The 57,671-nt window shown below is 70.2% G+C and carries 41 protein-coding genes and 1 pseudogene (1 of these 42 running past the window's edge); 29 read left to right on the top strand and 13 right to left on the bottom strand.

Going from position 1 to position 57,671, the window contains the following annotated elements; genetic code table 11:
* A protein-coding gene (gene ectA, locus ACFWFI_RS05925) for a diaminobutyrate acetyltransferase (RefSeq protein WP_387385990.1) crosses the window boundary here: on the bottom strand, window positions 1–271 show its beginning. Its footprint begins 287 nt before the window's first position; 271 of the gene's 558 nt are visible here — the first part of the coding sequence; the start codon lies at window positions 269–271; its stop codon lies off the left edge, out of view.
* Between the two features lie 646 nt (window positions 272–917).
* On the opposite strand from ectA, the gene ACFWFI_RS05920 reads away from it, so the two are divergent.
* From ACFWFI_RS05920 to ACFWFI_RS05900, 5 genes are all read left to right on the top strand, one after another.
* Window positions 918–1,541, top strand: coding sequence for a hypothetical protein (locus ACFWFI_RS05920; RefSeq protein ID WP_387385988.1), 624 nt, complete (start codon window positions 918–920; stop codon window positions 1,539–1,541).
* Between the two features lie 674 nt (window positions 1,542–2,215).
* Window positions 2,216–3,169: a hypothetical protein gene (locus ACFWFI_RS05915; RefSeq protein ID WP_387385986.1), complete on the top strand. Its 954-nt coding sequence runs from the start codon at window positions 2,216–2,218 to the stop codon at window positions 3,167–3,169.
* A 164-nt stretch (window positions 3,170–3,333) separates the two neighbouring features.
* Complete coding sequence (locus tag ACFWFI_RS05910; protein WP_387385984.1) at window positions 3,334–4,302, top strand: sugar phosphate isomerase/epimerase family protein; 969 nt, start codon at window positions 3,334–3,336, stop codon at window positions 4,300–4,302.
* Between the two features lie 86 nt (window positions 4,303–4,388).
* The gene (locus ACFWFI_RS05905) at window positions 4,389–7,688 is read left to right on the top strand and encodes a PQQ-dependent sugar dehydrogenase (RefSeq protein WP_387385982.1); all 3,300 of its coding nucleotides are present in this window, start codon (window positions 4,389–4,391) and stop codon (window positions 7,686–7,688) included.
* Between the two features lie 307 nt (window positions 7,689–7,995).
* Window positions 7,996–9,204 (top strand): ROK family transcriptional regulator, encoded by a 1,209-nt coding sequence (locus ACFWFI_RS05900; protein WP_387385979.1) that lies wholly within the window; start codon window positions 7,996–7,998, stop codon window positions 9,202–9,204.
* 103 nt (window positions 9,205–9,307) lie between these two features.
* On the opposite strand, the gene ACFWFI_RS05895 is transcribed toward ACFWFI_RS05900, so the two are convergent.
* A complete protein-coding gene (locus ACFWFI_RS05895; RefSeq protein WP_387385977.1) occupies window positions 9,308–10,867 on the bottom strand; it encodes an aromatic amino acid ammonia-lyase in 1,560 nt (519 codons plus the stop codon).
* A 127-nt stretch (window positions 10,868–10,994) separates the two neighbouring features.
* Here ACFWFI_RS05895 and ACFWFI_RS05890 point away from each other — a divergent pair, with 127 nt between their 5' ends.
* From ACFWFI_RS05890 to ACFWFI_RS05870, 5 genes are read left to right on the top strand one after another with little or no spacing between them, the layout of a single operon-like run.
* Entirely contained in the window at window positions 10,995–12,062 is a 1,068-nt protein-coding gene (locus ACFWFI_RS05890; RefSeq protein WP_387385974.1) for an ABC transporter ATP-binding protein, read from the top strand.
* Entirely contained in the window at window positions 12,059–12,709 is a 651-nt protein-coding gene (locus tag ACFWFI_RS05885) for an ABC transporter permease (protein WP_387385973.1), read from the top strand. Before ACFWFI_RS05890 ends, ACFWFI_RS05885 begins: the two co-directional genes overlap by 4 nt.
* A 4-nt stretch (window positions 12,710–12,713) precedes the next feature.
* Window positions 12,714–13,400 carry an ABC transporter permease gene (locus tag ACFWFI_RS05880; RefSeq protein WP_387385971.1) on the top strand — a complete coding sequence of 229 codons (687 nt, stop codon included), beginning with the start codon at window positions 12,714–12,716 and terminating at the stop codon, window positions 13,398–13,400.
* A complete protein-coding gene (locus ACFWFI_RS05875; protein WP_387385969.1) occupies window positions 13,397–14,332 on the top strand; it encodes an ABC transporter substrate-binding protein in 936 nt (311 codons plus the stop codon). Before ACFWFI_RS05880 ends, ACFWFI_RS05875 begins: the two co-directional genes overlap by 4 nt.
* A gap of 54 nt (window positions 14,333–14,386) precedes the next feature.
* Window positions 14,387–15,796, top strand: a complete 1,410-nt coding sequence (locus tag ACFWFI_RS05870; protein WP_387385966.1) for a purine-cytosine permease family protein — start codon at window positions 14,387–14,389, stop codon at window positions 15,794–15,796.
* A gap of 203 nt (window positions 15,797–15,999) precedes the next feature.
* Here the strand turns inward: ACFWFI_RS05870 and map are convergent, their stop codons facing one another.
* Window positions 16,000–16,770 carry a type I methionyl aminopeptidase gene (map, locus tag ACFWFI_RS05865; protein WP_387385963.1) on the bottom strand — a complete coding sequence of 257 codons (771 nt, stop codon included), beginning with the start codon at window positions 16,768–16,770 and terminating at the stop codon, window positions 16,000–16,002.
* Window positions 16,771–16,835: 65 nt separating this feature from the next.
* Here map and ACFWFI_RS05860 point away from each other — a divergent pair, with 65 nt between their 5' ends.
* The 7 genes from ACFWFI_RS05860 to ACFWFI_RS05830 all read left to right on the top strand — a co-directional run bounded on the left by ACFWFI_RS05860 (window position 16,836) and on the right by ACFWFI_RS05830 (window position 25,096).
* Window positions 16,836–17,141 carry a helix-turn-helix domain-containing protein gene (locus ACFWFI_RS05860; RefSeq protein ID WP_387385961.1) on the top strand — a complete coding sequence of 102 codons (306 nt, stop codon included), beginning with the start codon at window positions 16,836–16,838 and terminating at the stop codon, window positions 17,139–17,141.
* A gap of 461 nt (window positions 17,142–17,602) precedes the next feature.
* Complete coding sequence (locus ACFWFI_RS05855; RefSeq protein WP_387385959.1) at window positions 17,603–18,532, top strand: hypothetical protein; 930 nt, start codon at window positions 17,603–17,605, stop codon at window positions 18,530–18,532.
* A 224-nt stretch (window positions 18,533–18,756) separates the two neighbouring features.
* Window positions 18,757–19,176, top strand: coding sequence for a hypothetical protein (locus ACFWFI_RS05850; RefSeq protein WP_387385957.1), 420 nt, complete (start codon window positions 18,757–18,759; stop codon window positions 19,174–19,176).
* Window positions 19,177–19,326: 150 nt separating this feature from the next.
* The gene (locus ACFWFI_RS05845; protein ID WP_387385955.1) at window positions 19,327–22,854 is read left to right on the top strand and encodes an NACHT domain-containing protein; all 3,528 of its coding nucleotides are present in this window, start codon (window positions 19,327–19,329) and stop codon (window positions 22,852–22,854) included.
* 399 nt (window positions 22,855–23,253) lie between these two features.
* Window positions 23,254–23,877, top strand: coding sequence for a TetR/AcrR family transcriptional regulator (locus ACFWFI_RS05840; protein WP_387385953.1), 624 nt, complete (start codon window positions 23,254–23,256; stop codon window positions 23,875–23,877).
* Between the two features lie 51 nt (window positions 23,878–23,928).
* On the top strand, window positions 23,929–24,600 hold the full coding sequence (locus ACFWFI_RS05835) for an enoyl-CoA hydratase-related protein (RefSeq protein WP_387385951.1): 672 nt from the start codon (window positions 23,929–23,931) through the stop codon (window positions 24,598–24,600).
* 40 nt (window positions 24,601–24,640) lie between these two features.
* Window positions 24,641–25,096, top strand: a complete 456-nt coding sequence (locus ACFWFI_RS05830) for a PaaI family thioesterase (protein ID WP_387385948.1) — start codon at window positions 24,641–24,643, stop codon at window positions 25,094–25,096.
* A 70-nt stretch (window positions 25,097–25,166) separates the two neighbouring features.
* Here the strand turns inward: ACFWFI_RS05830 and ACFWFI_RS05825 are convergent, their stop codons facing one another.
* Together ACFWFI_RS05825 and ACFWFI_RS05820 are read right to left on the bottom strand one after the other, a co-directional pair.
* Window positions 25,167–25,553, bottom strand: coding sequence for a GNAT family N-acetyltransferase (locus ACFWFI_RS05825; RefSeq protein ID WP_387385946.1), 387 nt, complete (start codon window positions 25,551–25,553; stop codon window positions 25,167–25,169).
* Window positions 25,554–25,631: 78 nt separating this feature from the next.
* The gene (locus tag ACFWFI_RS05820) at window positions 25,632–27,593 is read right to left on the bottom strand and encodes an acyl-CoA dehydrogenase family protein (protein WP_387385943.1); all 1,962 of its coding nucleotides are present in this window, start codon (window positions 27,591–27,593) and stop codon (window positions 25,632–25,634) included.
* Window positions 27,594–27,976: 383 nt separating this feature from the next.
* Between ACFWFI_RS05820 and ACFWFI_RS05815 the strand changes: the two genes are divergently transcribed.
* Window positions 27,977–29,062 (top strand): BTAD domain-containing putative transcriptional regulator, encoded by a 1,086-nt coding sequence (locus tag ACFWFI_RS05815; RefSeq protein ID WP_387385940.1) that lies wholly within the window; start codon window positions 27,977–27,979, stop codon window positions 29,060–29,062.
* Here the strand turns inward: ACFWFI_RS05815 and ACFWFI_RS05810 are convergent, their stop codons facing one another.
* On the bottom strand, window positions 29,063–29,740 hold the full coding sequence (locus tag ACFWFI_RS05810; protein WP_387385938.1) for a cutinase family protein: 678 nt from the start codon (window positions 29,738–29,740) through the stop codon (window positions 29,063–29,065).
* 158 nt (window positions 29,741–29,898) lie between these two features.
* Between ACFWFI_RS05810 and ACFWFI_RS05805 the strand changes: the two genes are divergently transcribed.
* The 5 genes from ACFWFI_RS05805 (at window position 29,899) to ACFWFI_RS05785 (ending at window position 38,029) form a co-directional block, all read left to right on the top strand.
* On the top strand, window positions 29,899–31,572 hold the full coding sequence (locus tag ACFWFI_RS05805; protein ID WP_387385935.1) for a PLL family lectin: 1,674 nt from the start codon (window positions 29,899–29,901) through the stop codon (window positions 31,570–31,572).
* A gap of 420 nt (window positions 31,573–31,992) precedes the next feature.
* Window positions 31,993–33,513, top strand: coding sequence for a peptidoglycan DD-metalloendopeptidase family protein (locus ACFWFI_RS05800; RefSeq protein WP_387385993.1), 1,521 nt, complete (start codon window positions 31,993–31,995; stop codon window positions 33,511–33,513).
* Window positions 33,514–33,529: 16 nt separating this feature from the next.
* Complete coding sequence (locus tag ACFWFI_RS05795) at window positions 33,530–35,563, top strand: family 43 glycosylhydrolase (protein WP_387385933.1); 2,034 nt, start codon at window positions 33,530–33,532, stop codon at window positions 35,561–35,563.
* A gap of 241 nt (window positions 35,564–35,804) precedes the next feature.
* The gene (locus ACFWFI_RS05790; protein WP_387385930.1) at window positions 35,805–36,614 is read left to right on the top strand and encodes an FHA domain-containing protein; all 810 of its coding nucleotides are present in this window, start codon (window positions 35,805–35,807) and stop codon (window positions 36,612–36,614) included.
* Window positions 36,611–38,029 (top strand): serine/threonine-protein kinase, encoded by a 1,419-nt coding sequence (locus tag ACFWFI_RS05785; RefSeq protein ID WP_387385928.1) that lies wholly within the window; start codon window positions 36,611–36,613, stop codon window positions 38,027–38,029. The genes ACFWFI_RS05790 and ACFWFI_RS05785 overlap by 4 nt, the downstream gene beginning before the upstream one ends.
* Window positions 38,030–38,097: 68 nt before the next feature.
* Here the strand turns inward: ACFWFI_RS05785 and ACFWFI_RS05780 are convergent, their stop codons facing one another.
* Both ACFWFI_RS05780 and ACFWFI_RS05775 read right to left on the bottom strand, forming a co-directional pair.
* Entirely contained in the window at window positions 38,098–39,252 is a 1,155-nt protein-coding gene (locus ACFWFI_RS05780; RefSeq protein WP_387385926.1) for a M20 family metallopeptidase, read from the bottom strand.
* A gap of 32 nt (window positions 39,253–39,284) precedes the next feature.
* Entirely contained in the window at window positions 39,285–40,835 is a 1,551-nt protein-coding gene (locus tag ACFWFI_RS05775; protein ID WP_387385924.1) for an AbgT family transporter, read from the bottom strand.
* Between the two features lie 115 nt (window positions 40,836–40,950).
* Here ACFWFI_RS05775 and ACFWFI_RS05770 point away from each other — a divergent pair, with 115 nt between their 5' ends.
* The 5 genes from ACFWFI_RS05770 to ACFWFI_RS05750 all read left to right on the top strand — a co-directional run bounded on the left by ACFWFI_RS05770 (window position 40,951) and on the right by ACFWFI_RS05750 (window position 48,069).
* On the top strand, window positions 40,951–41,994 hold the full coding sequence (locus tag ACFWFI_RS05770; protein WP_387385922.1) for an Lrp/AsnC family transcriptional regulator: 1,044 nt from the start codon (window positions 40,951–40,953) through the stop codon (window positions 41,992–41,994).
* Between the two features lie 443 nt (window positions 41,995–42,437).
* Window positions 42,438–43,850, top strand: coding sequence for a family 2B encapsulin nanocompartment shell protein (locus ACFWFI_RS05765; protein ID WP_387385920.1), 1,413 nt, complete (start codon window positions 42,438–42,440; stop codon window positions 43,848–43,850).
* Window positions 43,851–43,956: 106 nt separating this feature from the next.
* Entirely contained in the window at window positions 43,957–45,267 is a 1,311-nt protein-coding gene (locus tag ACFWFI_RS05760) for a family 2 encapsulin nanocompartment cargo protein terpene cyclase (protein WP_387385918.1), read from the top strand.
* A gap of 16 nt (window positions 45,268–45,283) precedes the next feature.
* Window positions 45,284–46,165: a geranyl diphosphate 2-C-methyltransferase gene (locus tag ACFWFI_RS05755; protein ID WP_387385916.1), complete on the top strand. Its 882-nt coding sequence runs from the start codon at window positions 45,284–45,286 to the stop codon at window positions 46,163–46,165.
* Between the two features lie 704 nt (window positions 46,166–46,869).
* Complete coding sequence (locus tag ACFWFI_RS05750; protein WP_387385914.1) at window positions 46,870–48,069, top strand: PP2C family protein-serine/threonine phosphatase; 1,200 nt, start codon at window positions 46,870–46,872, stop codon at window positions 48,067–48,069.
* A 141-nt stretch (window positions 48,070–48,210) separates the two neighbouring features.
* On the opposite strand, the gene ACFWFI_RS05745 is transcribed toward ACFWFI_RS05750, so the two are convergent.
* The 3 genes from ACFWFI_RS05745 to ACFWFI_RS05735 form a co-directional block, all read right to left on the bottom strand.
* Window positions 48,211–50,454, bottom strand: a complete 2,244-nt coding sequence (locus ACFWFI_RS05745; RefSeq protein ID WP_387385912.1) for a serine/threonine-protein kinase — start codon at window positions 50,452–50,454, stop codon at window positions 48,211–48,213.
* Window positions 50,455–50,724: 270 nt separating this feature from the next.
* Entirely contained in the window at window positions 50,725–51,420 is a 696-nt protein-coding gene (locus tag ACFWFI_RS05740; RefSeq protein ID WP_387385910.1) for an NIPSNAP family protein, read from the bottom strand.
* Between the two features lie 376 nt (window positions 51,421–51,796).
* Complete coding sequence (locus ACFWFI_RS05735; RefSeq protein ID WP_387385907.1) at window positions 51,797–52,237, bottom strand: ATP-binding protein; 441 nt, start codon at window positions 52,235–52,237, stop codon at window positions 51,797–51,799.
* 549 nt (window positions 52,238–52,786) lie between these two features.
* On the opposite strand from ACFWFI_RS05735, the gene ACFWFI_RS05730 reads away from it, so the two are divergent.
* Window positions 52,787–55,567 carry a glycosyl hydrolase gene (locus tag ACFWFI_RS05730; protein WP_387385905.1) on the top strand — a complete coding sequence of 927 codons (2,781 nt, stop codon included), beginning with the start codon at window positions 52,787–52,789 and terminating at the stop codon, window positions 55,565–55,567.
* A gap of 327 nt (window positions 55,568–55,894) precedes the next feature.
* Here the strand turns inward: ACFWFI_RS05730 and ACFWFI_RS05725 are convergent, their stop codons facing one another.
* Together ACFWFI_RS05725 and ACFWFI_RS05720 are read right to left on the bottom strand one after the other, a co-directional pair.
* Window positions 55,895–56,977: a glycosyltransferase family 4 protein gene (locus tag ACFWFI_RS05725; RefSeq protein ID WP_387385903.1), complete on the bottom strand. Its 1,083-nt coding sequence runs from the start codon at window positions 56,975–56,977 to the stop codon at window positions 55,895–55,897.
* A 189-nt stretch (window positions 56,978–57,166) separates the two neighbouring features.
* A pseudogene (locus ACFWFI_RS05720) lies at window positions 57,167–57,671 on the bottom strand (DNA repair protein RecN); the annotation flags it as partial.

The raw sequence follows: 57,671 nt of genomic DNA, 5'->3' as shown, positions 1-57,671 counted from the left end.
CCAGGCCACGCCCGCGCCTGTTGTGGTCCACGGCGATCTGCCAGATGACGAGCGTGCCCGGCAGTTCGGGACGGATGTACCCCGTCACGAAGGCGACGGCCTTGCCTCTTTCGTCGCGCGCGACCACGGAAGTCGCCGCGAAGTCACGGCACCACAGCAGATAGCTGTAGGAGGAATTCACGTCCAGCACGCGGGAATCCCGTGCGATACGCCACGCCGAAGCACCGTCCTCGACAGTGGGCTCTTCCATCTGCTCCGTCGGCCTCACCATGGGTCCACACCTCCGTCTCACCGCAGTGCACAAGGCGGGAGTATTCCCGCAAGAAGCGTGTGAAGCTCCTCAGGTCGAGCGCGAACCAGCAATTCACAAAGCCGATCAACTGCCGAAGATATGCCTTTCCGGGATGCACATTGCAGGATGACGATCCGCGGGCCGGTAGCATCAATTCCTTTTCTTCAGGAACGCTGCCCGCATCATGCTAGACCAACGGCCTCCCCCGGGCCACAGGAGATATTCGTACGACTGAGGACCGGAAGCACAATTACAGCACCTCTCCCCCGAAGTGGCTACACAGACCCCTGGGCATTCAGCCGGTTCACTGTCGACACCAGGACAGCTCCGGCCTCCGACAGCCCGAACCGACCGCACTTCAGCACGCAGGACGCCTTCGATGCGGCACGCACGTCAATCGGGTGAGTTCTTATCAGAAAAGCAGGCGTTACCCCAATCGCAAGAAATCGTCCAATGGGCGCATCGGCTTGCGATCGTCTCCTACCTGTGCCTTCTCTCGATCGCAATGGATAACACGCGTCGAGCACGAGAAGGATCGGAATGCAGAACAGGCGCGGCGCCCGGAGATCGTGCGGAAGACACCGCCCGGATTGAACCGTGTCAGTGCTGGTGACAGGATCCGGGGGTGCTGGTCAAGGGATACGACGACTGCCCGCTGGTCGCGGGCGAGCCAATGGTGGATCGCCCGGGCTTCTGGTCGAACCACCTCATGGCGATATGCGGCGATGAGTCGAGCGCCGCCTGCCCTGCTCCCGACTCGTTCGGCGAGGACGGTGCCGATACGGACGCCCTGTCCGAGATCCTCTTCGATCCTGAACGCTGGCCGGTCCTCCGCATACCCGCCGCGGAGGGACCTGGAGCCGTGGTGATCTACCGCAACCTGGTCGGCGACCACGGCATCGACTACCTCCTCACCCACCCGGACCGGAGCTACGCCCATCGGATCACCGGCTGGGAAGGAGGCTTCTCGGGGATCGGGCTGACGTGGAGCGAACTGGTCCGCGTCGCCGACAACCCGTCCCCCGCGCCCGCAGGTGTCGAGGACACGGCCGCCCGCCTCCTGCTGGCCCTTCCCCTCCTTGCCGGCCCGGAGGTACCGGAGGAAGCGACGGCAAGGCTCAGCACTGCCCTGACATCGGTTGGAGCGCCGCACGACACCGCCTTCGACACGGCGGGGCACCTGCTTGCCCACCTGACGCGAAGACGGCGGCACGATCCCACATGGGGCTCGCCGCTGAGCGGCAGCTGAAGGACGGGCTCAAGTCGCCGGCCGCGGCACAGCGAGGCAGCCCCTACCCTCTTCCGGCTGGGCCGCTCCCAGATGGTGATGCCCTCCGCCCGCAACGGCGATGGACCCGGCCGGCCAGGACGCGATTCCACTGCTGCGCTACCGGCTGTGACCACCCCTGCCCCGCTCCGCCGACGCCTGCCCGGCCGCGCCCTCCGCCGACGACTCGACCCGGCTGCCGTCGAAGCGCGTCGCCTCCGCCGAGCCGCTGACACCCCCACTTCCCTTCGCGGCTGCGAACACGGTGACCCAGCAAGGCCGTTGCCACAGACCCCTGGTGGCCCGCTCTCCTTTTTACCGGCTCCTCACACCTTTTGATGAATCATTAGAAAGTTCCAGAGATTCGTACCGAACCTCTGGACAGTCCCCCACGCGGCGTCCTAATCTCTCGGCCCACCGAGACATGCGTTTCGTCCCGGTAACACCGCAGCCCGATCGGCGTTCCCTCGAACGCTCCTCACCTCACGAGTCTTTCCACGTCTCTCCCCCCATGGCCGGGCCACCGCCCGTCACGAGGCACCGCGCGATCGCCGTCAAAGCGGTGGTCGCTCACGCACCGTTTCAGCACCCCGTCGACACAGGGGAAACCGGCCGGGTCACCGACTCTGCCGTGACCGCAGCGGAAGGGAAGCGACATGAAGATTCGCACGTTCATCGCCACGGCCTCACTGGTGGCATCCGGGAGCCTGGTGGCTTTCTCCGGCTCCGCCCAGGCAGCGCTCTACACCACCTGCGTCGGTGACGGCGGGGCCGTGACTGTCAGCAACGATCTGGTCGTGCCGGCCGGTAAGTCCTGCACCCTCACCGGCACGAAGGTCAAGGGCACGGTGACGGTCGAGGCCGGAGCCGACCTCGTGGCCGCGGGCGCCACCTTCAACGGTGCGGTCACCGTCGGCGAGAACGCCTATCTCGACCTCACCGACACCACGGTCAAGGGCGCGCTCACCACCAACTCCGCTTTCGGCGCGCACCTGGAGAAGAGCAACCTCAAGGCGGTCGACGCCACCGAGGGGTTCGTCTACGTGGTCGACTCGGCGCTCGGCGGGAGCGTAAGAACCGAGGCCGGCGAGCTGTACGTCTCGGGCAGCACCCTGAGCAGCTCGCTGACGGGTGACGGCAACCAGTACAGCGACGTGTACGACACCACCGTCAAGGGCGCGCTCACCGTCAACGGGAACACCCTCGGCGGCGTGTTCTGCGCCAGTGAGGTGTACGGCGCCGCGACGTACACGGGCAACGCCGACAACCTCCAGCTCGGCGGCGAGGGCCTGCTCGGATCCTGCGCGGGCGCCTCGTACTTCGGCGGCAACCTGGCGGTCACCGACAACACCGCCAATGCCGTACTCGACAACGCGATCGTGCGCGGCGGGCTCACCGCGACCGGCAACGACCCCGTCCTGGTCGTGGGCGAGTTGACGCGTATCCGTGGCGCCGTCACCGGAGAGACCGCCGCCGCCGGCGTGTCGGCCTCCCGCTCGGCGAAGGAGGCGGCGCCGCCGGACCGTGGTGCCGACCTCGCCGAGAAGCCCGCCACCCGCGCCGACGCGGCGCGGGCCGACGCCCACGAGGCGGGCAAGTCCCGCCTCTGACGCCGGCCGGCCCAGCCGGTGGCGCCACAGGCAGGTGACGGCGGCCGCCCCCGCCCCCCCCCTGTTCCGGAGCCAGTGGATCCGCCGCCGCGGGGCGCACCGCCGAGCAACGGCCCGGCCGCACCCCGATCCGTACCCCTTCGCCCCATTCCCCAGGAGTGACCGTGAGTCATATTCACAAGTCCTTCGACCGCAGAGCCTTCTTGCGCGCCACCGCCGGCACCACCGTGGCCATCGCCGCAGCCTCCGTGACCGGCGCCACCGCGGCTTCCGCCGCCGCCGCGCCGAGCAGTCTGTCCATCCCCAAGGACCGCATCGGCATCCAGCTCTACAGCATCCGCGACAAGGTCAGTGCGCTCGGCTTCGGGGTCGTCCTCCCCGAGCTGGCCCGGATCGGCTACAAGGAGATCGAGTTCGCCGGATACACCCAGTCCACCTCCATCCTGGGCCGGCAGATCACCCTCCCGGAGATCCGCAAGCTGCTCGACGACAACGGGCTGCGCGCCGTCGGGAGCCACGTCGGCATCGGCAATCTGCGCACCAACCTCCAGGCCGAGCTGGACGCCGCGCAGATCCTCGGTATGCCGCACGTGGGCACCGCCAACGCGCCCTCGAACGTCAACACCGTCGCGGGCTACCGCGCCGCCGCCGACGAGTTCAACGTCTGGGGCGCCGCGGCGACCGCGCGTGGCCTGAAGCTCTACCAGCACAACCACGCGGGCGAGTTCGCGTTCGCCACCGACCAGCCGTCCGTCCGGCTGTACGACGTGTTCCTGAAGAACACCGACCCGCGCCACGTCTATCTTGAGCTGGACATCTACTGGGCGTACGTGGGCCAGTACCGCTGGCCCGGATTCGACCCCGCCGCGTACGTGCGCAACCAGCCCTACCGCTACCCCCTGTTCCACATGAAGGACGGCGACGCGAACGCGGCGAACGCCAACGGCTTCGACATAGTCGAGTTCGGTGCCGGTGACCTTCCGTACGAGCGGTTCGTCCGCGACATCGGGCCGCGTGCCTCGCACGTCGGCATCTGGGAGCAGGACACCGCGCCCAACACCCTCCCCAATCCGCCGGGTTCGCTCGGCGCGGCGGAGCGCAGCTTCACGGCGCTCAAGGGACTCCTCGGCTGAGAGTGCCCCGAAGAAGAGAGGCGCCCCCGCGCGGGGGCGCCTCCGTGTCCGCTCCTTACCGCCAGCGATCGAGGAGACGCATCACCGTGCACCTCACCCTGAGACGCCTGATCACGGGGGTCCTGCTCGTGGCACTGCCCGCGCTGGGCGGTGTGGCCCTCGCGCCCGCCGCCCAGGCGCACCCCGGCCACGAACACGCCCTGGACTGGTCGAACTACGAGAAGGTCACTCTGACGAAGGACACCGGCGAGCCGATCGACCTCGCCGTGCTGCCCGACAACCGCGTCCTGCACACCGCCCGCAACGGCGACGTACGGCTCACCGACCCCGGCACCGGTGTCACGAAGGTCGTCAACCACGTCGACGTCTACCAGAACTCCGAGATGGGGTTGCAGACGGTAACGCTCGACCCGGACTTCGCCACGAACAAGTGGGTCTACCTGTACTACTCGCCGCCGCTGAACACGCCGGCCGGCTCCGCCCCGCTCCAACTGCCCGCGGGACAGGACGACTCGTACTGGAAGCAGTGGGAGGGTTACGACACCCTGACCCGCTTCAAGTGGACCGGCGACAAGCTCGACCTCTCGACCGCGCAGGAAATCATCCGGGTCGACGCCAACCGCGGCCAGTGCTGCCACGTCGCCGGAGACGTGGACTTCGACGGGGAGGGGAACCTCTACCTCGCGACCGGGGGCAACACCCCGGCGTCGGGCCCGAACGTCAACGGTTACACGCCGATCAACGACGCGGCCGGCTACAACCCGGGGCTCGACGAGCGCCGCGGCTCGGGCAACACCAACGACCTGCGGGGCAAGATCCTGCGGATCGACGTCCAGGAGGACGGCAGTTACACCATCCCGGAGGGGAACCTCTTCGAGCCCGGCACGGCCAGGACCCGGCCCGAGATCTTCGTGATGGGCCTGCGCAATCCCTTCCGGCTGGCGGTGGACCGCGAGACCGACGCCGTGATGTGGGGGGACTACGGCCCCGACGCCGGTACCGCCGACCCGAACCGCGGGCCGATGGGATACGTCGAGTGGCAGACCACGACCAAGGCCATGAACAGCGGCTGGCCGTACTGCACGGGTGACAACACCAAGCCCTACCGGGACTTCGACTTCGCCACCCTCACGCCGGGCCCCGCCTTCGACTGTGCGGCGCCGGTCAACGACTCCCGCTGGAACACCGGCCTGACCGAGCTTCCCGCGTCCGCGCCGGCCACGCTCTGGTACGGCGACCGGGACACCGACCAGCCGTGGCCCCAGCTGACCGCCTTCCGCGGCCCCGGCGGTCCCGGCGGCCAGGCCCCGATGGGCGGCCCGGTCTACCACTACGACGCGGACAACCCCTCGCCGGGCAAGTTCCCCGAGTACTGGGACGGCAAGGCGTTCTTCGCGGAGTTCTCCCAGGACTACGTCGCGGCGTTCACGCTCGACGGGCCGGACGGTCCCGTGAGCAAGCTGGAGAACCTCCTGCCCAACAGCGAGCGCTCGCAGAACGGCATCCCGCAGTGGGACAACCCGATGGACCTGGAATTCGGCCCGGACGGCGCGCTCTACGTCCTCGACTACGGCGACGGCTTCTTCCGGCAGAATCCCGACGCGGGTCTCTACCGGATCGACTACGCCGAGGGCAACAAGGCTCCCACCGCCGTGATCAAGGCCGACAAGACCTCCGGCCAGGCCCCGCTGGAGGTCTCGTTCAGCGCCACCGGCTCCACCGACCCGGAGAACGGCGACCTCACCTACCAGTGGGACCTCGACGGCGACGGCACCTTCGATGCCTCCGGGCCCACGGTCAGCCGTACGTATCCGGAGAACGGGCAGTTCCAGGCCCGGCTGAAGGTCTCCGACCCCCAGGGCAAATCCGGCCTGTCCAGCCGTCAGATCACTGTGGGCAACACGGCACCGACCGTACGGATCACCTCGCCGCCCGACGGCGGGTTCTTCAACTGGGGCGACGCCGTGCCGTACGGCACAGCCGTCGAGGACCCGGAGGACGGCACCACACCGGACTGCGCCAAGGCCGCCTGGACCTTCGGTCTCGGTCACAACCAGCACGGGCACCCGGTCAACAGCGGCACCGGCTGCACGGGCGGCGTCGCTACCCCGACCGACGCGGGGCACGGTGATACAGAGAACGTCTTCGGCGTCCTCGGCATCACCTACACGGACAAGGGCGCGGGCGGCGTTCCGCCGGCCACAGGCGACGCCCAGGTGGTGCTCAACCCCGCCCTCATGCAGGCCGAGCACTACGACTCGGCGGAGGGCGTCACGGTCACGGACGACACGACGGCGTCGGGACAGCGCAAGCTGACCTCCTTCGACGCGGGTGACTGGATCGCGTACGACCCGGTCTCGTTCGCCGGGATCACCGGGGTGAAGACCCGTGCCACCGGCGCCGGCACCCTGGCGCTGCGCTGGGGCGCGGCCGACGCGGAGCCGTTCGCCACGGTGCCTGTCCCGGCCGGAGAGGGCTGGCAGACCATCACCACCGCGCTCACGAACGCTCCTTCCGGAAGCGGCGAGCTCTTCGTCACCAGCTCCGGCGGTGTCGAGCTCGACTCGCTGACCTTCCAGGGCGCGGGCGTCGCGGACAAGACCGCGCCCAAGGTCACGGCCACGCTCAACCCGCCCCGGCCCAACGGTGACGACGGCTGGTACACGAGCAACGTCTCGCTCGCGGTCTCCGCGACCGACAACGGGACGGTCGCCGGCCGTCAGTACTCGGTCGACGGCGGAACGACGTGGCAGTCGGCCAATGCTGCCGTCACCCTCTCCAACGAGGGTGCCACGACGGTCCGTTACCGGGCTACCGACAACGGCGGCAACATCTCCGAGGTGGGTTCGCTCACTGTGCGGATCGACCGCACCGGTCCCACGGTGGCGGTGAACGGTATCGACGCCGACGGCGTCTACGGGGACTCCCAGCGCCCGACGCCGGTCTTCTCGGCACAGGACGCGGTCTCCGGCGGGGCCACCGCCACGGCCACGCTGGACGGCAAGTCCGTCGCCTCCGGACAGGCGCTGGAGTTGTGGCGGCTGCCGCTCGGGAAGCATGACCTCACGGTCAGGGCCCGGGACAAGGCGGGCAACACCACCACGAAGACGGTGACCTTCACGACCCGTACCTCCTACGCGGACATCCGCGCGCTGATCAACCGGCTGCGGGCCGACAACCTGATCACGGCGCAGGGACAGCAGCGGCTGACCGTGCGCCTCGCCCAGGCCGAGGCGCACGCCGACGCGGGCCGCACCACTCAGGCCACGGCCGTGCTGGAGTCGTTCGCCGGCTACACGTCCGACACCGCCCTGGTGCCGGACAGCGCCGCCGGGGCAGCCCTGGCACGGAGCGCGAGAGCGCTGAAGGGGGGCGCCACCGGCTGACGCCAGGACGGAGGGAGCTGCCCCGCCGTCACCGGCGGGGCAGTTCTCTGCGCCCGGGCCAGAGTCTTCGTCCGAACGAGGGGCCGTGGGTGACAGGGGCCTGCTTCCGGGCGGCGGGGTCCCCGCCGAGGGAGTTCCGTCAACGGTGCGGCAACTTTCTGCGATCTGTGAAAAAGTTGCAGGAAGTCGCCCGCGCCCCCTGCGGCCCGCGAGCGCGAATCCTGCCGGGCGGTACGGTGCCGGGCCCCGTACCGCCCCCACGAATATCCCCGAAAGCCGTCCGAGGGCGTCCAGAGGAAGTGAGTCCGTGAACCTCCAGTACCGCGTGTTGAGTCTGCTGCGGGACAACGGCCCGCTGTCCCGCGCCCAACTCGCGGACCGGCTGGAGGTTCCGCGCCCGCGGCTGCTCGGCGAACTCGACCGCATGCTCGCCGCCGGGCGGGTGCGTGAGGCGGGCCCCGCCGCGTCGCGCGGCGGACGGCGCTCCACCCTCGTCCAGCTCGACCCCGGTGTGCGGTTCGCCGCCGTCGATCTGGGCGCCAGCTCCATCGACATCGAGATCACCGACGGCGCACTGGCGCCGGTGGCCTCCTGCTCCGAGCCGGCAGACATCCGCTCAGGACCGGTCGCCGTGCTCGGGCGCGTCAGCGAACTCCTGCGCGCGATGGCCGACCAGGGGCATTACGCGCGGCTCGACGCCATCGGCATCGGCCTGCCGGGGCCGGTCAGCTTCCGGGAGGGCGTGCCCGTCTCACCACCGATCATGGTGGGCTGGAACCGCTTTCCGGTACGCGACACCCTCGCCCGCGCGCATGGCTGCCCCGTCGTGGTCGACAACGACGTCAACGTGATGTCCCTCGGGGAGCAGCACAGCGGGGTCGCGAGGACCGTCGACCATCTGCTCTTCGTGAAGATCGGCAGCGGGATCGGCTCCGGCATGCAGCACCACGGCCGCATCTACCGGGGCGCGGAGGGCTGCGCCGGCGACATCGGGCACGTCCAGGTCGAGGCCGAGGCGGACGGGCCTGTCTGCTCCTGCGGGAACACCGGCTGCCTGGAGGCGTACTTCGGCGGGGTGGCACTGTCCAGGGACGCCACGGAGGCCGCGAAGTCCGGCAGGTCGCCCGCTCTTGCCGAACGGCTGGCCGAGCGGGGGGTTCTGACCGCCCTGGACGTCGCGGAGTGCGCGGACGGCGGCGACGGCACGAGCGTCGGTCTGATCCGGGCCGGCGGCCACCGGGTCGGGCAGGTCCTCGCCACACTGGTCAGCTTCATGAACCCGTCGATGATCGTGATCGGCGGCGGTCTGACCGGGCTCGGCTATCCCCTGCTCGCCGAGATCCGCAGCGTCGTGTACAAGCGCTCGCTTCCCCTCGCCACCGGCAACCTGCCGATCGTCATGTCCGAACTCGGCCCACGTGCGGGGGTGGTGGGCGCCGCGCTCCTGGCGAGCGAACTCGCTTACGGTGAGGCGTCGGTGGCCGGGGACCTCGGGCGAAGCGAGGCCACCGGATAGCGCGCCTTCCGGGCTGCGGCCCAGAACCTCGCAGCCGCCGTTGGTGCCACCCTGGCCGGGGCCGTCGTGGTGACTGTCCGGATCCGGCGTCCAGGACTGTCGCTCAGGGCGTTGCCGTCACAACACCCGCACCGTCGAATGCCGTTGTGCTCCCGGACCCGAGGTTCAGCCACAGCTCGGCAAACCTGTCGAGGAGCCGGGCCGCGACCGTCACATCATCCGTCAACGGCCGGTCGGCAAGCTCCGCGTCGAGCACCGAGTCCGCCAGCTCGAAGGCGCGGCCGACAGGCAACTCCGGATCGAGCCGCATGTCGCGCTGCCGCAACGCCCTTATGGCCGCGACGAGTTCACAACCGACGACGAGCCGGTACGCCTCGCACGCCCGCAGCGTCTGGCGCGCCGCCAGCGAGGCGAAGCTCGCCTGCTCCTCGACGCCCCGCGAGAGCACCGCGTGGCCGAGTGACGCGGGCGCGGAGAAGGCCCGCAGGTCCCCGAGCGCCGCCCCCGCCGCGTACTCGAGGATCATCACGCCCGACGACGCCGGTTCACCGTCCGCGAGGAAGGGCCTCAGGCGCGTGAAGCCCGGTTCGTTCAGAGTCGAGAGGCGCGAGGTGGACAGACGGGCCACCTGAGCCACCGCCAGCCGGAAGTGGTCCAGGGACAGGACGAGTTGAGCGAGGTAGAAGCCGCCGTGGTGGTAGGCCGCCATGTCGTCCGCCGAGATCAGCGGGTTCTCGGCCGCCGCGTTGATCTCGACCGCGAGGACGTCTTCGAGCGCGTCCGCCGCGTCGTGCGCGGGCCCGTGGATCTGCGGCACGCAGCGGAAGCCGTACGGATCCTGGATCCGGCCGAGCGGCGGCGTGGGGCGGTCCGGCGCGCCGAGCAGCAGCCGCATTCGCTCCGCCACCGCGTACGAACCGGCGTGCCGGCGTGCCTCGTGCACGGGCAGCGCGTACGCCTCGTACGAACCGTCGATCGCCATCAGGGACAGCGCCGCCACCACCTGCGTGGCCGCGATCAGGTTACGCAGCTCGCACACAGCGAGCGCGGACTGGCCGAGGGTGAGGGCGTTGCTGCTGATCAGGGCGAGGGCGTCGTTGTTGTCGAGGGGCTGCGGGGCGGGGGCCGCCCCCGCTCCCTGCCAGGGGTGTTCGCCCGCCAGCGCGAGGCCCATCTGCGCGAGCGCGGCGATGTCGCCGGTGCCGACCGAGCCGAATTCGTTGACCTTCGGGTAGGCGCCCGTCCCCAAGGCCTCGCAGAGCGCCGTGACGACGGTCGGGCGCAGGCCGGCGCCACCCGCGAGCAGCTGGTTGGCGCGGACCGCGAGCATGGCGCGGACCTGCCGTGCGGGCAGCTCCTCGCCGATCGCTCCGGCATGGCTGCGGAGCAGTCGCAGGCCGTGATCGGCGGCCGCGTCGGTCGGCACGGACTCATTCCGGTTAGCACCCACTCCGGTGGAGCGACCGTAGACGCGACCCCACGAAGCGATTTCCCGCGCGGCGTTCCACGAGGCCTCCACGCGCTTCATCCCGTCGGCTGCCGGGACGGGCTTCGCGGCGGATTCGGCCAGGCGTACGACATCTGCGACCATCAGTCCGCGGCCGTCCAGGATGACGGCCGCGCCGCTGTTGCCGACGGCTCCGTCCACGATACGAGACGACATCAGTGGTGATTCCTCCTCAATCAGGCGCTCTGTCTTGCCCTGCGGCCACTCGTAACCAGGGATTTACGCCTGAGCGGCGACAACCTATTGACAATCTATTCAGTCACCGAGAACTCTGCATGATGATATGCAGCCGGGCAAGGGACTCCTCATGATCCAATTCGACAAGGTCCACAAACGCTTCCCGAACGGCACAACCGCGGTGCACGACCTCACCCTTGAGATGCCGGAGGGGGGCGTGACCGTCCTCGTCGGATCTTCCGGTTGCGGCAAGACGACGACGCTCCGCATGATCAACAGGATGGTCGATCCGACCTCCGGGACGATCAGGGTCAACGGCAAGGACGTCCTGGAGCAGGACGCCGCCGACCTCCGCCGCTCCATCGGGTACGTCATCCAGCAGTCCGGGCTCTTCCCGCACCGCACAGTCCTGGACAACATCGCGACCGTGCCGCTGCTGCTCGGCTGGGGCCGCAGGAAGGCGCGGACGCGGGCGGCGGAACTCCTGGAGACGGTCGGCCTCTCCGCCGACGCAGGGAAGCGGTACCCGCACCAGCTCTCCGGCGGCCAGCAGCAGCGTGTCGGCGTGGCCCGCGCGCTCGCCGCGGACCCGCCGGTACTCCTGATGGACGAGCCGTTCGGCGCCGTCGACCCAGTGGTCCGCACCCAGCTCCAGGACGAACTGCTGCGCCTTCAGAGAGAGTTGAGCAAGACCATCGTCTTCGTCACGCACGACATCGACGAGGCGGTACGGCTCGGCGACCGCATAGCCGTCTTCCGCACGGGCGGCCACCTCGTCCAGTGCGCCGCCCCCGCAGAGCTGCTTGCCCGCCCCGCGGACGCTTTCGTCGCGGACTTCCTGGGCGCGGAACGCGGACTGAAGCTGCTGTCACTGACGACGCTCGCGGAGGTCCCCCAGGGGCCCGCCCCCGAAGGCGCCCGCTGGCAGCTGGTCCTCGACGCCGCCCGTAAGCCGCTGGCCTGGCACGACACGGAGACGGACGCGGAGACCCCGGCCCGGCCCCTGGGGGACACGGACTCGCTCCTCTCGGCGCTCAACGAGTCGATCGCCGCGCCGAGCGGCCTGGTCGCCCGGGTCGACGCGGACGGGGTCCTCACGGGCGTGACGTCCCGCGAGGACATCCACGACCAGGCCGGACACGTGCACAGCCAGGCAAGCACGGTGGCCGTGTGACCGTCGACTGGTCGTGGATATCCGACCACACCGGTGATCTCGCCACTCTGACCCTCTCCCACCTCCAGGCCGCCCTCACCGCCGTACTCCTCGGCCTGATCGTCTCGCTCCCCCTGGCCGTGGTCGCGCACCGTGTACGCAGACTGCGCGGGCTGCTCCTGGGCCTGTCGAACATCCTGTTCACCATCCCGTCCATCGCCGTCTTCGTGCTCCTCCTGCCGGTCAGCGGGCTCACCCGCACCACCACGGTCATCGGCCTGACGATCTACACGCTCGTCGTGCTCCTGCGGAACACCGTCGAGGGCCTGGACTCCGTCCCCGCCAGGACCAAGGAGGCCGCGAAGGCCATGGGCGCCCGGCCGCTGCGCACCCTGCTCACCGTCGAGCTGCCCCTCGCCCTCCCCGTGATCATGGCGGGCGTCCGGATCGCGACGGTGATGGCCATCTCGCTCGTATCCGTGGCCACGTACATCGGCGACGGCGGACTCGGACAGCTCTTCACGGACGGGTTCCAGCGCAACTTCCCCACCCCCGTCATCGTCGGTGTCGTCCTGACGCTGCTCCTCGCGCTCGTCGCGGACGCGCTCCTCGTCACCCTCCAGTACGTCCTCACTCCCTGGACCCGCCGGCAGAAGCAGGGGGCCTGACCTCATGTACGAACTCTTCAAGGGCCTCGGCGCCTGGCTGGTCAGCGGCGAACAGTGGGCCGGCCCCGACGGCATCGGGCACCGCCTCGCCGAGCACCTCCAGTACTCGCTGCTCGCCACCCTCGTCGCCGCCGCCATCGCCCTGCCGGTCGGCCTGGTCATCGGGCACACCGGGCGCGGCGCGTTCCTCGCCATCAACCTGTCCAGTTTCGGGCGGGCGCTGCCCACGGTCGGGCTCGTCGTGCTGGTCTTCCTGGCCAGCGGTCTGTCGATGTGGCCCGTCTACATCGCCCTCGTGGCGCTTGCCGTGCCCTCCATCGTCACCAACACGTACGCCGGGATGACCGCCGTCGACCCCGAGGTGCGGGACGCGGCGCGCGGCCAGGGCATGCGCCGGCACCAGGTCCTCCTCCAGGTCGAGCTTCCCCTCGCGCTCCCCCTGATCATGACCGGGCTCAGGCTCGCGCTCATCCAGGTCGTCGCGACGGCCACCATCGCCGCGTACGTCTCCTTCGGCGGGCTCGGCCGGTACGTCTTCGACGGACTCGCCCAGCGCGACCTCGTGCAGGTGCTCGGCGGTGCCGTGCTCGTGGCGGTCGTCGCCGTCGTCCTCGATCTCGCGCTCTCCGCACTCCAGCGTGCCCTTTTCCGTAATCGCCCCGCCAAGTCGGCCCAGGAGCAAGCACGATGAACCGCAGAACTCTCCTCGGCGGACTCTTCGCCGCCGCCTCCGTCCCCGCTCTCGCCTCCTGCAGCGGCGGCATCACCTCGCTCGACGGGCAGGGATCCGGCGGCGGGGGCGGAGGTACCAGCAAGGGCGGCGTCACCATCGGCACCGCCAACTTCACCGAGAACCAGGTCCTGGGATACCTCTACGCCGCCGCGCTCGAAGCGGCCGGAGTGCAGACCACGGTGCGCCCCAACCTCGGCACCCGCGAGATCCTCATCCCCGCCCTCAAAGGCGGCGACATCGACCTCCTGCCCGAATACCAGGGCGCCCTGCTGCACTACCTCGACAGCGAGGCCGGGGCCACCGAGGAGGGCGAGATGCAGAACGCCCTCGCCATGGCCCTGCCGCGCGGACTCCAGATCCTCCCCTACGGCCGGGCCGAGGACTCCGACGCCTTCGTCGTCACCCGGGAAACCGCCGACAAGTACGGTCTGAAGTCCCTGGCGGACCTCGCCGAGCACAACGGCAAGCTCGTCATCGGCGCGGCACCCGAGGTGAAGAAGCGCACGGTCGGCTCGGTCGGCCTCAAGGACGTGTACGGCGTGGAGTTCAAGGAGTTCAAGTCCCTCGACTCCTCGGGTCCGCTGGTCAAGGGCGCCCTGAAGAAGGGAGACGTCGACGTCGCGAACCTCTTCACCACCGACACCGACATCGTCGCCGAGGGCTGGGTCGTCCTCACCGACCCCAAGAACCTCATCCCCGGCCAGCACGTCGTCCCGCTCATCGCCGACCGCAAGGCCGACTCGACGGTCCGCAAGGCGCTGGGCCGCCTCGGCAACGCGCTGACGACCAAGGACCTCACCGAGCTCAACCGCCTGGTGGACAAGGACCGGAAGGACCCCGAGGACGTCGCCTACGACTGGGCGGCCCAGCACGGCATCAAGAAGAAGTAGCCGCCGCCGGACCGGGCGGCAGGACACACCACCGAGAGGCCAGGGGGCCGAGTCATGGCAGCTGAAGACCTGGTGGAGCGGCGCTCCATCGACGTCGTCCCGGACGACGAACGGCACGGTACCGCGTTCAGCCAGTTCACCCTCTGGCTCGGGGCCAACCTCCAGATCACGGCCGTCGTCACGGGCGCACTCGCCGTCGTCTTCGGCGGCGACGTGGTGTGGTCGGTGGTGGGCCTCCTGCTGGGCAATCTGCTCGGCGGAGCCGTCATGGCCCTGCACTCCGCGCAGGGGCCCAAGCTCGGCCTGCCCCAGATGATCCAGTCCCGGGCCCAGTTCGGGGTGCGGGGCGCGGTCGTCCCCCTCCTCCTGGTCATCCTCATGTACGTGGGCTTCTTCGCGAGCGGCAGCGTCCTCGCCGGCCAGGCGACCGCGGAGCTCACGCACACGAACGACACCACCGGCATCGTCGTCTTCGCGGTCGTCACCGCCGTCATGGCGGCGGTCGGCTACCGCGTGATCCACGTCCTGGGACGGGTGGCCAGCGTGGTCTGCGCGCTCGCCTTCGTCTATCTGGGCATCCGCCTCCTGGACCGCGTGGACCTGTCGGCGCTGCTCGGCGACGCGCACTTCGACCTGCCGATGTTCCTGCTGGCGGTGTCGCTCTCGGCGTCCTGGCAGCTCGCCTTCGGGCCGTACGTCGCGGACTACTCGCGCTATCTGCCGCGTACGACGTCGGGACGGGCCACGTTCTGGTGGACCCTTTCGGGATCGGCCGTCGGCTCGCAGTGGTCGATGACGTTCGGGGTGCTCGTGGCGGCGAGCGCGGGGGACGCCTTCCTCGCGAACCAGGTCGGATACGTGGTCGGCCTGGGCGGCACGGGCCTGATCGCCTCGCTCCTGTACTTCGCGATCGCGCTCGGCAAGCTGACCATCAACGTGCTCAACACCTACGGCGGCTTCATGTCGATGGTGACCAGCATCAGCGGATTCCGCGGCCGGAAGACGCTGTCGCCACGCGGCAGGGCGGCGTACATCGCGGTGATCATGGTGGCGGGGACGGCGACGGCGCTCCTGGGCAAGGACAGCTTCCTGACGTCCTTCAAGGACTTCCTGTTGTTCCTGCTGACGTTCTTCACGCCCTGGTCGGCGATCAACCTGGTCGACTACTACCTGATCTCGCGGGAGCGGTACGACATCCCGGCGCTCTTCGACCCCGAGGGCCGCTACGGCGCTTGGCGCCGGGACGCCCTCACGGTCTACGGGGTGGGAATCCTCGCCCAGCTCCCGTTCCTCGTGACGCACTTCTACACCGGCCCGGTGGCGGAACCGCTGGGCGGCGCGGACATCTCCTGGATCGTGGGCCTGGCGGTCCCCGCGGCCCTGTACTGGCTACTGGCCCGCCGCGACACGCAGCATGTCCCGGAGGAGACGCGCTACGCCCTGGCATCTCCGCAGAAGGACTGACACCCGGGGGCCGGCCCCCGGTGGGAGAGAGGCAGGTCCACGGTCACGTCCGGACCGGCGCCCGGGCGAAGCCCGTCAGCTCCGCAAGCCCCGGCCTGCCTCTCGTCCGCACCTTTCGAGTCGACGGCGTCGTCATGGCTGTGCGCCGCTGGTCTACCGCAGCTGATTCGCCATCTCCCGGGGGGGCTCCCATACGGCCGCGCCTACGAGGGCAGGGTGAGGATTTCGGCGCCGCCGTCGGTGATGGCGATGGTGTGCTCAGTGTGTGCGGTCCGGCAGCCCGTCGCGCTGCGCAGCGTCCAGCCGTCGGCGTCGGTGACGAGCGTGGCGGTGTCGGCCATGACCCAGGGCTCCAGGGCGAGCAGCAGGCCGGGGCGCAGCTTGTATCCGCGGCCGGGCCGTCCGGTGTTCGCGACGTGCGGGTCCTGGTGCATGGTCGAGCCGATGCCATGGCCTCCGAACTCGGTGTTGATCGGGTAGCCCGCCTCACTGAGGACCGTGCCGATGGCGTGGGAGAGGTCACCGATGCGGGCCCCCGGCTTCGCGGCGGCGATGCCGGCGGCGAGCGCCCGTTCGGTCGTCTCGATCATCGCGACGCTCTCCGCGGGCCTGGCCTTGCCCACCAGGAAGCTGATCGCGGCGTCCGCGGCCACCCCGCGCGTGGCGACGGCCAGGTCGAGGGTCAGCAGGTCCCCGTCGGCCAGCGTGTAGTTGTGGGGCCGCCCGTGGAGCACGCCGTCGTTGACGGCCGTGCAGATGTAGTGACCGAACGGGCCGCGCCCGAAGGAAGGCGCGTAGTCGACGTAGCAGGACTGCGCTCCCGCCTCGGTGATCATCTTCTTGGCCCACTGATCGATGTCCAGCAGGTTCGTCCCGACCGTGCAGCGCCGCTTCAGCGTGTGCAGGATGTCTCCGACCAGGGCGCCGGTGCCCCTCGCCCGCTCGAGCTGCGCGGAGTTCAGGATCTCAATCATGGGGGGCCTCTCACGTACGTCCAATAACTATCCCGGTCTAACTATACCGGTATTAGAATGGGGGAATGGTCAGGTTGCCGCTCACCCCCGCCGAGGTAGAACGCGGACAGCGCCTCGGCGCCCTGCTCCGCCGAGCCCGGGACTGCCGCTCGATGCTCGACGTGGCACTCGCTTCGCACATTTCGCCGGAGACTCTTCGGAAGATCGAATCCGGCCGCGTGGCCACCCCCGCCTTCCCGACCGTCGCAGCGATCGCCGGCACCCTGGGCCTGTCTCTCGACGCGGTCTGGGCCGAGATCAGCCGGGCGGAGCACACCATTGAGGATCAGCCGGTCCTGCCCGTCGCACGGCATGCATCGCTGGTTTCGTAGCGCCGCGCCCAGAGGGTCAGCGGTTCAGCGACCGCGCTGTGCCGGTACGCCTGCCCGCATGCTGATCACCTCGTCGACCAGCCCGAGCACGCGTCGGTGCAACACCTACCGCCCATCACCTCGTCGAGGCCCCTGTCGGGCTTCTCGAAGGGGTGGACACCCTCACGAATCTCGTGGTCAGCGCCTCTTCTTCGGGCCGCTGCGGTGCGCGACACGTAACGCGGACGGCGGCGGCTCGACGTGGCGACGTAGGCGCGGCCCACCGGCCCTACCCCTTGAATATTCGCTGGGCCCTCCGCCGTGGGCGAGGCACAATTCCCGGGGAACCGGGGTGAGGGAGAGCTTGTTTGGACGTGTTCGCGTGTGCCGGGTGCGGCACCGAGCTGACGGCACCGATGTCCCGAGTCGCCCTCCCGGTCCACACCCATCACGGAGGCTGGGAGGAACTCCATCCTTCACTGATGGAACCCGCGACGTACGCCGTCGACCCCCGGCCCACCGGACCGCCCTGGCGGTTGTGGGAGGAAGTCGGAGAGGAGGCGGCTGCCCGGCAGGGCGTGTACGCGCCGGTGCACTCCGTCTCCTTCGGGGCGCGGAACCGGATCGTGATCGCCCCTGGCGACTCCCGGTCCATGGTCCTGATTTTCGAGAAGTGCGAGGGCTACTGCCGAGGTGTGGACGGCCGGGCCGGCCCCAATTCGGCGTGCGAGGGGTGCGGGCATCCCGTGGCTACGCGCATGGACGACTGCGGAGTGTGGCAGACGGTATGGCTGGAGCCCGACGCGACCGTACGCCGCCCCTTGGGGCTTTCGGCCGGGCCGCCTCCTGACTGGGGCGAGCTGAAGCGCGCCGAGCACCGCGTCCCGCCTGTCGAACCCGATGGGTCGTGGAGCCGCCGGTGGGAGGCGGCGGTTGGGGTCGCGATGGCCCACCTGGTGGTGGCCACCGGGAACCGCCCGGTGGCCCTGCCCGCCGGCCCCGTCGCAGAGCTGCTCAGCCATGCCGTCGGGCTCTGCCTCCCCGCTGGGCCGGATGCCCACTCCGTGGGGCTGGCCGGTCCGGGGATGCGCCCGTCTCGGCCCCGTCCTGATGTCCTCCTCGTCCCTCGCCACCCCCTCACGGGTGAGCCCTGGCGGCCGCCCGGCGACGAGGCGGCTGTGGTGCCGCTGGACAGCGGAGTCTGGGCGTACCTCGCCCACCCGGGCGAGACCTCGCCGGTGCCCGCCGTCGGCGTTCTCCCGGAGGGCGTCCTGCGCGACGACTACCCATTGCCGCCGCGCCCCTGGTACCCACTGCGACCCCACCTCGGCGCTTTCGAGTACACCCTGGTCGGGCTGCCCGCCATCCGCGCCCTCCGGCTGCGCGGGTACCACGACGCGTACCAGTCATGAACGTCCGACTGGGCGTCTACGGGGCCGAGATCGCAGCGGTCCGCTGATCGTGTCCGGTTCGGATCTCAGTCCCTTTGATCCGGCAGTACTTTCCCGGTGGTTCCCGCAGGACGGGGGATGGGTTTCCTGTTCAGCTCAGGCAACCGCTGGGCACAAGTGGCGTGCGCTGCTGCTCAGTTGGGGCTTAGAGTCGTACTCCCTGAGGTCGTCGGAAAGGGAGACGCGTGGAACCCGTGGCAGCGGACCTTCTCATGGCCCTGGCGAGCGGGACCGCCGGGGCCGCCGGACAGAACCTCTGGGAACGGCTGCGTGCCCTCGCGCAGCGGTCCCCCGCCCGGCAGCCCGACGCCGCACAGAGCGACGACACACAGGGCGACGGCGAGCCGGCGGTGGGCGAGCTGGTCGTGGCCCTGGACGAGGACGCCTCCGACGAGCAGCGCGCCGCCCGGCTGGCCGAGGGCCTCGCCCTGCGCGCCCGCCAGGACCCGGCGTTCGCCGAGGCCCTCACCCTGTGGCGGCGGGAGGCGGAGCAGTTGTCCACCGCGCCGGCCGGCGGGGGCACCCAGCACCAGGAGATTTCGGGAGGCACCCAGCACAACGTCGTCTTCACCCGCGACGTCCACGGTTCCATCGACCTGGGCTGACCGGGGAAGCGAAGGCGAGGGGAGGGGACGGGCGTGGCGGGCGGCGGGGGAAGCCGGGCGGCCGGCGGCGACGGCTTACACCAGGAAATCTCGGGGGGAACCCAGCAGAACGTCGTCTTTGCGCAGGTCATTGAGAACGTCTCCCTTCACGTGGATCACGACCTCCCCGCGGTGCACGGTGCCGGCGGCCTCGGTCTCGGTCGCGGCCCCGACCGCGGCCTCGGCACGGTGGTCCTGCCGTCCGCCGTCGTTCTGCTCGGGGTGTTCCTGCTCCTTGCCCGCCCCGAGCTCCCGCTGCCCGCGGGGCTCGACCCGGGGCCGGTGACTGGCGGTTGGTCGCTCCTCGTGGGCGCCGTCGGATGGGCCGTGTGGTCCCGGGTGCGCAGGGAGCGGGCCCGTCGACGCCTGGCCGCCTGGCGCACCAAGCGCAACCTCGCCCGCGCCGCCGAGGCTCTCGCGGAGGGCCTGGCTGTCCGCTACGACGAGGACGAACGCCTGACGAGGATCAACGACCCCTACCCGCTGGACGTCGCCTGGACGACCCCGGAGGCGGAGGAGGAAGGAGCCGCAGGGGAGGAACAGGAGGGGGCCGACGCCGAGGAACAGCACCCGTCGGCACACCCCGCCGCGCCCGAAATCGCCGACTACTACACCGCCACCCCCGCCCGCCGCCTGGTCGTCCTCGGTGGTGCCGGGGCCGGCAAGTCCGTGCTCGTCCTGCGCCTCGCCCACGCCTTGCTGCACCGCCGCGCCAAGGGCTCCGGTGACCCGGTGCCGACGGTCGTGTCCTTGGCCTCCTGGGACCCGGACCAAGGACTGTTGCGCTGGATGGCGGACCAGCTCGCCGACGCGCACCCGGAGGCATGCACCCCCGTGCCCGAAGCGCCTGCCGCGGACGTCGCCTTCCACCTCCTCCTCACCGGCCGGGTCCTGCCCGTACTCGACGGCTTCGACGAACTCCCCGAGGACCGGCGGGCCGCCGCCCTCCACCAGATCAGCCAGACCATGCGCGGCCGCCGACCGTTCGTGCTGGCCAGCCGCGAGCCCGAGTATCGCGAACACGTTCCCGACGAGGTGGACTTCGAGCGCACCGAGATCCGCCTGAGCCCACTCGGCGACGCGACCGTACGGGCGTACCTCGGCCCCGGTCAGGCCCACACCCGCTGGACACCGGTCCTGGACCGGCTCGCCGACCGCTCATCCGCCGCACCGCCCGAAGTGCGGCGGCTGCGCCAGGTGTTGAGCGTTCCGTTGATGGTGGGTCTGGCCCGGGTCGCGTACGCCCACACCACCGCCCACCCGTCGGAGCTGCTGGAGCCGGACGCGTTCGGGTCCCGCGCCGACATCGAGCGCCACCTGTACGACGCGTTCCTGGACGCCGTCTACAGCTCCTCGCACGACATACAGGCGGCGCACGGCGGCTGGTCGCCCCAGCAGGCGCGCACCTGGGTCGGTTTCCTCGCCGCCCGGATGAAGGCGGCGAACGAACAGGACCTCGCCTGGTGGCGCCTGGACGAGACCCTGCCCCGGTTCGTCGCCGTGCTCGTCCTGGTGCCGGCGCTCCTCGTCGGCCCGCTGTCGGTCGCGGGCCTCACCTTCGGCCTGCCGTGGTGGCGACAGTGGCTGCCGCTGCCGTCTCTGCCCGGCGCGTACGCGATGCTCTGCGGGCTGGTTCTCGTCGCGGAGGCGGCCGTTCGGACCGCCGGGCGGCAGGAGCCGCCGCGCAGGCTGCACCGGCCCGGCCGCGAAGACATCCGGGACGCGCTCGCCAAGTGGCCGGACCGGGCTCGGGCTGTCCTGGCCGCCTTGGCGATCGCCGCCGCGGGGACGGCCGGCTTCCACTGGGGCGGCTGGTGGTTGTTCCCCCTGCCCTACGTCTATGGCGTGGTGGGGTGGTGGTACGGGCGCCGGGTCCTGGGGCGCGTGTGGCGCAGCGCCGATCCGGCCCTGGCCGACACCCCGGCCGCCCTGCTACGGGCGGACCGACGAGGCGTGCTCACCCTGGGCTGGTTCGCCCCCCTCCGCCCGGACAACGAAGTGACACCGCTGCGGTACGTCCTCCTCCTGCCGTCCGTGATGCTGCTCGCCTGGCAATTCATGGGAGGTGGTGGGGACGTCGTCACCCATCGCGACTGGGCGTTGATGGCCGTGGCGATGCCGGTGTTCTGGCTGCTGTTCTCCTTCGGTTCCTCAGCGTGGGGCGGGTTCACCATGGCCCGCCTGTACTTCTGGGCCACCGGCCGGCTTCCCTGGCACCTCCTGCCGTTCCTGGAGGACGCGCACGCCCGCGGGGTGCTGCGGCAGGCCGGCGGCGTCTACCGGTTCCGGCACATCGAGCTGCGGGACCGTCTCGCCCGCGGCGTGCCGGCCGAGGTGCTCGCGCAGCCCCGGACTGCCCCCGGGCGGGTTCGCCGGGCTGTGGCCATGATGCTCGTCCTCGCGGCCTCGGGCGGGCAACTCGTGGTGGGCTCCGGTGCGGTGGTCGCCGAGCGCCTGCCGGGGCCGGTCCGCTCGCTGCCCGCCGCCTGCGCACTCCTCGACCCGGCGGACCTGGCCCGGCTGATGAAGGACCCCGCCCAACTGGGCGCCGCCGACGGCGCGTCGTGCTCGGCGGGCGAGCAGGCCCCGTTCAGCCGCAACGTGTCCATCGACATCAGCCGGATCCTGGTCGCCGGCGACGGCTTCGTCTTCAGCGGGCCCGAGAAGGCCCGGATCCACTACGTGGAGCTACGCGGCCAGGCGACCAACGCCGCGGAGAGTGTCGCGTCGGCCGGCGGCTTCCACCGGGATCTCAGCGGCCTGGGCCACGAGGCGTACCTGGCCGTCTGGTCCGGTTGGTCCGACCCGACGGGCCGCGTCGAGAGGCCGAGGGCGACGGCCAGGGTCGGCGTACGGATCGGCAACGCCCTGATGCAGCTCGACTACACCGAGGAATTCGCCTCCTTCGAACGCGCCGCGGAGATCGCCCAGATCCTGGCCCGCCAGGCGCTCCGCCGGGCGGACATCGCCGGGACCCGGCCCCGCGAGCGGGATCCGAAGCCGGACGTCGGGGGTACCACCAAGCCGGCCGTAGACCGGCCTCTCGCCTCCGTCCCCCCGCAGTCGGCCCTCCCCGCCAAGGACCACCGCTTCGTGTTCTACAACCGGCGGGCGGCGGGTTCGGTCTACGGCGCGACCTGGCAGGGAGACGAGCGCTCCTATCTCTGGCAACTGCACCTCGCCGACTTCATCTTCCGCGCGCCCAAACACATGAACTGCCGCTCCGGCGACACCGACCGCGACGACCCAAGTACGTACACGTGTACGGCGGCGCCCGACCACGTCAAGGCGGGCTTGCTCCCCGAGCTGCGTCTGGAGATCCGCAGCCTGCGGTGCGGGGAGAACTGCACCGACGAGCGGACGGCCGAATTCATGCGCACCGCCCCCCACCAAGCCGCCACCACCTGGACGGAGCGCAACGAACGGACGTACTACGCGACCGACTTCGTCGGCGACAGCCGCTACCGCATGGCCATGAAACGGTTCTGGGCCTGGCAGAACAAGAGCGAAGGCACCAAGCAAGCCTTCCTGCTGTGGGTGCGCATCGAGGTCCCCTCCGAGCACCGCGCCCTGGCCCAGAAGATCGTCAACGACATGTACGCGCAGACGGGTGCCGCCGAGACCATGCAATTCGACTGATCCTGTCCCGGCCGGCTCGCCTCCCGGATGACCTCTTCGCTGACGCGGGGCCGTAGGAGTCGGCTGTGTCGATGAACTGGCCGCCCAGTTCCATGACACGGCGTCCGGGGCGGATGCGCCGCTCGTTCCGGATCGGGGGATCAAGGTCCGGGGATCCTCGCGCGGAAACCGTGGTCACACCGCGGCAGGTAGATGAGTGGATCAGGCGCCGCGTGGAGGGGGCTCGCACACTGCGGTCCGTCGTGCGGACCAGCCACCCTTGCATGCTCTATGCCATAGACCATAAATTAGGTACCGCGGACATGCCAACAGCAGGCACCCCGCACATCTGCGCCACCGGAAAGAGGCCCACCCATGGCCCGATTGCTGGATCGCGACATGTGAACAGGAGGCAGCATCATGAGTCCCCGCAAGAGCGACACCCGCGAAAAGATGCTGCGCAGCACGGCCGCCCTGCTGCGCGAGTACGGGGCGAGCGCGACCAGCATCGACCGGGTGCTCGCCCACAGCGGCGCCCCACGCGGCTCCGTCTACCACCATTTCCCCGGAGGCCGAACCCAGCTGATCGAAGAGGCCGTCGCGCTGGCCGGCGACTTCATGGCCGGAGTGATCCACTCGGCGATGCAGGCCGACGACCCGGTCGAGGCCATCGACGCGTTCTTTGCTCCATGGCGCGACCGGCTGATCGAAAGCCGTTTCCGGGCCGGATGCCCGATCGTGGCGGTCGCCGTGGAGACCAACGACGACGCCCCGCACCTGGCCCGGAAGGCGGGCGCGGTCTTCGCCGACTGGCAGGACGCCTTCACCGCCATGCTCCGCCGCCATGGCCTGCCTGAGGAGCGCGCCCGCCGCCTGGCCGCCCTCGTCGTGGCCGCCGAGGAAGGCGCGATTGTCATGTGCCGGGCCCAGCGGAGCACCGGCCCTTTGGAAGCCGTCGCCGCAGAGATCCACGACCTGCTCTCCCACATCCTGACCACCCTGCCGCAGACCGAAGCGCCGAAGGCCACCGCCTCGGACTCCTGAACTCCGCACAGCAGCTGACCGGTTGTCCCCGTACTGCCCCAAGGAGCCGCCATGCCCACGCTCGACCGCCAGGACAACGTGTTCGTCCTCGACCTCGGCGACGGCGAGAACCGCTTCAACCCCGACTGGACAGCCGCGGTCGACGCGGCCCTGAACGAGGTGGAGAAAGCCGACGGGCCGCGCGCCCTCGTCACCGCGGCCGGCGGCAAGTTCTACTCCAACGGCCTGGACCTGGACTGGCTCTCCACCCACGCCGAGCAGTACCAGGGCTACATCGCCGCCGTCCAGCAGCTCTTCGCCCGGCTGCTGTCGCTGCCCATGATCACCGTGGCCGCGGTGCAGGGCCACGCCTTCGCCGCCGGAGCCATGTTCACCCTCGCCCACGACTTCCGGATCATGCGTGCCGACCGCGGCTTCTGGTGCCTGCCCGAAGTCGACATCAACGTCCCCTTCACCCCCGGCATGGCCGCCCTCATGCAGGCCCGTCTGCACCCGCAGACCGCCCACGAGGCCATGCTCACCGGCCGCCGCTACGGAGGCACCGACGCCGAGACCGCCCGCATCGTCGACCATGCCGTCACCGAGGACGCCGTCCGTACCACCGCTCTGGAGATCGCCCGAACCCATACGGCGAAGGCGGGCGACACCCTCGGCACGATCAAGGCCCGCATGTACGCCCCAGCCCTGACCGCCCTTCGGGACACCACCAACCCGCTGGGCTGACCTCCACCGCGCCCCCGTACCGCCTCATCAAGGAGAACGCATGACCACCACCGACCTCGCCGCCATGACCGGTCTGGAACTGCTGCGCTGGGTACAGAGCACGGACAGCGACGACGTTCCCTCCATACGCCGCCTGATCGGCATGCGCTTCGACGAGGTCGAGCACGGCCGCACCGTCATGTCCCTGAACACCCGCCCCGACTTCGCCAACCCCCTCGGCACCGTCCACGGCGGTATCGCCGCCACCCTCCTCGACTCCGTCATGGGCTGCGCCGTCCACACCACCCTGCCCGCCGGTGTCGGCTACACCACCCTCGAACTCAAGGTCAACTACATCCGCGCAGCCCGCACCGACGGCCAGACCCTCACCGCCACCGGCACCGTCATCCACGCCGGACGGACCACCGCCACCGCCGAAGGCAAGGTCCTCGACGAACGCGGCAAACTCATTGCCCACGCCACGACCACCTGCATCGTCCTGCCGCCGGCCGGCTGAGTCGCGCCGCCGGACGCCGCCAGGCAACAAGAGCGCAGACCGGGATGAAACAACGGGACGAAATGCCCTCTCAGCCCTCCGAGCCCGGCTTCCAGTCCTGGACGAGGAGTCCGAGCAACACGTCGTCCAGGAACTCGCCCATCACCCAGGCCGAGGAGCGCAGCACGCCCTCCAGCCCCAGCCCGATGTGCGCGGACCGGTTGTGGTTGTCGATGTCCCACAGCGTCGCGGTGCCGACCAGTGTGCCGCCGTCCAGCTCCACCACGGAGAACGGCACGTGCCGTTGCTCCGTGTCGTCCACCACGAACCGCGAGTCCTTCGAGCCGGGCGTGATCGGCCGCCACGGCCGGACTTCGGACCGGGAGTAGTTGGCCACGTCGTCGTAGAGCTCGGTCTGCAGGATCTGGATGTCGTCCTCGTGCCGGGCCCTGAGCCCGACCTTGCGGCCTCTTGGCATGCAGGATTCCTATCCGACCCGTCCGGCCGACGGCAAACCGATTGGCGGTGGGCGCAGTTGGCGAATCCTGCCCCCGGATCAGCCGACCAGGTCGGGCGCGCGCAGCATCTCGGGCGGGATGCCCCAGGCATCGACGAGGTCGACCGCGAGGGGCCGGACCTTGCGGCAGAGATCGTTCACCTCGCGGCTGATCGCCTTGGAACGCTGGACGGTCAGCCGTCCGTGCTCCATGAACCACGCCCGGTCCGCCTCGATCGTCGACAGGGCGAACAGGTCGCACAGCAAGCCCAGCGCGACCTTGTTGCCGCTCTCCGGCAGCGCACGCACCTTGTCGACGAACGCCTCCAGCACCAGCCGCTCGACGTGTGCGTGAGCGACCGCGATGACGTGGTCCTGCACCTGTGAGAAGACGACGCCGGGATTGCGCTTCTGGTCGATCCCGCGCTTGAGCCGACGGGCCACGCCGGCGAGCATGTGCTCCTCGCGGTAGCGGAGCATGGCCAGCTGGTATTCAGAGTCGAACAGGCCGGCTTCCTGGTCCCACTCGTCGCCGCCGGGCAGCAGGTCACGTACCCGTTCGAGCAACTTGTGGACCGAAGTCTTCTCTATGACCGTCTCGACGGCGAGGTTGGTGACGTAGCGGACCATGCCGAGCTGGTCCAGGTCCTCGAACTCGCTCGCGTAGTGGGTGAGCAGGCCCTTGGCCACGAGCTGCATCAGGACGTGGTTGTCGCCCTCGAAGGTGGTGAAGATGTCGCTGTCGGCCTTGAGGGCGGCGAACCGGTTGACGGCGAGATAGCCGGCGCCGCCGCACGCCTCGCGGCACTCCTGGACGACCCGGGTGGCGTGCCAGGTACCGAGCGCCTTGGTGCCGGCGGCCCGTGACTCCAGCTGGCGCCGCGCTTGCGCGTCGTCCTTGATGCCGGAGAAGACTTCGTGCAGTTGCGTGCGCACGACGTCCTGAGCGAAGTGCAACGCATACGTACGCGCGATGAGCGGCAGCAGACGACGCTGGTGCAGACCGTAGTCGAGGAGCAGTTGCTCCTCTGCGTCCGAGGCCGCCTCGAACTGCCGGCGCCGCACGGCGTACTTCGTGGCGATCACGAGGGCGACCTTGGCGGCATTGACCCCGGCGCCACCGACGCTGACCCGGCCCTGCACCAGCGTGCCGAGCATGGTGAAGAAGCGTCGGTCGGGGTTCTCGATCGAGCTCTCGTAGACGCCTTCGGTGGTGACATCGGCGAACCGGTTGAGCAGCGCCTCGCGCGGCACCCGCACGCCGTCGAACCAGATGCGGCCGTTGTCCACACCGTTGAGGCCCATCTTGCGGCCGTCGTCCTCGATCCGGACGCCCGGCGCCACCTCGCCGGCGACCCGGACCGGCACGACGAACGCGTGCACACCCTCGGACTTCCCGCCCACCTCGAGCTGGGCGAACACGACCGCCAGCTCGGCGTGGCGCGCCGCGTTGCCGATGTAGTCCTTGCGCGCCTGCTCGCCGTGTGTGGTGATGACGAATTCCTGGCGTGCGGGATCGTATTTCGCGCGGGTGCCGAGCGCCTGGACGTTGGAGCCGTGCCCGGTCTCGGTCATCGCGAAGCATCCCATCAACCGGCCGGTGATCAGGTCCGGCAGATGGGCGTCGTGGTGGCGTTCGGTGCCCAGATGCAGGATCGCGCCGCCGAAGAGTCCGAACTGCACGCCGACCTTCACCAGCACCGACAGGTCGCCGAAGGCAAGCGTCTCGAACGCGGCGATCGAGGCTCCGATGTCACCACCCCCGCCGTACTCGCTCGGGAAACCCATGCCGGTCTGGCCCGTCGCAGCCATCTCGACCACGAGCTCACGCACCCGTTCGCGAAACGCGTCGACACCGAGTTCGTCGGCCTCCTCGAGTACGGAGGCATACGTCACCAGGTTGGTTCGGACGAGGTCGCGGATCTCGGCGTACTCACCGTCGAGCACCTCGGTCAGTGCACGGACGTCGACCTCGGGCTGCACGTAACCGCTCGCAGCAGTGGATGTGTTGTCAGTGGCCATGCCAGTTCGCTACCCCGCCCAGGGGCGATCAAGCGGTCGACCGGGGCTATCGGGGCCATACGAGTGGAGGCGCGGCGAGGTCACCGAGCACGTGCATTCCACGCCACACCCGGCGGGTTCTCCGAAAGCCCACTCCACGTGCGAGGTCGGCGGCACGGGCAGTCACTCCCCTGGTCGGGCCGGATACGGCGTCGTCCCACGCGCTCTCACACTCACCCACAGCGCGGACACTCCAGGCCCGCCACCGGCGGACGGGCGCCCGAAAAAAACAGGCGGGTGCGTGTGTCACTCCGGATCGTTCCGGATGCCCTGTCCGACGCTCCCCCCACTACCTTGTCGACGGCGCCCGCAAGACCGACCCGTACGGAGCCCGGGGAGCAGCGATGCCGACGACCGTCACCACCTTCCGTCCTACCGCCACCGTGCTCAGACTTCAGGAGCGCCGGCTGCTCTCCGCGGTCGGCTGCGGCCTGCGGGACGACGAGATCGCCGCTGCCCTCGCCATCCCCGAGGACGCCGTGGCCGAGCACCTCGCGCGGATCCTGGTGAAGCTCGGCCTGCGCGACCGGGCCGCCGCCATCGTCCACGCCTTCGACTGCGGTCTGGTCGTCCCCGGACGTGGCCCCCGCACACGGTCGGTGGGACCGGTCCCACGGACCGGCGCCGTGCGAGCGGCGGGACCGAAGGTACGGATCTCCCTGCTCGGGCCGCTGCAGGCATGGCGGGACGGACGGCCCCTGAACCTGGGACATCTGCGCCAGCAAGCCGTCCTGGCGGCCCTGGCTCTGGGCGCGGGGCGGCCCCTCAGTCAGCAGGAACTCCTCGATGACGTATGGGGGACGGAGTCACCCGTCGCGAACGTGGTGCCGGTGTACATCTACCGGTTGCGCAAGGCTCTGCGCGCCGGAGGCGGTCCGGACCCGGTCATCGAGCGCGGACCCCGTGGATACCGGTTGGTCCCCGGTGCGGTCGATGTGGACGTGGCACGCCTGGAGGAACTGGCCACCGGCATCGGGAAGGCCGATCGGGCCGGCGAACCGTTCGAGACGGTCCGCCTCTGTTCCCGGGCCCTGGAGCTGTTCCGCGAGGAACCGCTGGCCGGTCTGCCGGGGCCGCTCGCCGAACTGGAGCGGCTGCGGCTCACCGAGCACAGGATCGCCATCGCACAGAAGAAGTTGACCTGGCAGCTGCGCCTCGGCCAGGACGCCGAGGCGATCGCCGAGCTGTTCGCCCTGTCGGCGGCGTACCCCCTCAACGAGCCGCTGGCCGTGATGCTGATGCGCGCGCTCTACCGGAACGGACGCCAGGCCGACGCACTGACCGTGTTCGAGCGCGCCCGCCGCCGTCTCGCCGATGACCTCGGGGTTTCTCCGAGCCGGATGCTGCGGCGGACGCGCCAGCTGATTCTGCGCGGTGACGAAGCCGGCCCCGGGATCCTCCCCTTGGCCGGGTCCGTCACCGGCGCCTGATCACCAGGAGGCGGGATACCAGGCGCCGTTGTACCACGTCTCGTTGGCGCCGTCGTTGTGGTGATCCATGTTGAAGTCGTTGGGGTAGTTGTTGACGTGGTTGGCCGGGTACGTCCAGATGCCGGCGGACTCGTCGCAGACGTAGTCCCAGTGGCAGATCGTCTTGACCGGCACGTTGCCGAAGAACGTGTCGGCTCCGGCGAGCGGAGCGCCGATGATCCCGCCGAACGGCACCGATCCCCCGCTGGCGCCCGGGCCGCCCTGTCGCTTGGGATCCGCGATCAGAACGGCGTTGACGTTGCCGAAGGTCTGCCAGTTCTCGGTGACCCAGGTATGCACCACCGCGGCGCCCAAGGAGTACCCGCCCATCTTGACGTGCTGGCCCGGGCACACGGCACGTTGGTCGCGGACCAGCCTGTTCAGCTCATTGACGCCTGCCCGGGCGCTCGCGCCGTTGGGAATCTGGGTGGGGTACCCGACGTGCTGCTGGATGTTGCCGGTGAAGCCGTCGTTGTTCCAGGAGCTTCCCGTGCCGCCGACGACGATCGTGTAAGTGCCCTCGCACGGAGCCGCTGCCGCTTCCGCCGTGGACGCCTGCGCCGTGGACGCCTGCATCACCGAAAGCCCTGCCGTCAGCAGAAGTCCGGCCGACGCGGCCGTCATCCTCTTCGCTCGCATTCGATCCTCCGCATGTGGTCTGCCTACGTCCCACGAGATTGGCAGCGGCCGATGACATCCCGATGAAACGCGCGGCCGGGCCGATTCCATCGGCATTTCATCAAGGCTTTCTACTGTCGGGCCGCTAGCGACCTGAGTTCACGACGGAAAGGCACACCATGGCAAGAAGCGGCTTACACCGCGCATTCACGAGACTGGCCCTGGTGGCCGGCCTCTGGGCGTTGGTCATCGGAATGACCGCCTCGGTCGCCGTCGCCCGGCCCGAACCTGTTCCCGGGCCGGGGCCGGGGCCGGGCGACGACCGGTCCGGTGTCTCCCGGTACTTCAGCGGCCCGGAAGGCCTGGCCATTCCGACCGCGCCATGTGATCCGGCCGGTCCGTCGGCGACCGACGGCGTCATGGCCGACCAGCTCAACCCGCAGCTCAACGCGAAGATGGCCGGCTACCTGAACGCGTACAAGGTGTCCTGCGCACGGATGGTCACGCAGGCGGTGAAGGACCGGGGGCTCAACCCGAGAGCCGCGGCGATCGCCATCGCGACGATCATCGTGGAAACCAGCATGAACAACTACTCCGAGGCCGTCGACCACACCAGCATCGGGCTGTTCCAGCAGCAGGACTGGTGGGGCACCCGGGAGCAGCGCCTGAACCCGGCCTACGCCACCAACGCCTTCCTCGACGCGATGGAACAGCTGTATCCGGGCGGCTCGTGGAACGACGCGCCGATCGGCGACGTGTGCTGGCGTGTGCAGCAGCCGAGAGAGGACCTGCGGTACCTGTACGGAATCGAGGCGGGTGACGCCACACTGATCGCCAACGCGTTGTGGTCCGGTACGAGCGTCGGCCCCAAGCACCCCTACGCCTCCGGCAGAGTCGTGTCCGGGCGCTCCGCGGACGGACGCCTCGAGGCCTTCGCCGCCGGTGCCGACGGGGTGTATCACGCCTGGCAGACCGCGGTGAACGGCGACTGGTCGCCATGGCGGTTCGCGGGCGGTCCCCGCAATGCCCAGCTGGCGGTGGCGTCCAACGCGGACGGACGGATGGAGCTGTTCGCGCTGTCGGACAGCACGCTCGATCACATGTGGCAGACCGGGCCCAGTGCGGGGTGGTCCGCCTGGGAGAACTTCGGCACCGGAGGGTACCGGCTGGCGGCGGGCAACAACGCCGACGGCCGGATCGAGGTGTTCGCCTCCAACTCCGACGGAGTGTTCCACCGCTGGCAGACCGCGCCCAGCGGCGGTTGGGCCGGCTGGGAAGGCACCCACGGAGGCCCGGCCAACGCGCGACTCGCCATGGAGAACGCGCCTGACGGGCGACTCGAGGTCTTCGCACTGTCCGACTCGACATTCGAGCACCTGTACCAGAACGGCGTCAACGGCGGGTGGTCCACCTGGGAGAACTTCGGCACCGGAGGACGCGCCGTCACCGCCAGCCACAACCAGGACGGCAGGCTCGAGGTGTTCGCCTCCAACGCCGACGGGGTGTTCCACCGCTGGCAGACCAGCCCGACCTCGTGGTCGGCGTGGACCGGCACCGGCGGGATCCCCGACGCTGAGCTGGCCACGTCCCGGTCGATCGACGGACGGGTCGAGGTGTTCGCGATCAACGCCACCACCGCGAGCCATGCCTGGCAGGCGGCCCCGAACGCGGCGTTCTCGGAGTGGGAGAACTTCGGTGGCGGCGGTACGTCAATCGGAGCGAGCAACAACGCCGACGGTCGCATCGAGGTGTTCGGCACCAGCCACGCCGGCGTCTATCACCGGTGGCAGACCGGCTTCGCCACCTGGTCGGAATGGGCCTGGCTGAACGATTCCGGCCCCGCGATCACCTAGGGCCTTTCGTTCGGACCAGGCTGGATCAGGGAGCGGGGTCCGGTGCCGTGCGTCGCAAGGCGGAGGAGGGAGTCATGGCGGAGCCATGCCGACCGACAACAACGCGGCGAGGCGCGGCACCAGGGCACACGAGCCCAGCATGATCCGAACGAGAGACCCCAGGGCCTCTCGTCCGGGGACCATGAGGACGCCCCTCCGCCTTGCGATGCACCGCATCCGACGCCGCGCTGATCCACCGGGCATTGCGGGACAGCCCTTAGCCGACGTGCGCCCACCTGTCAGTCCGTAACCTTCCGGGGTCTCCCGGGCCCGCACTGTTGCTAGCTTCCGTACCGCCCGTCCGCACGGCCCCGACCGTCCATCCCACTCACCCCGAGACTGCCAAGGGGAGGAGGACTCGTGCTTCCTGGGCTTTTCCGACTGCTTCCAGGGCTTTCCCGACGCGCAATGACCTTCGTTCTCGCGTCGACAGCCGCACTGCTACTGCCCACGCTGCTACCCGCGACTCCGGCCGCAGCCGCCCGGACCGCCGCTGCCGCCGCCGCGGCCTGCCCGGCCGCCGGCTTCGTGTCCCAGCACTTCCACAGCGGCCACAACGGCGTCGACATCGCCAACGCCGTCGGCACGCCGATCCACGCCGTGGGCGATGGCGAGGTGACCATCTCCGGGTACGACAGCGGCTACGGCCAGTGGATCCGGGTCCTGCATCCCGACGGGAGGATCTCCGAGTACGGGCACATGATCCGGCGGGACGTCGCCGTCGGCGACCGCGTCGTGGCCGGCCAGCAGATCGCCCTGATGGGCTCCGAGGGGCAGTCCACCGGCCCCCATCTCCATCTGCGGATCTGGGGAGACCGGTCCACCTCCTACGGTGTCGACCCCGAGGTCCACCTCGCGGAGCGCGGCGTGGTGCTGCCCTGCACCCCGGGCAGCGGCCCGCGGCCCCAACCGCTGGTGTATCCGGCGGAGTCGGGCCGGGTCGTGTCGGCACGGTCGGCGGACGGGCGGCTGGAGCTGTTCGCCGCCGGAGCCGATGGCATCCACCACGCCTGGCAGCAGAATGCCAACGGCGACTGGTCGGAGTGGGAATCGCTAGGCGGGCCCGGCAACGCCGAACTCGCCATCGCGCCGAACGCCGACGGCCGCCTGGAACTGCTCGCCATCAACGGGAACACGTTCGAGCACCGCTGGCAGCTGAGCCCGTCCGGCGACTGGTCGGGATGGGAGACCTTCGGCGGTGGCGGCCGGGACACCGCGGCCGGTGTCAACGCCGACGGCCGCATCGAGGTGTACGCGTCAGGTCCGGCCGGGCTCTTCCACCGGTATCAAGTCGACCCGAACGGCGGCTGGTCAGGATGGGAGTCCACGGACGGCGGCCCCGCTGACAGCCGGGTGGAGATGGAGAAGGCACCCGACGGACGCCTGGAGGTCTTCGCTCTCAACGGCACCACCTTCCAGCACCGGTACCAGACCGCCCCCAACGGCGGCTGGTCCTCGTGGGCCGGATTCGGCGAAGGCGGCCACGACCTGACGGTCGACCACAACGCCGACGGCCGTCTGGAGGTCTTCGCCTCCGGCCCGGTCGGCGTCTTCCACAAGTACCAAACAGGTGCCACGAGTTGGTCCGAATGGGAACCCAAGGGCGGCCCCGCCGGCTCACAGCTCACCAGCGAGCGCACCCCCGACGGCCGCGTAGAGGTCTTCGCCATGAACGGCACCACCGCCATGCACATCTGGCAGACGGCCGTGAACGCCCCCTACGGCGACTGGGCGCCCTTCGGTACCGGCGGCACCGAGGTCGTCGCAGCCACCAACGCCGACGGCCGCATCGAGGTCTTCGGCACCAGCCACGCCGGTACCTTCCACAAATGGCAGACCGGCTTCGCCACCTGGTCCGACTGGATCTGGCTCAACAACTCCGCCGGCCCCGCAGTCGACTGACCCCCTGAAGGAAATCATGCTTCCGATCAGCAGACGGAGCCTGCTGCGCGGTGCGGCCGGCGCCGGCGCCCTCCCGTTCCTGGGCGCCGGCCCGGCCGTCGCCGCCGCGCCCTCCGAGGACGCCCCGCCCCCTCACCAGGTCGGCGCGGGACCCTTCTCGTACGTCTACGACCCGTCCACCTCCGCGGGCCCGCGCTATCTCAACGACCACACACTGATCGAGGCCCAGGGCCGCTGGCACCTGTTCGGCATCGTCGGGAACAGTGCTCCGCGCGGCGAGTCTCCGGACAGTGCGGCAGAGATCTCGTTCGCCCACGCCTCCGCGCCGAGCCCGCACGGGCCGTGGGCCGGCCATCCCGACGCGCTCACCGTCGACCCGTCCTATTTCGGTGAGGAACACCTGTGGGCGCCGCATGTCATCGAGGCCGGCGGCAGGTTCTGGATGTTCTACGCCGCGGGCGGTGCGAATGGCGCGGCGATCAACCTCGCCACGTCGACCGACCTGTTCACCTGGACCCGCGAGCCGTCCGGCCCGCTGTTCCGAGGACTCGCGGCGCGCGACCCGATGGTGCTGCGGGTCAGCGGCGAGTGGGTCATGTACTACACCGAACTCTCCGGTCCGGGCGGCCACCATGTCGTCAACTACCGGCGTTCCGCCGATCTGCGCCACTGGGGCGAGCCGGGCGTGGCGTTCACCGACGCGAGCACGGATGCGACCGTCTCGGTCACCGAGTCTCCGTGCGTCGTCGAACGGGACGGCTGGTACTACCTGTTCATCGGTCCGCGCAACGGCTACGAGGGCACCGACGTCCTCGCGTCGCGGGACCCGTTCCGCTTCGAGCTCGCCGGATACGCGGGGCACGTGCCCGGTCACGCCGTGGAGGTGTTCCGCGACGGGGAGAACTGGTACGCCTGCGCCGCGGGCTGGTTCCGGAACGGGCTGTACGTGGCGCCCCTTTCATGGCGGGACACGCCACCGCCGTGGCAGAGTCCCGACAACCCGGTGGCGGGCCTCGACGTGGACGGCCGCCTGACGGTGTTCGCGCTCGACTCCACCGACCGCGCGATGCTGCGGCGCGTACAGATCGACCCGCACACGGACAGCTGGTCGGAGTGGGAGCCCTTCGGAGGGCCGGCCGGCGCGGTTCCCACGCTCGGACGCACCACCGACGGCAGGCTCGAGGTGTTCTCGCTCGCCCCGGACGGTGCCAACCTGCACCACCGGGTACAGCGGCCGGACGGCGGCTGGCACGACTGGGAGGAGTTCGGCGGCCCGGCCGGTTCCGCCCCCGCCGTCGCCCGCGACGCCCACGGCCGGCTGGAGGTCTTCGCCCTGAGCCCCGGCGGCGCCTCCATCGCGCGGCGAAGGCAGAAGTCGGCCGGGTCCCTGGTCTGGGACCCGTGGGAACCCGGATTCGGCGGGGCTGCGGGCGCGCCACCGGTTGTCGCGGCGAACGCCGACGGCCGGTTGGAGATGTTCGTCCTTGCCCCCGGTGGCTCGGGCATCGACCACCGTTGGCAGGAAGCCCCCGGCGGCCCATGGACCGCGTCATGGCACCCGTTCGGCACCGCGGCCGGCGCCGCGCCCCGGGTGGCCAGGGACGGCAGCGGCCGGCTCACCGTCGCCGCGATCGGACCGTCGGGCGTGGGAACCTTCGTCCGGCGGCAGGCCGTGCCGAGTGGCGGTTGGGACGACTGGCTGCCGCTGTTCGGCTGGAGCGCCGCCGCCCCGGCGTTCGCCGTGAACGCAGACGGCCGACTGGAGGCGTTCTCCCTGACGCCCGGCGGAGCCCGGCTCGGCCACCGCTGGCAGGTCGCGCCCGGCGGGGACACGCATCCCGGTGCGGAGTTCGGCGAGCCCGGCATCCGGCTCGTCGCCACGCCCACGACGGCGCTCGACGCGGCCGGGCGGCTGCACGTCTTCGCCGTCACCACCGCGTGCCGGGTACGGACCCGCGTCCAGGCCCGGCCGAGCGGCGGGTGGCAGCCGTGGACGGCCTTCGGCGATCGCACGGTCGCACCCCTCGTGTCGGGCAGCCCCGCTCTTTGAGCGGAGCGTGCGGATCCCGCCATGTGAACGGCCTCGGTGCTTCGTCCGCGCCGCCCCTCCCGACGCCGGCTCCTGCCCTCCCCACACGGTGACTTTCCCCACTGTGCGCGGTCCGGAACAGGTCATCCACGGCCCCGGTCGACCGGTTCCGGCGATGTGGCCGAAGTACGCCGGTGAACTCCCCTGAGAGATGAGTATCGTTCCGCTGGTCCGACAAGCGACGCGTGGATCGGGGGGAGCGGTGAGCGGCGTGATCGTCCATCTGCCGCAGGGAAGCGGTGGCGCCGACGGCGCCGAACCGCACGGTGACGCGGTGACGTTACGTCTGGGTCCCGGCGAGGTCGCCCGCTTCGGACGGGGCTCCACGCGGATCCCCGTAGAGATGCGCCTCGACGACCCGGCGATCTCCCGGCTCGCCGGGGAGATCCGTGTGACCGACGACCACTGGCAGTTGACGAACCACAGCACCACCCACAGCTATCTCGTGGAGAACCCGGAGGGAGCTGGGGAATACCTGAGGGTTCCGCCGCGACGCGTCGGGGCGCCGATCCCGTTCGAGTTCGCTCGCGTCGTGCTGCCCACGCGCGGTGACGTCACGATCTCCTTCCAGGTGTTCGCTCCCGACCACATCTATCTGGACCCGGAGGCCATGGGCGTCCCTTGGGGGAACAGCACGGTCACCGCGTACTCCCTGAACGAGACCGCCACGTACTTCCTCGTCCTGGTCGCGCTCTGCGAACCGCGCCTGCGCGACCAGTCGCGTGTGGCGGTCCCCACCACTCCCAAGATCGTCGAACGGCTCAGGGGGCACCTCACCTGTGGCGCGCTGACCGCGCGGGCGGTCAGTTCGCACATCGACTACCTCGCCGAGGAGAAGCTGCGCATCGGCGTCCCGGACGCCCACGGGCCCGGCAAGGGTGACCGCCGCAACGGCAAGCGGGAGGAGATCGTCGGGCTGGCGCTGCGGTTCGGGCTCGTACGGGAGGAACACCTCGCGCTGTTGCCGCCCCTGGCGGGGGTCGGCGGGCGGGAGCGGCAGGCCGCACGATGAGACCGCCGCTCGGCCTGGAGGACACCACGGGATGCGACCGGACGGACCTCCTCCCACCCGGCTATCAGGTCGGAAACTGGGTGGTCACCCAACTGATCGGTTCCGGGGGCTGGTCCACGGTGTACGCGGCGCGACCGGCCGATGGGCACCCGGGCCGAACCGGCGGGACCGCCACGCCTCCGGGCCCCACCGACGTCGCGCTCAAGATCATGCCGACCGCCCGGCTCGCGCCACGCCAGGCACGCCGGATCGTGGAATCCGCGCGCCGCGAGGTCGAACTCGGGCGCAGGGCCGGGCATCCCCGGCTGATCGGCCTCCTGGGGTCGTTCGTTCTCGCCGCACCCGACCGCCCCTCCCTGGAGGGCGCGATCGTGCTGGTCATGGAACGGGCCTCCGGCAGTCTGCGGGAACAGGTCGACGCGGGGGTGCCCGAGGCCGATCGCGGCCGGCTGATCGCGGGCATCTGCGAGGGACTGGCCCATCTGCACCGGTCGGGCTGGGTCCACGCCGATCTCAAGCCGGAGAACGTCCTGTTGGGCAGGGACCGCTCCGTGAAGCTCTCCGACTTCGGTCTCGCCACCGAGCTGACGGGGACACATGGATACGCGCCTCCAATGGGCACCCTGGACTACTTCCCGCCCGAGCGCTGGAGGGCGCCCCTCGGCGAACTCGGCGTGCGGGTCCGGCCGACCGCGGACATCTGGGCGCTGGGCATCGTCATCCACGAGGTGTTCGCGTCGGGCGGTTCACCGTTCGCCGGGGCCACGCCCGTGGCGCGGGGCGCCGCGGTCCAGGAGTACGGCGAGGGGCGTGCGCCACTGCGCATGGACCACGCGGTGCCGCCGTTCTGGCGCGCGCTGGCCGCCGACTGCCTCGCCCCTACCCACGAGGCCCGCGCCCTCCACACCGCCGAGAGCCTGCTCGCCCGCATCGCCGCCCACCAGGAGACGCCCAGGGCGGGGGCGGGACGGCTGCGCGGCCGGGCCCGCGCCGCCGTCCTGGTCACGGCGCTGTGCGGGATGGCCGGCGCGACCCTGTGCTCGGACGCGGTACGGGCGACCTCGGCAGCACCGCCCGGCCGTGCGGGCGCCACGACGCCCGGCACGATCCGCGTGTACAACGCGGAGCGGGGCTGCCGGGAGCGGCTCGACCGGAACCCGCGATGCAGCTTGGGTCTGGCGATCGATCCCCTGCAGCCCTACACCGCGGAGAACGTCGTACCGACCAGGGTGTGGCACGGCGACGTTCTCACCGCCGACTGCCAGGTGCCCGACGGGGAGCCCATCATCGACGAGGAGGACCGTCGGTCCACCCGCTGGTTCCGCGTCCGGCTCCCGGCCGGCTCCGAGCCCGCCACGGGTTGGCTCCCCGCCGTACGCACCGAGGAACGCCCGGCGCTGCCGGAGTGCCTCTAGTGTTCTGATGTGGGCAGGAGGCGGGCGCCCGTCGGTTTCCTTGGACTCGACGCGTGTCCGGAGAGGCGTCAGACGGCTGGCGCGGCCATCCGGTGCAGGAGACCCGCCACGAGCGCGACCCGGTCGGGGATGTCGTCGACAATCACGTGCTCGTGGCGCGCGTGGGGGCCCGCGCCGCTGCAGCCGAGCCCGTCGAGGACCGGCACGCCCAGCGCGGCGATGAAGTTCGCGTCGCTGCCACCGCCGACGCTGATCGGCTCGAGGGGCCCGCGCAGTTCGGTGGCGACCTCGTCGGCCAGGCCGAACAGCGCCTCGCTCGCCGGGGTCAGGCGCATCGCCGGGCGGTTCCACTCCCCGCCGACCTGCACCTCGACGCGCGGATCGCTGGGCCGGAGCGCGGCCAGGACCTCGTCGACGCGGTCGGCTTCGTCCTGCCTGCTGATGCGGACGTCGACAAGGCAGTGCGCTCGGCCCGCGACGACGTTACGGGCGGTGCCGCCGTCGAAGGTGCCGATGTTGATCGTGGTCCCGGCATCGGGGTCCGCCGCCGCGACGAGCCGGGTGACCAGCTCGGCGAGCGCGTGGACCGCGCTGGCGCCGGCCGCGGGGTCGTTGCCCGCGTGGGACTCGATGCCGGTGGTGGTGATGTTGAAGGTGCCTACGCCCTTGCGCTCGGTCTTGGCGTCCCAGCCGATTCCCGGTTCGAGTACCAGCGCCGCCGCACAGTCGCGAGCCGCGTCTTCGATGAGGGATCGCGACTTCGGGCTGCCGAGCTCCTCGTCACCGGTGAACACGAACGTGACAGTCGGATGCGGCAGCCCAAGGGCGCGCAGGGCCCGCAGTGCCCAGACTCCCGTGACGAGCCCGGCCTTCATGTCGTAGACACCCGGCCCCCTGGCCGTCCCGCTCTCCACGGTGAAGGGCCACTCGGCCAGCGTGCCCGCCGGCCACACCGTGTCGTAGTGGCAGATCAGGAGCACCGGCTTCCCCGGGGTGCCGGGATAGGTCGCCGTCAGCACATCACCGTGCTCCGCCTGCTCGTGGCGGATCCATTCGGCCGGCGGGCCGAGCCGGTCCTCGACCCAGGACCTGATCGAGGCGGCGGCGGTGTCCAGCAACGCCTTGTCGGTGCTGGGTGACTCGAGGCCGACGAGCGCCGACAGATCGGCGAGAAGGTCGTCGAGGTGGGTTCGGGTCCAGGCGGACAACGGCTTCGCGGGCATCGGGTGCGCCAATCTGTGTGTGGGTGAGGGATCTATCGGACGGGGACGCCGGGGCCGAGCGGTATGCCCAGGGCGTACCAGGCGAGGAACATCGCCAGCCATACGACGAGGTTGACCGCGGCCAGCGGCAGGACCAGGGACATCAACGTGCCGATCCCCGCGGACGGCCGGTAGCGGCGGATGAACCCCAGCGCGATGACGAAGTACGGGCTCATCGGGCTGAGACTGTTGGTGGGCGCGTCTGCGATACGGAACAGCGCCTGGGTGGTCTCCGGCCGGATGCTCAGCAGCATCAGCATCGGCACCAGGACCGGTGCGACCAGGGACCACATCGCCGAGCCGCTGGTGAGGAACAGGTTGAGCAGACTGATCAGCAGCACCGCGCCGACGAAGATCACGACAGGTTGCGCGCCGAGCGAGTCGAGCACCCGGGCGCCGGTGATCGCGATGACCTGTCCGAGGTTGGTCCACTTGAAGTAGCCGAGGAACTGCGAGACCGCGAAGAACAGCACGAGGACCGGGACCAGTTCGCGCAGCCCTCGTCCCATCAGGTCCGGGATGTCCTGCGCGGCGGTGATGGTGCGCACGGTCAGCCCGTACACGATGCCGATGACCATGAAGAACACCATGAGCACCACGGCGACGTTGTCGAGGAGCGGCGATTCCACGATGGAGCCGCCGTCGCCGCGCAGGGGCGAGCCGGCGGGCAGCATCGCGAGGGCCACTGCGGCCACGTACAGCGCTCCGGCGGCGATTGCCCGGCGTACACCCTTGCGCTCGTCGGCGGACAGGGTCATGTCGGGCAGCTCGTCGACGTCGGTCAGCTCCGGCTCGGTGGCGTTCATCGCGGCGACCCGGCGCGCGACGACGGCTTCGGTGACGAACGTGATCACGACCGCGAGCAACAGGCAGGACGCTGCGGAGAAGTACCAGTTCGACACCGGGGTGACCGAGTAGGACGGGTCGATGGTGTGCGCCGCCGAGGTGGTCAGGCCGGCGAAGATCGCGTCGGATCCTTCGATCACCGGGCTGACGCTGCTCGCGCCGCCCACGGCCACGTACGACACGACGGCGCCGATGACCGGGCTGCGGCCCACCGCGCGGAACGCGATCATGCCGAGCGGGATCATCACCACGAACGCGGCATCTCCGGCCACGTGGGAGAACATGCTGGTCAGTGCCACGGCGAAGGTCACCATTTTCGCCGGGACCCGGGCGAGCGCGGCGCGCATCAGCGCGGGGAGCAGACCCGTGCCGTCCGCGATCGCGACGCCGAGCATGACCACGACGATCAGCCCCAGCGGCGGGAAGTTCACGAAGTTCGTGATCAGGTCGCCGAGGACCATCTTCACGCCGGCGTCGGACACGATGCTCTTGACCCCGATGACCTTGCCGTCGGCAGGTGAGACCACCGAGACATCGAGCGTGGCGAGCAGCCAGCTCGCCGCCACTATCAGCCCGCTCAGGATCACGAACAGCCAGAACGGGTGCGGAAGTTTGTTCCCCGCCCGGTCCACGAAGTCCAGCACACGCAGGATCACCGTCGTCGGCGAGCGCCGTCGTTTCGTCGTCACCTCGGTCATGAGAGCCTCCCGCTGCTGATCAGTGGCGATATGGCTCGCCATCAGACAGCGTGATGATTCTTTGTGTCAAGCATTAAATGCCAAACGACAGAATCGTTCTGTGTAGGCTATGTGCATGCAAGAGATGGAGCACGGGCTCGACGACGCGGACCTCGACCTGGTGGCTGCGCTGCAGATCGCGCCCCGAACGCCGCTGAATACGGTCGCCGACATCCTGGGCACCTCGGCCAGCACGGCGGGGCGGCGCATCCAGCGGCTGCAGCAGCTCGGGCTCCTGCGCTTCATCGGCACCGTGCACTGGTCGATCCTCACCACCGGCAATCCCTACGTGGTGTGGATCAAGTGCCGGCCGGGCGCCACGGCCGACGTCGCGGCGGCCATTCAGAAGGTGCCGCAGGCCCAGTCGCTCATCACCACCACCGGCGACTCGGACATCTACTGCACTCTCTATCCCCTGCCCGGCACGGACACGCGCCGCCTGCTGACCCGGACGCTGCCCGAGATCCCCGGCATCGCGTCCATCCAGTCGCACCTGGTACTGCGCTCCGCCCGCGAAGCGTTCACCTGGCGACTCGACCGGCTCACCGCCCGGCAGACGGAGGAGCTGCGTCGGCATGCCGACGCCCTCCCCGATGCGGCCGCCAGCACCGTCGGGCCCCTCAACGAGATCGAGTTCCGGACGCTCCAGCTGCTGGTCGAGGACAGCCGGATCTCCGCGGCACAGGTCGCCCGCGAACTCGACGTCAGCCGGTCCACCGCCTACCGGACGATCCAGTCGCTCCTGGAATCAGGTGCTGTCCACCCTCGGGTGGAGATCGAACCGGCCGTCCTCGGGTTCCCGATCACCGCGCTGTTCACCCTCGACGTCCAGCCGCGGCATATCCCCGCCGTGCTGACCTCACTCGGTGAGCACTCCTGCGCTCGGTTCACCGTCATGACCGCCGGTCCGGCCTCGATCCTCCACCACGGCGTGTTCACCGACGAGGACCACCTGTCCAGATTCGTCACCGACGACCTCGGCGCACTCCCCGGTCTCAACGGCCTCAACACCTTGATCGCCCTGTCCGTCCTGCGTCGCCAATGGATCGACCGCGACGACGACTTCGTACTGGGACACCGGGCCCACGACATCCTGTCGCCGAACCACCACACCCGATAGCGAGGCCGATTCCCGCCTCCTCTCCATCGACGTAGGCGAGTTCGGGAACGCCGGACGACTGATCGGTCCGAGGCCGCCTCATGTGGAGCGGCGCACCCGTGGCACCAAGTCCATGGGCCGCAATCACCAGGGGCCCTCTACTCAGCGGCATGAAGTACGGCGATCCGGCGCGGTGCGGCCGGCCGTGGACCGTCGCGCGGACTTCCGCTCACCAGGACGCCGCCAGTCGCGGCTGAATCACGTCGGTACCCGGACAAACATCCTGCGGACGCGATCATCGTATCGAGTTAATGTCAGCGACTTCCCTTGGTCCAGGGGGCGAAGAGGCCACTAGTGTTCCTCTACATCTGGACGGGTTCCCGTTCACATACCCCCTTTCGCTCCTTCTGCCCGATGGCGTCCATATACGCGCGTCACCGCCCTGACCAAGGAGAGCTCGCCCGATGACTGTTGACTCGAGCCCGGAAGCACAGCTGGAGCTGCCCCGGCAGTCCAGCCTGGGCACGGCGGCTGCCCGCAACCTCGCCACCACGACCAAGTCCGCACCGCAGATGCAGGAGATCACCTCCCGCTGGCTGCTGCGCATGCTCCCCTGGGTGGAGACCCAGGGCGGGGCCTACCGGGTGAACCGTCGCCTGAGCTATACCGTCGGCGACGGGAGTGTGGAGTTCGTCCAGGACGGCGCGAACGTGCGGGTGATTCCCCGCGAACTAGGTGAACTGGCCCTGCTGCGCGGCTTCGACGACGTGGAGGTGCTGACTGCCATCGCCGACCGGTGCGTACAACACGACTTCCGCATCGGCGAGACGCTGGTGGAGCGCGGGACGCCCGCGGACAAGCTCTACCTGATCGCCCACGGTCGCATCGGCCAGACCTCCGTCGGCAGTTACGGCGACGAGGTCGTCCTGGACGTACTCGCCGATGGCGACCGGTTCGGAGAGAACGTTCTGCTGGACGAGGACGCCCGGTGGGAGCACACCGCCACCGCCGAGACCTCGGGCACGCTGCTCACCCTGTCGCGCTCCGACTTCGCGGCCGTGCTGTCCGCGGCTCCGGGCCTCCGGGGCCACCTCGAAGAGTTCTCCTCGCTCTCCCGCCGGCGTCAGAACCATCGCGGTGAGGCGGAGATCGCGATGTCGGCCGGCCACATCGGCGAGCACGAACTGCCCGGCGCCTTCGTCGACTACGAGCTGAAACCCCGCGAGTACGAACTCTCGGTCGCCCAGACCATTCTGCGGATCCACACGAGGGTCGCCGACCTCTACAACGGGCCCATGGACCAGACCAAGGAGCAGCTCAGGCTCACCATCGAGGCGCTGCGCGAGCGCCAGGAGCACGAGCTGATCAACAACAGGGAGTTCGGCCTGCTCCACAACGCCGACTTCAAGCAGCGCATCCAGACTCATTCCGGACCGCCGACCCCGGACGACATGGACGAGCTGCTCTGTCGACGCCGCGGCACCAAGTTCTTCCTCGCGAACCCGCGGACCATCGCGGCCATCGGACGTGAGTTCAACTCGCGTGGGATCTGTCCGGACCACGTCGACCTCGGCGGTCAGCAGGTCCCGGCCTGGCGCGGGGTCCCCATCCTCCCCTGCAACAAGATCCCCGTGACGAAGGAGAAGACCAGCTCGATCCTTGCCATGCGTACCGGCGAAGAGAACCAGGGCGTCATCGGTCTGCACCAGACCGGACTGCCGGACGAGTACGAACCCGGCCTGTCGGTCCGCTTCATGGGCCTCGACGAGAAGGCGATCACGTCCTACCTCGTCAGTACCTACTACTCCGCCGCCATCCTCGTGCCGGACGCGGTCGGCGTGATGGAGAACGTTCAGATCGCCCGCTGGCCCAGGTAGCGGGCCCAGCCCGCAAGGCACGGTGCGACACCCCGGGAGCCTTCCGGGCGGACGCGCGTGCCCGGAGGGCTTCGGGACAGCGACCCACCCCACCAAGGAGCCATGGATGCCCGCGCCTGAGCTGCCACCGCCACAGTCGAGCCTGCCGGAGGCCGTATCCCACTTCGGGGCGCACGTACTCGCCTCCGCCCCTGACCGCGCCTGCGATATCAAGGCCGTAACCGGCGGCCCGGCCTACGCGCCCTCCCTGCCCGCCCCGCCCACGATCTCCGTATCCGCCCCGCCTGCCCTCGGTATCCCGGCCGCCGAGGTGCCGGCGCCGGCCCCCCACCTGGATCGGATCCTGCGCGGCCCCAGCGGCCTGGGCACGGCGGGCCTGCGCCTGATCCTGCGGGAGGAGCCGCCGCAGCCCTCGCACCCGCCGGCGGGTGCGGAGGAAGGCAGGCCCGTCCCGGGCCTCTACCACCACCCGGTGCCCGAGCCCGACCCGGCGCGGGTCGAGGAGGTCAGCAGGAGGATCAAGTCCTGGGCGTTGGACGAGGTCACCCTGTATCCGGAGGACTGGGAGGAGCAGTTCGACGGCTTCTCCGTGGGCCGCTACATGGTCGGCTGCCATCCGGACGCGCCCACCGTCGACCACCTGATGCTCGCCACCCGCTTGATGGTGGCCGAGAACGCGGTGGACGACTGCTACTGCGAGGACCACGGAGGCTCGCCCGTCGGCCTCGGCGAACGTCTTCTGCTGGCGCACACAGCCCTCGACCCCCTGTACACGACGGAGGAGTACCAGCCGCAGTGGGCGAAGTCGCTCCATGCGGACGCGCCTCGGCGTGCCTACCGCTCCGCCATGGAGTACTTCGTCGAGGCGGCCAGCCCTTCGCAGGCGGACCGGTTGCGGCACGACATGGCGCGGCTCCACATGGGGTACCTCGCCGAGGCGGCCTGGGCCCAGCTGGATCACGTCCCGGAGGTGTGGGAGTACCTGGCGATGCGCCAGTTCAACAACTTCCGCCCCTGCCCGACCATCACCGACACCGTCGGCGGCTACGAACTGCCGGCGGACCTGCACGCCCAGGCCGCCATGCAGAAGGTCATCGCTCTCGCGGGGAACGCGACGACCATCGTGAACGACCTGTACTCGTACACCAAGGAACTCGACTCTCCCGGCCAGCACCTGAACCTGCCCGTGGTGATCGCCGAACGTGAGGGCCTCTCCGACCGGGACGCCTATCTGAAGTCGGTCGAGGTCCACAACGACCTCATGCACGACTTCGAGACCGAAGCCTCGGCCCTGGCCGCCGCCTGTCCCGCCCCGAACGTGAGCCGCTTCCTGCGAGGAGTGGCCGCTTGGGTCGACGGCAACCACCACTGGCACCAGTCCAACACCTATCGCTACAGCCTGCCCGATTTCTGGTAAGAGAATGGAATCATCCGTGACCAACACCGAGCTCACCGCCACCTCCACGCCCCTGCGCATCCCCCGCCCGGCATCGCCCTACCAGGGGGATATCGCCCGCTACTGGGATGGAGAGGCCAGGCCCGTGAACCTGCGTCTCGGCGATGTCGACGGTCTCTACCACCACCACTACGGCATCGGTGAAGTCGACCACGCCGCACTCGGCGACCCCGAGGACAGCGCGAGCGAGAAGAAGCTGATCGCCGAGCTCCACCGACTGGAGTCGGCGCAGGCCGAGTTCCTCCTGGGGCACCTCGGGGACATCGGATCTGACGACACGCTGGTGGACGCCGGCTGTGGCCGCGGCGGCTCGATGGTGATGGCGCACCAGCGCTTCGGATGCAAGGTCGAAGGTGTCACGCTGTCGGCCAAGCAGGCCGACTTCGCCAACGGCCGTGCTCGCGAACTCCGTATCCAGGAGCACGTCCGCGCCCGCGTCTGCAACATGCTCGCCACGCCCTTCGAGACCGGGTCGGCCGCGGCATCGTGGAACAACGAGTCGAGCATGTACGTCGACCTGCACGACCTCTTCGCCGAACACTCCCGCATGCTCAAGGTCGGCGGTCGCTACGTGACCATCACCGGCTGCTGGAACCCGCGGTACGGCCAGCCCTCGAAGTGGGTCTCGCAGATCAACGCGCACTTCGAGTGCAACATCCACTCGCGCCGGGAGTACCTGCGTGCCATGGCCGACAATCGCCTCGTGCCGCAGGCCGTCGTCGACCTCACCCCCGACACTCTTCCCTACTGGGAGCTGCGGGCCACGTCTTCGCTCGTCACGGGAATCGAGGACGCGTTCATCAACTCCTACAAGGACGGGTCGTTCCAGTACCTCCTCATCGCGGCGGACCGCGTCTGACCTTCTGCTGACCGGGAGGGCCCGGCTCCGGCGGAACGGGCTCTCCCTGCGACGATGCGGCATCGAAGCTGGGCGCGTGGCGAATGCGGCCATTTACGGGCCGTGCAGAGGAAGACCGGTCCAGCATCAGGCATTCGACCGCACCGTGAAGTAAATGACGTCTGCGCGGAGTCATTCGTCGCACACTTCGGCCCGAGGCCGGTGACTGCGGCGGTGAACGCCCCCGCGCCCCCACTCAGTGCACCGGTGACGGGTCGTGGCCCCGTTCCGCCGGAACGGAGGAGGGGGCGCGGGGGCTATCGCGTTCACCGGCGGTGACCGTGGGCGCAATTCCGGCACGGTTGCCGCCCTTTGCGGCCCGGACACACACACGAGGTTCGGCGAGAGGCCGTTTCCGGCTCGCCCACATCCAGCTGCCCCTCCTCGCCGGCCTCCCGCCGTACGGGACGGCTCATGCGGCCGTCGCAGACACGGGCCCCCGTCCCACTTTGCGCGGCCCGACCCCGCGACCTCGGCGATCCGCTCGCAGCCCATCGGAACGGAGCCCGAGGCGGGCCGGCACGGAGCGGATGCACAAGGCGCGAGCGCAGCCTCGTGATCAGCGTGGCGAGAGCGGCTGTGAGGGCCGCGCCGTGCGTGACGGACGTACGGGTGAGGTTGACGAAAACCGGGGAATAAGTGGCGACAGACGATGGGAGGTTGCCATGGATGGCAGAGATCTGGAACTTGGCGAGCTTCTGGCCGCAGCGGAGTCCGCGCCGCCCGGGGAGTCCGTCGGCGTGGTCGCGCACGATCTGCGCAAGCGCTTCGGAGCGGAATGTGTGTCGTTCCTCTTCGTCGATCTCATGGAGCAGCGGCTGCTGCGCCTGACCGCGCCCGCCGAGGGAGATATGGCGGACGCTGCGGAACCGATCGACTTGCAGGGCAGTATTTACGACACGGTCCTCCGCCGCCAGCACCAGCACGTGGAACCGGATGGTCAGGGCGGACGGCGCGTGATCTCGCCGGTGAGCAATCGCGGCGACTGCATCGGTCTGCTGGAGGTGACACTGCAGTACGCCGATGACGCCGTGCTCGGGCAGATCAGCGACGCAGCCCATGCGCTGGCTTACATCATCGTCACGGACAGGCGCTTCACGGACCTGTACCACGCCGGCCGCCGCACCACTCGGACCAGCCTGGCCGCCGAGATCCAGCATCAGCTGCTGCCTTCGGCCTCCTGCTGCGAGGCTCCCCAGTTCACCCTTGCCGCAGGTCTTGTCCCGGCCGACGACATCGGCGGCGACACCTACGACTACACCCTCGACCGGGACACCCTGCACCTGTCCATCACCGATGCCATGGGCCACGACACCGACTCCGCCCTGCTGGCCACGTTGGTCACGGGTGCGTTGCGCGGAGCCCGCCGCACAGGCTGCGACGCGCTCAATCAGGCCCATCGCGCTCACGAGGCCCTGCTGCGCCACGGTCGTGGGCTGGCCACCGGACAGCTGTTGTGCATCCGCCTCGAGACGGGCACCTGCGAACTGGTCAACGCGGGACATCCCTGGCCTCTGCGCCTGCGGGACGGTGCTGCCGAAGCCGAGGAGGTCCAGCTCGCCGTCAATCTGCCGTTCGGCGTCGCAGCGCCCACCTCCTACCGGCTCCAGAAGCTTCAGTTGCAACCCGGCGACCGCCTGGTCCTGCTCACTGACGGCATGCAGGAACGCGGTGCCGCGGCTGTAGATCTGGCCGCTCTCGTGAGCGAGACCCGTGCCTCGCACCCCAGGGAGGCCGTCCGGACGCTGACCACAGCGGTACTGGATGCCTGCCGGGGCAACCTCAACGACGACGCCACTGTCCTCATCCTGGACTGGCACGGCCCCGAAGGGGTCACTCCACGGGGTACTCGCGCAGCGCGATGACCTGCTCCCCGCTGCGTCAGGCCCAGAAACGCTACGGGCGCCACACTCACACGAGGTGCGCCCCAACTGCGTATGCCACCGAGTGAGCCGCTGCGGTATGGGCACGGCGAGGAAGGCGGGCGGCGTCCGGTGCCGCCGGAGTCAGCCCGACTTCGGCGGCTTCTGCGCGTCGAAGGCGAAGAGAGTGTTGTTGGCCGCGGCCACGACCACCGCACGCCCCGCGACGGTCACGCGCGGGCTTGCGCCCTGCTCGCCCGTCAGACCATCGGCCCGCGGATCTGTTGACCACAGGGGTTTGCCACCGGACGGCGACAGCGCGACCACCCGGCCGGTGGCCGAGCTGAAATACAGCGCGTCGGCTCCCGCGACAGGACCCGACGCACCTTCCACGCCCGTCTGCCGCGACCACTTCTTCCGGCCGGTCACGGGGTCGAGCGCCGTGACGAGGCCGGTCTGCCCGCTCACGTAGACGGTGCCGTCCGCCATGCCGGGCGTGCCCGCGTATGTCTTGGCCAGTCGGGAGTACGTGACCTTCCGCGAGGTCGGGTCGACCCGCGCTACCCCGTCGTACCCGGCCAGCGCCGTTCCTTCCATGTGCACCTGAAGGAGTACGAGCCTGCCGTCGGCGACGCCCATCGGCACGGCGGGGCCGTTGACCGCGATGGGTTTGCCCAGTGTCCCCGAGGCGCGGTCGACCGTGTACAGGGTGGGGTGGCGCACCTCTGAGGCATCCACCTCCAGACCCGTCGCGCACATCGCGAAGAGCTGTGGGCCAACCGGGACGGGAGCGCACTGTTTACCAGCGGGGAACGACGTCGTCCAGGTGACCTCACCGCTGTGCGCGTCCCGGGCCTCGAAGCGGGAGGTGGAAGCGTCGACCGTGACGACGGCGGAGCCGAACACAATGGCATCCTGACTCCGACCCGTGACGGCCATCGACTGGGCGCCGGACGGCACGGACCACAGCTCCCGGCCGTTTTTCGCGTCGATGGCCACCACTTCGCTGGGGGGATCCTGCGGTGCGTCCTCGGCGGCGAAGCGGTAACCGAGCACCGTGTCGTCGGTGGCGCCGACCATGTGCATGCCCTGGACGGGGACGCCCGGGCTCTTCGCCGTCCATACCCGCGAGCCGTCCAGGGCCTTGATACGGGTCGCAACAACACCGCCGCCCCCGCAGAACAGCGCGTCGCCGCGCGCGACGCAACGCAGCTCGTCGGGGATGTCCTCGCGACCGCCCTGCACGGTCTTGCGCCACGGCTCGAAGCCGTCCGGAAGTGTGGCACCGGGGGCCGCGACACTGTTGCCCTTGTCGCCGCCGCCGTGCCCGCCGAAGCCGCCGGCCTGCATCGCGGCGACTCCCCCGCCGATCGCTGCCACCGCGACCGCGGCCGCGAGCACCGGACGCCATCGGCGACGCAGACGGCGGCCGATGAGGGTGCCGGTGCTCCCTGTGCCGGGACCCGCCGGGGCGGTGGTCGGGGCATTCGGCGCCGGGGTGGCCGGTGCCGCGAAGTGATGCTGGGTGATCATGTCGCGGGTGCGGCCCGCGCCAACCTCGTTCGCGTCGGTCCCACCGAGGTCGGCCGGCAGGTCCCGCAGCAGCACGAGGAGTTCGTCGGCCGAGGGTCGCCCCTCGGGCTCCTTGTCCAGGCACGACTCGACGACCGCGCGCAAAGCCCCCGGCACTGCACCCAGCGACGGCTCCTCGTGCACCACCTGATACGCCGTCATGTATGGGCTGTCCGCGTCGAAGGGCCCGTGGCCCGTCGCCGAGTACACCAGCAGCGTCCCCAGGGAGAAGACATCGGACCGCGGCCCCACACCACGCGGCGCCTGCAACTGCTCCGGCGACATGAAGGGCGGCGTTCCGATGACCCGCCCCGTCATCGTCAGCGTCTGCTGGTCCACGGCGCGCGAAATGCCGAAGTCGATGACGCGCGGGCCCTCGGGCGAGAGCACGACGTTCGACGGCTTCAGGTCACGGTGGACGACCCCCACCCGGTGGATGTCGCGCAGCGCCTCCGCCAGTCCGATGGCAAGCCTCCTGAGCTCCGCTCCGTTCAGCGGGCCCTTCGTCGCGATGCGCTGGGCAAGCGTCTGCCCCTCGATATAGGTCGTCGCCATCCAGGGCCGCTCGGCCTCAGGGGCAGCGTCGACCACGGCGGCGGTGAACGCACCGCTCACCCGTCTCGCGGCCGCCACCTCCTGCTGGAAACGGATGCGGAACTCGTCGTCCCCCGCGAACTGCTGGTGGATCAGTTTGATCGCGACAGGTCGCCCCGAGCTCGTACGGGCCAGGAAGACCGTGCCCATGCCACCCGAGCCGAGCCGCGCCTCAAGCGGATAGCCGCCGATCTCGGCTGGATCATCTCCGCGCAGCGACACTTCCCGACCTCCCGTCCCCCGTGCACCTCTGCCGCCACGGGCCTGTTTACCTGTCCTGCGTACAAACTAGCCGCAAGGCAGTACGGCAGAGCAAAGCGGGTGACGAACATGGGGCCCAGGGCCGCTCCCGAACCGCACACGATGAAGCCCTGCCGCGAGAAACACGGGTAGCTGTCTGTGGCGCAGGCCGGATCATTCGGCGGGTGTACCCAGCAGCTGATCCCATGGTCGTGGTGCGCCGGACTCAGGCCGGTCCGATGGATCGGCGCATCACGTCAGAGGCGAGCCCGGGATCGGCCAAGCGATCGCCGAGGTCGCGCGATCAATGAGTTCAGGCGCACCGGGCGGCGGCCAGGTGCCTTCTGCGTAGAGTTCCCGCCGGATGCGCACGCGTTCGTCGAGGCCGCTGAAGGGCCATACATGCACGATGCGTTCGGGGCCGTCGAGTGCGTACATCACGACCGAGACCGGGTCGACCGGGTCACGCTTCGGGAGTGCTCTGCGCCAGCCCTCGATCGTCCCAGGCAGACCGCCGGGAACGAGCGTGTAGTCACGGATCTCGTACACAGGCCCTAGCGCTCCCACCTCCACCTTCGGCATCATCGGCAACCCGGCGAAACTGGCGACATCGATGCCGGTGACCTCACCGGTCCCCGAGAGTGGATGCCCACCCAGCCGCATGGCGTGACGAGCGGCCAGGAGAGATTCCTCGTCCGCGAACGACCGCAAGACCCAGATGCGTCCGAGTTCGCCGTTCTCCGATGTCCACCCGCCGAGCCAGCGTCCACCGTCGCCCGGGTCCTCCGCCCACGCACGCACGGCATCGGCGACGCGCACGCCGTTCACAAGCGCGCTGGCGACCGTCGTCCACTCGTACCGGACCGCTCGCTGTTCCGTGGATACATCCTCGGAGGTGATGGGCGCTTCCCGCATCATCCCGCCTCTCTCTCGATCCGGCAGTCCCATCGCGGCACGACCGCACAACACAACGTACGGCAGGCTGCCGATGTCTCCAGGTTCATCGGCTGCCGGGAGCGTCCACCGAGTTTGCAGGTGTGGTGCCGTGGTGGGCCAGACAGGCTGTGATCGTCACGGTACCTGCGAAGCAGGAGGTATCCGCGGGGTGGGGGCCTGTCCCCGGAGCGGCAGGCGGCGAACCCGTATACCGGCCGCAGGAGCTCGGTGTGCCGCAGGCCAGGCACTCCGGCCTTCGCAGATGGTCCACCAGGTAGTACGCGTATGCCTTCTGTGCGCCCGAGCCGTCATGGCCGCGCAGGAACCGGTCCGTCTCGGCGTGGAGGGTGCCCTCCGGCCGGAAGCTCCGGGTCTCTTCCGCCCGGACTCAGCTGACGTCCCCGCCATGCCGAGGCTTCGGAGCGCCCGGTGGTACGAAGCACGCGGTGACGGTCTTGCCCGACGCCTGCGGATGCGTGGCCCAGCCGTCGGCGAGCGCGTCGACGATGGCCAGTCCGCGCCCCCCGGTCGTCGTGAGGTCTTCGGGCTGCTTGGCGGGGGGCAGGGGATCGGAGTCGTGGACACTCACGTGCAGGCAGTGGCTGTCCCAGGTGAGAACCAGCTGGGCGTCGCTGTGCGCGTGCACGTGCGCGTTGGTGATCAGCTCGGAGACACTGAGCAGTATCGCGTCCACCACTTCGGGGGCGTCGTTGGTCCACTCCAGGGACGCCAGGTGCTCCCGCGTCCACCGGCGGCCGGCCCGCACCCCTTGCGACACCGGAAACGATTGCGCCCATCCCATCGCGCGCAGCGACGTGTCCTTCGCCATCGGCTCTCCCTCACTCCGCTCTCCTCACTCCCCTACCCCCGGCATGGCCGCGGCCATCCTGTTCGTCATCGCTTTCCTGGTCGACGCGGCAGGCATCACCGCCAACGACGCGCTCGCGACGCAGGAGTGCGATCGCCTCGGGACATCTTCCGAAGTGCCGCTCCGTCAAGGCACGCAGCACGACCGCCGACGTCCTGACGCCGGTCTCGTCGGGACCGGCCGCGCTGATCACCTTGTGCAACAGGTCGCCGCTCTCCCGCACCGGGCTCCAGCAGTTGCTCCACCACCCGGCCGCAAGGGCGCATACGCACTCAAGGGCGGGAAGCGCCATCCGGTCCGTACGGGTACCCGCGCCCTCACAACCTGGCCACGGCGCGCCTCCCGGCACCCTTCCCCCGGTCAAGTCTCGAATGCATGGCGACTTTGCGTTACGCCCAACTCCCCACCGTGTCAGCTCTATTGACACTTACGTTTCAAAGGTTTTACGTTCCGTGGCACATGAGAGCGCTCTCAGGCGCTCTCTGTCCCCCACGTGACGAGGTGCTGCCCATGCAAGCCTCCCTCTCCAGACCCGCAGCGGCGACGATCCTGGCCATCGCCCTGGCAGCCGTGGGACTGGGACCTGCCGCGTCCCCGGCGGCGGCCGCCACCATCCCCGCAGGTTCCGGCAGCTACACCGACAGCCGGCCCGCCGGTACCTCCGGCCCCACCACCAACACCGGCGCCCCCGTCACGCCCAAGGTCACGGCGTCGGCGAAGGGCAAGCCGGTCCCCACCAACGACTGGTGGTCCTCTCTCGCCTACCAGCGGTACGGCGACAATCCGTACTCCACCCCGATGTACGGACACCCGCTGACCTACCAGGCCACCTCCGGCGGACTGGAGGTCGGCTACCCGACCACGCCCGCGGTCGTCGGGGAGGGCCGCCAGTACGAGTACGCCCACAAGGCCGACCTCACCGTCGGACTCAACGGCCTCAACTCCCCGGACACCAAGGCCGACGACTGGTCCGACTGGACCGTCACCCCCTACTGGTCGGACGGCACCCGCACCCTGCGCACGACCATCGGGCACGGCATGCCCTTCGTGTACGCCAAGGGCTCCGGCGGTGACGCCCGGATCACCACGGCCGGCACCCCGACCGTCTTCGCGGACAACGGCAACGTCCTCGGCATCACGGTCGCCGGCCACCACTACGCGCTGTTCGCCCCGACCGGCAGCGACTGGAACGTCTCCGGCACGGCGATCACCGCCGGGCTCGGCGGCAAGGACTACTTCTCGCTCGCCGTGCTGCCGTCCACGGACGCTCTCGCGACCTACCGGAAGTACGCCTTCAGCTTCGTCACCGGATCCAAGGTGGCCTGGGAGTCCACCGGCGGCACGGTCAAGGCCACCTACAGCCTGACCACGGAGGCCAAGGAGGGCACCGAACGCGGCACGCTCCAGGCGCTGTACCGCCACCAGTGGCTGCACACCTCCGACGCGCTCACGCCGTACACGTACGTCTCCCCGCGCGGCACCATGAAGGTGCGGGAGTCCGCCTCCTTCACCACCAGCCAGAAGAACCAGGGCGTGGTGCCCGCCCTGCCCGCGTCCAGCGGGGTCGACAAGGCCCGGCTGACCGGATACCTGAACGAGGTGGCGAACGCCTCCGACCCGTTCTCCGGGGCCAGTGACACCTACTGGACCGGCAAGGCGCTCGGCCGCCTCGCCCAGTTGGTGCCCGTCGCCGACCAGATCGGCCAGACGGGCATCCGGGACAAGCTCCTCGGCCTGATGAAGGGCCGGCTGCAGGAGTGGTTCACGGCGGGCGGGGCCAGCGAGTTCAGCTACGACAAGGACTGGAAGACGCTCACCGGCTACCCGGCCTCGTACGGCAGCGACACCGAGCTCAACGACCACCACTTCCACTACAGCTACTACGTGTACGCGGCGGCGATCGTCGCCCAGTACGACCAGGCGTGGGCCGCCGACTCCGCCTGGGGCACCATGGTCAAGACCCTGGTGCGGGACTCGGCCAACCCCAGCCGCACGGACACCGCGTACCCGTTCCTGCGCGGCTTCGACGTGTACGCGGGCCACAGCTGGGCCTCCGGCCACCAGGGCTTCGCGGCGGGCAACAACCAGGAGTCCTCCTCGGAGTCCATCAACCTCAGCGCGGGCCTCGTCCTGTGGGGTGCGGCGACGGGTGACACCGGGCTGCGCGACCTCGGCAGCTACCTGCTGACCACCGAGTCGGAAGCGATCACGCAGTACTGGTTCGACGCCGACCAGCAGGTCTTCCCGGGCTCCTTCGGGCACGACACGGTCGGCATGGTGTGGGGCAGCGGCGGCGCGTACTCCACCTGGTGGACCGCGAACCCGGAGGAGATCCACGGCATCAACGTCCTCCCTGTCACCGGCGGTTCACTGCACCTGGCCCGCGAGAAGGCCGCCGTCAAGCGCAACATCGCCGAGATGGAGCGGGAGAACGGCGGGCCGGCCGTCGAGTGGCGCGACCTCCTGTGGCAGTTCGAGTCGCTGGCCGATCCTGCGGCGGCGAAGGCCAAGTGGGACGCGGGCAACGCGGGCTACACCCCGGAGCAGGGCGAGTCCAAGGCGCACACGTACCACTGGATCACCACGCTCGACACCCTGGGCGCACCCGATCTGACGGTCAGCGGGAACATCCCGACGTCCGCAGTGTTCGCCAAGAACGGCGTCCGCACCTACGCCGCTCACAACTACGACTCCACCGCCCGCACCGTCACCTTCTCCGACGGCGCGACCCTCTCCGTCCCGGCCCGCTCCACGGCCACCGGCACGGGCACCGGCGGCGGCGACCCGGATCCCGAGGAGCCGGGTCCGTCCACCGGCAACACCTTCCGGCTGAAGTCCGGCGGCACCCTCACCACCGCAACGGACGGCGCGGCCGGAGCCGACACGCTGGCCTCGGCCGACGGCGTCAACCGGGACGGTACGCCGTACAAGCCGGCGGTCTACGAGATCAAGAAGGTCGACGGGACGCTCGCGGCGGGCACGTCCACCGCCTTCCGCCTACGGGTCGACGCGGGGACGAAGGTGGGTCTCGCCCCACAGGTCAGGATCAGTTACGACCTCACCGGCGACGGCACCTTCGACCGCACCGAGACCTTCCGCTACTTCGCGACCGACCCGGTCACGGGGTGGGAGGAATACACCCAGGCCGCGGGCACCGCAGCGGTGGCCGGAAGCCTGGGCGACCTCAAGGGCGGCACGGTCCGCCTGGAGATCTGGAACGCGCTGGGCAACGCCACCTCCCAGGTGCAGACCGGCACGGACGCGGCGGTCGTGAAGATCCCGTACGTCTAGGGCCTCTCGTCTGGATCTTGCCGGGCTCGCGTGCCCTGGTGCCGCACCTCGCCGCGTTGTCGGCGGAGGAGGGAGGCATGCCTCCCTCCTCCGCCTTGCGATCCACGGCACCGGACCCCGCTCACTGATCCGGCCCGATCCGGCCTGATCCAAACGAAAGAGCCTAAGGGCTGCCCCGTAATGCCCGGTGGATCAGCGCGCGGCGTCGGATGCGGTGCATCGCAAGGCGGAGGGGCGTCCTCATACTGGGCGTATTCGGGCGATCCGACAACACGGCGAGGTGCCGTAGCTGTCGTCGTGCGCCCGCCGGGGATTACGGGATAGCCCTTAGGCGCGGCCGGCGACCGTCAGGGGCTGAGCCAACTCGTCGTACACGGACAGCACATGGGCGATCGTGTCGTCCTCGGTCGGCCAGCCCGCCGCCTGCGCGCGGCCCGAGTCGGCGAGCAACTGCCGCTGCCCGGGGTCACCGAGGAGCCGTACGACGGCGCCGGCCAGCGCCTCGGCATCTCCGTACGGCACCAACTCTGCTGCCTCGCCGACGAGTTCATGCAGTCCGTCGGCATGGGCCGCGACCAGCGGGATACCGAGCCGAAGGGCCTCCCGGGCGAGCAGCGGCCCGCTCTCCCCCCGGCCCGACAGTACGGCGATGTCGGCGGCCGCGAGGAGTTCACCGATGTCGTCCGAGCCGCCGGCGAGGACGACCGGCAGCCCCTCCGCCGCGATCCGGCGCCGCAGGGCACCGGCCCGGTTCCCCTCCCCCACGACGGCAAGCAGGGGCGCGGGGTCCAGCGCGCGCCACTCGCGCGCCGCGTCCAGCAGCGTGTCGTGACCGTGCTGAGCCACCGACACAAGCAACGGCCTTCCGACCGCGCCCAGTTCGGCGCGGGCCTTGCCGTCGTCGGGGGCGGCGGCGAAACGGCTCGCGGGGATCGCGGCCGGCGCGAGCCGTGCGTCCCTGGCGCCTCGGCGGCGTGCCCGGTCGACCAGCTCCCAGGAGGTGCCCAGCACGACGGCGGCCGCGCGGGCGGCCCGTCGCTCCAGCATCCGCAGCAGACGGCCGCGGGCGCCCTCGGCATGGGCGCGGGTGTGCCAGGTCACGACCAGCGGGGTGCCACGGCCGCTGAGCGCGATCCCGGCGCGCACGGCGGCATGCAGGCCGTGGGCGTGGACGATGTCCGCCCCGGTGCAGGCGGTGCGCAGGGCCGCGACGGCCGCGGGGTCGCTGCGCCGGGGCACCGCGACGAAGCGGGCGCCCGTCGCGGGAAGTCCGTGGGCGCGGCCCGAACCGGCCGGGGCGCAGACGGTGACCTGCACGCCTCTGGCGACCAGCCCCGCGGCGAGCGAGCTGACATGAGCGCTGCTTCCGGCGCCGCCGCCCAGGACTTGGACCGTACGCAGCTGTGACACGTTGATCGGCTCCCGGGGCTCCCGAGTCGGTGATATGTACAGCGCCAAGGATGCCAGTCCGTACGCACGTTCCGGGACTGACGAAACGTTGTTCCCCTCCTCGTGGCGACAGCGGGACGGCCCGCCCCACCCGTACGAGTGAGGCGAGCGGCACGAAATTGACGTTCGCGGGTCGCTGAGGGCCAGCCCTCAGCCGTCGGCCCGTGCGGTCTCCAGCAGTTCCTCGGCGTGCGCCCGGGCGGTCTCCGAGTCCTCCTGCCCTGCGAGCATCCGGGAGAGCTCCCGCACCCGGTCCTCGCCTTCCAGGACCGTGACGCCGCTCCTGGTCACCGATCCGTCCACGGTCTTCTCGACCAGCAGCTGCCTGTCGGCGAAGGCCGCCACCTGTGGCAGGTGGGTGACCACGACGACCTGCGCGGACCTGGCGAGCTTCGCCAGCCGCCGGCCGACCTCGACGGCCGCCTTGCCGCCGACACCGGCGTCGACCTCGTCGAAGAGATAGGTCGGCACCGGGTCGGAGCCCGCGAAGACCACCTCGACGGCGAGCATCACCCGGGACAGCTCTCCGCCCGAGGCGCCCTTGGCGATCGGCCGGGGCTGAGCACCGGGGTGCGGCGCCAGCAGGAGCTCCACCTCGTCGGCGCCGGACGGACCGTAGAGCACGCTCCGGCCGCCGATGTCGATGCCGGACGCC

The sequence above is a fragment of the Streptomyces sp. NPDC060209 genome (genome assembly GCF_042728155.1).
GTDB lineage: Bacteria > Actinomycetota > Actinomycetes > Streptomycetales > Streptomycetaceae > Streptomyces.
Note: the sequence above shows the minus strand (reverse complement) of the source record. Positions and strands in the feature narration are given on the sequence as shown.

Coding starts and splice junctions, on each gene's coding strand:
- ACFWFI_RS05815 (WP_387385940.1), top strand. CDS start 27,977: ATGCCGACGACCGTCACCACCTTCCGTCCTACCGCCACCGTGCTCAGA.
- ACFWFI_RS05835 (WP_387385951.1), top strand. CDS start 23,929: ATGCCCACGCTCGACCGCCAGGACAACGTGTTCGTCCTCGACCTCGGC.
- ACFWFI_RS05830 (WP_387385948.1), top strand. CDS start 24,641: ATGACCACCACCGACCTCGCCGCCATGACCGGTCTGGAACTGCTGCGC.
- ACFWFI_RS05880 (WP_387385971.1), top strand. CDS start 12,714: ATGTACGAACTCTTCAAGGGCCTCGGCGCCTGGCTGGTCAGCGGCGAA.
- ACFWFI_RS05795 (WP_387385933.1), top strand. CDS start 33,530: ATGCTTCCGATCAGCAGACGGAGCCTGCTGCGCGGTGCGGCCGGCGCC.
- ACFWFI_RS05750 (WP_387385914.1), top strand. CDS start 46,870: ATGGATGGCAGAGATCTGGAACTTGGCGAGCTTCTGGCCGCAGCGGAG.
- ACFWFI_RS05805 (WP_387385935.1), top strand. CDS start 29,899: ATGGCAAGAAGCGGCTTACACCGCGCATTCACGAGACTGGCCCTGGTG.
- ACFWFI_RS05785 (WP_387385928.1), top strand. CDS start 36,611: ATGAGACCGCCGCTCGGCCTGGAGGACACCACGGGATGCGACCGGACG.
- ACFWFI_RS05875 (WP_387385969.1), top strand. CDS start 13,397: ATGAACCGCAGAACTCTCCTCGGCGGACTCTTCGCCGCCGCCTCCGTC.
- ACFWFI_RS05895 (WP_387385977.1), bottom strand. CDS start 10,867: ATGTCGTCTCGTATCGTGGACGGAGCCGTCGGCAACAGCGGCGCGGCC.
- ACFWFI_RS05810 (WP_387385938.1), bottom strand. CDS start 29,740: ATGCGAGCGAAGAGGATGACGGCCGCGTCGGCCGGACTTCTGCTGACG.
- ACFWFI_RS05765 (WP_387385920.1), top strand. CDS start 42,438: ATGACTGTTGACTCGAGCCCGGAAGCACAGCTGGAGCTGCCCCGGCAG.
- ACFWFI_RS05860 (WP_387385961.1), top strand. CDS start 16,836: ATGGTCAGGTTGCCGCTCACCCCCGCCGAGGTAGAACGCGGACAGCGC.
- ACFWFI_RS05770 (WP_387385922.1), top strand. CDS start 40,951: ATGCAAGAGATGGAGCACGGGCTCGACGACGCGGACCTCGACCTGGTG.
- ACFWFI_RS05820 (WP_387385943.1), bottom strand. CDS start 27,593: ATGGCCACTGACAACACATCCACTGCTGCGAGCGGTTACGTGCAGCCC.
- ACFWFI_RS05730 (WP_387385905.1), top strand. CDS start 52,787: ATGCAAGCCTCCCTCTCCAGACCCGCAGCGGCGACGATCCTGGCCATC.
- ACFWFI_RS05735 (WP_387385907.1), bottom strand. CDS start 52,237: ATGGCGAAGGACACGTCGCTGCGCGCGATGGGATGGGCGCAATCGTTT.
- ACFWFI_RS05740 (WP_387385910.1), bottom strand. CDS start 51,420: ATGGGACTGCCGGATCGAGAGAGAGGCGGGATGATGCGGGAAGCGCCC.
- ACFWFI_RS05825 (WP_387385946.1), bottom strand. CDS start 25,553: ATGCCAAGAGGCCGCAAGGTCGGGCTCAGGGCCCGGCACGAGGACGAC.
- ACFWFI_RS05870 (WP_387385966.1), top strand. CDS start 14,387: ATGGCAGCTGAAGACCTGGTGGAGCGGCGCTCCATCGACGTCGTCCCG.
- ACFWFI_RS05840 (WP_387385953.1), top strand. CDS start 23,254: ATGAGTCCCCGCAAGAGCGACACCCGCGAAAAGATGCTGCGCAGCACG.
- ACFWFI_RS05780 (WP_387385926.1), bottom strand. CDS start 39,252: ATGCCCGCGAAGCCGTTGTCCGCCTGGACCCGAACCCACCTCGACGAC.
- ACFWFI_RS05890 (WP_387385974.1), top strand. CDS start 10,995: ATGCAGCCGGGCAAGGGACTCCTCATGATCCAATTCGACAAGGTCCAC.
- ACFWFI_RS05760 (WP_387385918.1), top strand. CDS start 43,957: ATGCCCGCGCCTGAGCTGCCACCGCCACAGTCGAGCCTGCCGGAGGCC.
- ACFWFI_RS05915 (WP_387385986.1), top strand. CDS start 2,216: ATGAAGATTCGCACGTTCATCGCCACGGCCTCACTGGTGGCATCCGGG.
- map (WP_387385963.1), bottom strand. CDS start 16,770: ATGATTGAGATCCTGAACTCCGCGCAGCTCGAGCGGGCGAGGGGCACC.
- ACFWFI_RS05775 (WP_387385924.1), bottom strand. CDS start 40,835: ATGACCGAGGTGACGACGAAACGACGGCGCTCGCCGACGACGGTGATC.
- ACFWFI_RS05855 (WP_387385959.1), top strand. CDS start 17,603: ATGGAACCCGCGACGTACGCCGTCGACCCCCGGCCCACCGGACCGCCC.